A 53,916-nucleotide genomic window follows, 5' to 3' on the forward strand; every position below is an offset into this window, starting at 1 on the left:
TCTCCCACCAGTCCAGCATTGCTTGTTACCTTTAGCACCCGATTTCAATTACTCTACCGTATATGCTGTGCTGTTTGTTAAATCCTTTATCAGTAAGCCTTTCAAGACTTAACGGGAAAAGTCAGATTCTGCATAACCGCCTGCTCTAGGATGAACACTATCATTGGCTCTTGCTTCATTAATCCAGATATTTGATTTTTCTAATATCGGAAAAATGTCTAAATAAGGTACATTTAATTCTTGACAAAGAGAAGCATATTGGTTGGATAAATCTATAGTTCTCTGCCTTCTTTGACTATCTTTTTGTTCTGCGTAGGGTGCAGGGCCAACCATCAAAACAGGATATAACTTTTGAGCTTCACTTAAAATTTCACGGGCATTTTTGATAGAATCTGCCAAATCTACACGAGTTTTACCATTTTCTAATGTTGTATCATTCAATCCAAAAGAAAATACAACTCTGCCATCATATTCTTTCGGTAATCGCAATGATACTTCCTGTAACCAACGCTTTGATATATCAGTACTCGTATCACGCCTAATTCCTAAATTATAGTAAGTAATGTCATAACCTTTTTTATTAGCATTAGCGCATGTTCTCCCTGTCCAACCAAGACATTCTTGATCGCCAGTACCATTAACAAAAGAGTCCCCAACAAAACAAATTCTAACTTCTGGTATATGTACCGAACTCATTACTTCTGTGCCGTCTAAGTTCTTAAATTTTTGCTTTCAAATCCAGATTTTAATATGATAAAATTGCCTTTTAATTGAGAGGTTTATCTGGGATGAGTTGTCAACCAGTTCCTGCTGGCGCATCGCATCCATCAGTGCTTGAACTACTGCGACTGCACCGCCACAAACCCATCCCAGCGAACTAAGAGAAGAGTGTACTATCACATTCATACCTGGAGTTAAACCTGCGTCCAACAAGTCCTTAGCCAAACTTTGACGAGTACGAGATGATGGTGTATTTAAAATTACTTTTGATTCACTCATATTGCATAAAATTCCTGGGACTGAATAGTGAGGTTTGCCAGAATTTTTATGATTCTTTAGTTAATAAATAGGAGAGGTAGATAATTCTACCTCTCCTGTGGGGATAAACTAATTACTTAAAGCTAGCTGGCTTTAGTATCTGTTAGCTTTGTTGGGTCTGTGAACAAGAAAGCTGAGAATTTGGCACTGCTTGATGTTGTCAAAACCCACAACACGGATATAGCTGGTGTTGAATTGAGAACGGCATCCTTGAACTTCGCTCAATACTTCTTGAGTAGATTTAGCACCGAACAAAGGCAGCTTCCACATTGTCCAATATAATTCTGTTGGCTCAGAAGTTTCATTAAACTCGATCGCTGGAATGTAACCTTGATTCAAAATGTACTGGATCTGCTTGGCAATTTGAGCGTCAGACAGGGGTGGCAGATAAGAAAGGGTTTCGTAACGACGCTCTTTTGGTAAAGTTTGCATAGCTTTTTGATAATGGGTTGCGATTTTTACTACTAGGTTGACCGAACTAATTAGATAAGTTATCCAAATTCGGATCTGAAGTTGCTTGCTGTTCTGGTTGCAGACTGGGGTTAGATGCGTCTATTCGTGTGATGCGTTCTAAATGCTGGCGACGCTGTTCCATGTTGGCTTGCTGAATGCCAGTGCGAACCATTTCCGGTAAAAATTCGATGATTTCTTCCGCAATGTGTTCTCTGACAGTCATGATTCGCAAAGCCAAATCTGGTTTTTCTCGCAACAGTTGCTCAATGTATGATTCACCATTCTGAATTTTGTCAGCAGAAAAGTTATGCAGCCAAAGTTCTAATGGAGGATTCGTTTCGCCTAGCTGTGCCAATACTGTCCTTAGAGCCTGATAAGTCAGATAGCTTTGGAGAGTTTTGGCTGTGTCCTTCGCAATTTGCTTAAGATTCATGCTTGACCCCAGCCCTGAAGAGTTATGAGTTATGAGTTATGAGTTATGAATTAATGCAAATCCTAACTCTTAACTCTTGTACAGACGCGATTAATGAGCCAGCGCGTTGCGGGGGTTCCCACGCCACTTCCTTCAAGTCGGCAAAGCCGCCCAACGGAGTGGCTCCCCGTTGTAGCGACTGGCGTCGCGTCTCTACTTCTAACTCCTAACTTTTGATCAGACGGTATCCATTGCTTCAAACTCGAACTTGATTTCTTTCCACAGTTCGCAAGCAACAGCTAGTTCAGGAGACCACTTGGCAGCTTCGCGGATGATATCGTTACCTTCACGAGCCAAGTTGCGGCCTTCGTTACGAGCTTGAACAACGGCTTCCAAGGCGACACGGTTAGCGGTTGCACCAGGAGCGTTACCCCAAGGGTGACCCAGAGTACCACCACCGAATTGTAGTACGGAGTCATCACCAAAGATTTCTACCAGCGCGGGCATGTGCCATACGTGGATACCACCAGAAGCAACTGCCATTACACCAGGTAGAGAAGCCCAGTCTTGGGTAAAGTAAATACCACGAGACTTGTCTTGCTCAATGTAGTTTTCACGCAACAGGTCAACGAAGCCCATTGTGATGCCGCGCTCACCTTCCAACTTACCAACTACTGTACCGGTGTGGATGTGATCACCACCAGACAAACGTAGGGCTTTAGCCAATACACGGAAGTGGATACCGTGGTTCTTTTGACGGTCAATTACAGCGTGCATAGCACGGTGAATGTGCAGCAACAGACCATTATCACGGCACCAACGAGCCAATGTGGTGTTGGCGGTGAAGCCTGCGGTGAGGTAGTCGTGCATGATGATGGGCTGTTTGAGTTCTTTAGCGTACTCAGCCCGTTTCAGCATTTCTTCACAGGTAGGAGCGGTGACGTTTAGGTAGTGACCTTTGATTTCACCGGTTTCAGCTTGGGCTTTGCTGATAGCTTCAGCTACGAACAAGAAGCGATCGCGCCATCTTTGGAATGGTGCGGAGTTGATGTTTTCGTCGTCTTTGGTGAAGTCCAAACCACCGCGTAAGCACTCGTATACAGCGCGTCCGTAGTTCTTAGCGGAAAGACCCAATTTGGGCTTAATGGTACAACCCAGTAAAGGACGACCGTATTTGTTTAACTTGTCGCGCTCAACTTGGATACCGTGAGGAGGCCCTTGGAAGGTCTTGATGTAAGCTACTGGAAAACGGATGTCTTCTAGACGCAGTGCCCGCAGAGCTTTGAAACCAAATACGTTACCGACAATTGAGGTCAAAACGTTGGTTACAGAGCCTTCTTCAAACAAGTCCAGAGGATAGGCAACGTAACAGATGTACTGGTTGTCTTCACCGGGAACTGGTTCGATATCGTAGCAACGACCTTTGTAGCGATCGAGGTCGGTGAGCAAGTCTGTCCATACAGTTGTCCAAGTACCTGTGGAAGACTCAGCCGCTACAGCCGCACCTGCTTCTTCGGGAGGAACACCAGGCTGGGGTGTCATGCGGAACGCAGCTAGAAGATCGGTATCTTTTGGTGTGTAATCGGGTGTGTAATAAGTTAGTCTGTAATCTTTAACCCCGGCTTGATACCCAGACTTGCTCTGAGTCTTCGTTTGAGCGTAAGACATATTTTATCCTTCCCTGAAATCACTCTTGTTAATTATCAAATCACGTTTTGTGCAACTTCCCCTCACCCAGTTATTTCCCCCCTTCATTGGGGAGGAGATCAGGAAAAATTTTTGTTAAGGGTTGTTTTTGGCAAAGGGTAGCAGTTTTTTTGCGGCGGACACTTTGGTAGCGGTGGTAGCCCTCCTCACCAGTGTTATCCCCTTCTAGGGGTACACGACCTAGCGCTTCTACTGTTCCCTCTTCCTACGAATCAAAATTCTTTTTTACCTCTTCTTCGCACCCGACTAAACCTTCTCAATTTCACCAAAACTTCCGCTTTTTGCGGCTTGATTTAGATAATTCCCCTACAAATCGGGGTATTCAGGGGATTGGCCTGGCTGGCACACATTCCCGCCTTTACACTCCTTCTATCTTCTCCGTTGATGGAAAAGATACCAGAAAAGAATTTACTTGACAGAGATTTAGCAGAGTGGTGAGCGAAAGATAAAAAATTGCACACCACGTAATCTGTAACTTATTCCACAATATATCAAGAATTCGATAAGTTATTCTTTGAAAGTTTTTAACTTATATATTTAATTTTGTTATTACATAAAGATTTAACATTTTGTTACAGATGCTTTACAAGGTGTCATCAATAACTGTAAAGAAGCTTTTTGGGAGTGGGGAGTGGGGAGTGGGGAGTGGGGAGTAGAGACGCGATTAATCGCGTCTGTTAGGAGTTAGGAGTTATAAGAATTATTTCCTCAATGCCCAATTCTATTAAATTTGAGGAAAATTCCAGATGACGTTTAAAAAATTCTGACTAGGGGAACACTGGAACTAACCCAAAGCCAGTTTAGGTAACGGCTGTTGGGTACTGTCTCCAAAGGAAATGTCACCGTGGTATTGTTTTGCAAGCGTACTAGTTTATTGACTACTTCTATTTTGCTGGGGTTAATAGCTTTGCCGAGTATAGGATGGGCACAAAAAACCCCTGATATTAATTCATCTGATGTCACCCCTGCTTACCCACCTTCTGCACCGCCACCGCGAGTAGAACCTTTGCCAGATGAGCGGGGAGTGCAAGAAAATTCGCCACAAACTGATTATCGTGTCGGTAACTTACTGGGAGATGTTACAGGCAATCTTTGGGTCGGTTCTTGGCGAGGACTATCGCGGATTGATCCTAAAACCGGCAAGATTATTTCTCGTGTTAGTTTACCGAATGTTGCTATTGGTGCTTTAGCTCAAGACAAAGTAGGACGTTTGTGGGTAGGAAGTTATGATGGATTGTTCCGAGTAGACCCCCGTACTAGTGAAATCACCGCGCAGAATTTATTTTTGCCTTCTAAACGGGTGTTGTCATTGTTAGTTGACAAACGGGGTTATTTGTGGACTGGAACTGATAGTGGTTTAGCCCTAATTAGTCCCGACCAAGGCTTGATTATGACAACATTAAAAAATCTGCCTGGTGTCAGCGCCAATACCTTGACTTTAGATGCTGAAGGTCAACTGTGGGTTGGCACTCTTGATGGATTGGTGCGGGTAAATACTGCTAGTGCTGCGATTGTGAAGCAGATAGCCGATTTGCCAGGGACGACTGTCCAAGCTTTAGCTATCAGTCCAGAAGGATTAATTTGGGCGGGAATGCCAAATAATTTGCTAGTTATTAACCCAAAAACTGGTGCAGTGTTGCGGTCTGTAACTCGCCTGCGTGGGCGTGACGTGACGGCGATACGTTTTGCTAAAGATGGTAGTGTGTGGGTCGGGACTAACAATGGTTTGTTACGATTAAATCCAAATACAGGAGCTGTGTTAGATGCACAAGTTGCTGGACTTCCTTCTAGTCGGGTTCTTGCCCTTGCACCTGACATAGCTAATAAATTATGGATTGGCACTAGTGAAGGTCTAGCTTGGTTGATGCCCAAAACGAGTAGTGCAAAACCCCATATTGCTTTCAGTCGCGCTGTTAAGTAGGGATTAGGGGACAGGTTACAGGGTACAGGGGACTGAATTCTTTCTAATAGCCCATCACCTATCACTTATCCCCTATCACCTATCCCCTATCCCCTATCCCCTAATTAAAAATGGCAATCACTACCCAGCAATTAATTCAATGGAAACAACAGGGACGTTCAATTGTGGCGTTGACCGCCTGGGATTATGCGATCGCTCAACTCATCGATGCAGCTGGTGTAGACTTAATCCTTGTAGGTGACTCTATGGCAGTAGTTCTAGGGTATGAAACAACACTGCCGATAACTTTGGATGAGATGATATACCACGCCAAATCTGTGCGCCGTGGGGTTAAACGGGCATTAGTGGTTGTAGATTTACCATTTTTGACGTATCAAGAAAGTCTCCAACAAGCGATGCACTCAGCTGGGCGGGTACTGAAGGAAACGGGCGCTCAAGCGGTAAAATTGGAAGGTGGCTATCCAGCGATCGCAGAAACTATTGCTCGTTTGGTACAAGCTGGAATTCCGGTAATGGGTCATGTCGGTTTGACACCGCAATCAGTACATCAACTCGGTTTGCGACAACAAGGGAAAACGCAAGAAGCGAGTGAGAGAATTTTACTTGAAGCGATCGCTCTCGAACAAGCAGGTGTATTTTCTCTAGTTTTAGAGCATATACCCGCAGATTTGGCAATGCAGATTACACAAAAATTGAGCATTCCGACAATTGGTATCGGTGCAGGAACTCACTGCGATGGACAAGTTTTAGTTACCTCTGATGTCCTCGGACTTACCGAAAAGCATCCACCTTTTGCCAAAGTTTATACAAACTTGCGAGAAACGATTACCAAAGCCGTGCAAGATTATGCCGTGGAAGTGCGCGATCGGAAATTTCCATAATAGTAGAATCTAAGTTGAGTCAAAATTTCTATGACTACTAAACCCCATACTTGGAGGTGCTGCAATGGTACAACAAGTCACACCAGGAACCACCATTGAAGTCATCTACCCGGAAAGCGACGGACAGCCAATGGCGGATAATACGGAACAATTTGCATGGATTGTCAAAATTAAAGAAAATTTAGAAATCCTATTTGCATCGCATGATGTATTTATCGCCGGAGATTTGTTTTGGTATCCAGTTAAAGGAAGCCCGAATATTAAACAAGCGCCGGATACAATGGTGGTCTTTGGCAGACCAAAAGGAAAACGGGGTTCTTATTTACAATGGGATGAAGAGAATATCCCCCCACAGGTAGTATTTGAAATTCTATCGCCAGGTAACACCCTCAAAGAAATGACCAAAAAATTGCAGTTTTACCAGCGTTACGGCGTGGAAGAATATTATATTTATGATCCGGCTAAGAACGATTTAAATGGCTTGCTCCGTTCTGGGGATAGTTTTGAAGTCATTGAAGAGATGAATGGCTGGGTAAGTCCGCGTTTGGGAATCTGTTTTACATTAACACCGGATACCCTGGAAATTATTTCTCCCACCGGACAAAAGTTTTTGACACCCGTAGAAATTGACCAGTTGCGGGAACAAGAACGCCAAGCAAAGGAAGCAGCTTTACAAGAATTAGAAAAAGAGCGCGATCGCTATCAAGAATTGTTAGCTAAACTCAAAGAAAAGGGAATTGATACAGATAATTTATAATTGTGATTTCACTGGTATGAACAAAATCGTTGTTCTATCGATAGATGTTCACTTATTGTTTGTCATATACCAGAGTTAAAAGAGCAACCTAATTATTACAATCAAAAAGCTTCTTTAACTCAACTAAAAATAGACAGACCTTGGTACAAAGAAGTTCATTCTCAGGTATTGCAAGAAGTACCCAAAAAAGTTGAACTGGCTTTTGAGCGCTGGCTAAAAGGTGATAGTAATGGCAAAAAATCCGGTAAACCTAGATTCAAAGGTGTTGGTCAGTACAAGACTTTCACCTATTCACAATTCCAAAAGGAGCATTTTCAAAATAATAAAATAACACTATCAAAGATAGGTACTGTAAAGGTCATTGTTCATCGTCAGATACCTGACGGTTTTAATATCAAAACTGTATCTGTCACCAAAAAGGCAAATGGATATTATGTTACTCTGAGTCTGGATGATAAAACAGTCCCAACTATTAAGCCTGATTTTGATGCTAATAATATTGTTGGCATTGACGTAGGATTAATAGATTTTGTTGTCACTTCAGATAATGAAAGAATTGCGGCACCTAAGTACTTACGTAAAGCTGAACGCAAACTAAAATCAGCACAACGTCGTGTTTCTCGTAGAAAAAAAGGTTCTAACCGACGCAATAAAGCGATCAAAAAGTTGGCTATTCAGCACAAAAAAGTTGCTGATACAAGAATTGATTTCCACTTCAAAACAACAAAAAATCTGCTGAAAAAGTATGATGTTGTTGCAGTAGAAAAGTTGAATATCAAAGGACTAGCTAAAACTAAATTTGCTAAAAGTATAAATGATGCCGGATGGGGTCAATTTATTTCTATATTGACAGTCAAAGCCGAAAATGCTGGGCTGAAACTAATAGCAATAAATCCAAATGGCACAAGTCTTGAATGTTCTAGTTGTGGTGTCAAGGTCAAAAAGTCCTTATCTCAAAGAATGCACAATTGCTCTAGCTGCAAAGTAAGTTTATGTAGAGATTTAAATGCAGCGATAAATATAAAGAATCGTGGGACGCACGATCTAAAAGCTCAGATTATGTCTTCATTGAAGAGTCTCTGAGAAGCCTACACTTACTCGTCAGAGAAGTGTAGGTACGTCACGAAAGTCTTACTTCTATGACCTTACCCGGAACGATGGCATTTAGAACTTTTCGTGCTTCTGGTATCAGAGGCATTAAATCAGGAAGACGATTTTTGGATGCGATTAACACAATAACCGCAACTCCTGCTTGTTCTAAGTTTTGTTGGTATCGCAAATTCTGATCTGTAGTAAGTATGGTGAAACTTTGTTGTTTCATCAGTTGCAAAAGTTCACCATTCTTTTTCCCTGACCATCCCATCTCGACAACTGTGCGTACTTCGTAATCTTTGAGTTCACGTTTGAGAGGACGTGGAACACATTCATCAAGCAGAATTCGCATAAGCAGTCAGCATTTCTTTTGCTAATTCCAGTGCTGCGTAGGCGTAGCCCGTCGTAGACATCGCTTGCTCACGGCTAACACTGGGAAAATGATCTAAAAACTCATTTAGGAAATCACCTGCTTCTAGATAATCAAGCAAGGTCTTAATTGGTACGCGAGTTCCAACAAAGACAGTAGTTCCCCCTAATATATCGGGGTCACTGTGAACAATACGCGATGTCGGTACCATAAAAACTCTAGACATTTATTTGTCAATATTTCGCTATGATCCTAACTCGGAATTACTACTACTGTAAACGTAGGCAGATCATCGTTGTAAATATGGCACTCTATAATTTATTAAACCATCGTGGGCACTACAATAGGCGATCGCTTTGAACACAGAAACTTTGCTTGAGATAACTAACGATTACAGTTGCAATCTCATAACCATCCGGTGTGTGCGATTCTTAGACACATTATTCAGCAAAAATTTCAGCCAAAGTATCTAAAACTGCTTTTTGTTCATCAGAGTCATCAGTGTTTACACTACAATAGGCGATCGCTTTTCGTCCTATATCTAGTCCGTTTGCTCCAATGATGTATTAACCTGCATAGCTGCGGAAAGCTGCTTAGAATAGTAGTGATAGAGAGGATTGTAATTATGAACGTCGTCATTCCTAATGAAATACTAACCGCAACTCGGATGACTGAAGGCGAAATGAAGCAGGAAATTGCGGTGATGCTCTTTCAAAAAGAAAAGTTAACCCTTGCTCAAGCCAGTCGATTTGCAGGCATGAATCGTATAGCATTTCAGCATCTACTTGCAAGTCGTCAAATTTCAGTGCATTACGGTGTGGAGGATTTTGAACAAGATATAGAAAACTTGCGGACGATGGGTAGACTGTGATCATTGTCAGTGATACTTCGCCCATCAATAACCTCGCCGCCATTAACCATCTTCATTTACTACAACAGCTTTACGGAACAGTTCTAATTCCTGAAGCTGTCTACCGAGAACTAACTGATCCCAACTTTCCAGTTGTAGGTGCAACTGAAGTACAAACTTTTATCTGGATTCAAACTTGTCTAGTTCAAGATCGTATACTGGTTGAAGCATTCAGCAATGAACTGGATATTGGTGAAGCTGAAGCGATCGCTCTAGCACTGGAAATGAAAGCAGATCAAGTTTTGATTGATGAACGTCGTGGTCGTATGGTTGCGGCTAAAGTAAATCTCAGCTACACAGGGATTTTAGGAATCTTGGTTGAAGCTAAAAGTCAAAAGCTAATTTCTGCCGTGAAACCTCTGTTAGATGCTCTAATTAACCAAGCAGGATTCTGGGTGGCTGAACCTTTATACGAGAGGGTTTTACAGCTTGTTGATGAAAATTAATTTTTGATACTGTACAAGTACCTTACATAAAAAAAATATCAGTCAGCCAAAGAACCCAGGATAATGAATCATAATTAACCTCTATAGCTTTGAGCTATCAGCCATCAGCCACCAGTTACAAGCCGGAAACTGAGATGCCGAATGCTAAAGGCTTTTGATTCAACTTAACTAATTGACTATGAATTCTGAAAAAGTCAAAAATTCTCTAAATATTTCGCCAGCGATACGCATAGGAGTACTAGGTTTCGGCGGACTCGGACAAGCCGCCGCCAAGGTACTTGCTGCTAAACAGGAAATGATTTTAGTCGCCGCAGCAGATCAAAAAGGTTACGCTTACGCTGCTGAAGGTTTAAATACTCAAGAATGCATTGCAACCTACCAGTCCCAAGGTTCGGTAGGTCATTTAGAGCCAGTTGGTACATTAACAAATCAAAGTATTCAGGATGTAATTGAAATAGCTCAACCTGTGGATGGGTATTTTCTGGCTTTACCCAACTTGCCAAATGATTTTATCCCCTCTGTTGCCAAAGAGTTTATCAAATCTGGTTGGCGTGGGGTGCTAGTAGATGCGATTAAGCGCACCACTGCTGTAGAACAACTACTGGCGATGAAAGAAGAACTGCTTGCAGCCGGGATTACCTATATGACAGGCTGTGGTGCTACACCCGGACTGTTAACCGCCGCAGCAGCTTTAGCCGCCCAAAGTTACGCCGAAATTCATCAAGTCGAAATCACCTTTGGGGTGGGAATTGCCAACTGGGAAGCTTACCGCGCCACCGTTCGGGAAGATATTGGACATATCCCTGGTTATACAGTGGAAACTGCCAGGGCGATGACTGATGCCGAGGTAGAAGCATTACTAGATAAAACTAATGGTGTGCTTACCTTGACGAATATGGAACACGCTGATGATGTGATGCTAGAGGTAGCGGGAATAGTGGGGCGCGATCGCGTTACTGTTGGTGGTGTAGTCGATACTCGCAATCCTAAAAAGCCTCTCAGCACTAACGTTAAGGTAACAGGGCGCACCTTTGAAGGTAAGATTTCCACCCATACCTTTACTCTGGGAGATGAAACTAGTATGGCAGCTAATGTCTGCGGCCCTGCCTTTGGCTATCTCAAAGCTGGTAGACAATTGCACCAACGCGGCATTTATGGAATATTCACTGCTGCTGAAATTATGCCCCAATTTGTGAGGTAATAGACGCGATTAATCGCGTCTGTACAAGAGTTAGGAGTTAAAAATATAAAATCGCAAATTTTGAGTCTCTTAATATGCTCCAAACTTGCGATTTTAAACTCAAAACTCCTCACTATTAATTCCTAACTTTTCTAAGCCGGTGGGAGTTCTGGAGAGAAAATATCTGTGGAATTCTCCTCAAGTAGCGAATCTGATGCTTGTATAATAAATGGAAGTTCCGCTCCTACGAGTCCTCGTTGGATGCGTTCTAAAGTCTCATTAAAAACGACAAACAGAGGATATATAGTATTAGCTCCTTCACTCAAAATATGACTGTGACAAAGAGGCATCAACCACTCATAATCATTGTCTAGCCAAACTTGAGTTTTTCGCCAACGTCCTAACAAATCAGAAAAGTCTTCATCAGCACGATGAATAAAGACTAGGATTTCTGCTCCAGTTTTGATTTTCCACTCTGGATCGCACATCAAAATTGCCACATCACAAGGTAAGCAAATCGTTTGTGAGGCTGTTGTAGCAGTATTGCGAAGGCGGACAATTGGCAAGGGGATAGTGATGACACTTTCATCTGGACGGCGCAGACTGGGAATCATCTCCAAGTATGGCCGATATTGGTTTAGTAAGGCGATCGCAGCTAGATGATTGCTGTACTCTGCCAAACTCGCTTCGTAGTGAGATTTTTGCACAGTCATAGTTTATTAAATAGTGAGGAGTAGAGACGCGATTAATCGCGTCTGTACAGGAGTTAAGAATAAAATTAATCAGTTAGCAGTTAAAAATTAGAAATAAAAAGTTTTAATTCCTAACTCGTAACTTATAATATCATGTCCGACTTAGTACTTATGTCATTGCGAGCGAAGCGCGGCAATCCCAAAGTCAAGGGAATTGCTTCATTTCACTTCGTTGCATTCGCAATGACATATCGTAAGCGATTATGCGGACATGATATAACTCTTAACTTTTAATCTTTTATCCCATTTTTTCAAATACCTTAAACATAGGTAAATACATTGCTAGCAAAATGGTTCCAACCATTCCCCCTACAAATACAATCATAACTGGTTCCAAAATACTGGTCATTGCTTTTACTGCTTGCTCGACTTCATCTTCATAGAAATCGGCAACTTTCATCAACATTCCATCTAATTCTCCAGTTTCTTCTCCGATACTAATCATCTGAATTGCCATAGCCGGAAAAACGCTATCTTTTTGTAGAGCAATGCTAATCATACCTCCTTGTTGAATCTCTATACGGGCTGCGTCTATCGCATTGGCAATCACTAGGTTTCCTGATGTATCTCGGACAATTTCCAAGCAAGTTAAAATTGGTACACCTGAACGAGTCAAAGAACCAAAAGTTCGGCTAAAGCGGGCAACCGCAGATTTTTGAATTAAGTCACCAAACAATGGCATCTTGAGGGAAAAACGATCAATTGTTAAGCGACCGACAGGAGTTTTACTGTATTGTGTAAAGGCAATTTTCAATCCTATAAGGGCAGCGATAAGCACGAAAACCTTCGAACTTCTTAAAAATAGACTAGCATCCATCAAAAATTGCGTTAGAGGTGGTAATTCAGTTCCAATTTCTGTAAAAATCTTCGCAAAAACAGGAATCAGAAAAATGGTCATACCGAGAAAGATAGCAAGTGCGATAAAACCCACAACACTGGGATAAGATAATGCTGATTTAATTTGGTTTTGTAAGCGGGCAACATCTTCTAACAACTTGGCTAAACGATTCAATACTTCGTCTAGAACACCACCAACTTCGCCAGCTTGAATCATACTCACATATAATCCATCAAAGCAGTCAGGATGCTTCCGCATTGACTCTGAAAGATTCATTCCGCTTTGAACATCGTTGCTAATCTCAATTAGGGCTTGTTTGAGTTTAGTATTACTACACTGCTCGGAAAGTACTCCTAAACTTCTAACGATCGCAACTCCCGCATTCATCAAAACGGCAAATTGACGGGAAAAAACGGCTTTGTCTTTCACAGAAACCTTAACAAAGGAATTCTGGATTTTTTTTAAATCAAAATTCGGCTGAAATCCTTGAAATTGTTTGAGTTCTTGGACTACAAAACCTTGATCTCTGAGATTAGTACGAGCTTGCGCCAAGGATTCGGCAACAATTTTTTCTGTTCGGGATTTTCCTTGAGAATCCCGAACACGGGCAACGTAGGTTGGCATAAATCAATTCAAAATAGTCGTTATTTATTATTGGGTATTGGGCATGGGGCATTGGGCATTGGGCATTGGGCACAAGGAAAAGACTTACTGCAACTTCCTCATCCCCCTCATCTCCCTCATCTCCCCAGTTCCTCTAATGCGCTTTGGCAGCCGCACCGGGTTTCGCACTTGCTGCTTGGGGCGGTACAGAAGTACCAATGAGACGTTGGATTTCATCTGGCTTAGAAGTTTTAGACATCGCCGCTTCAAAGGAAATCGTTCCTGCTTTGTAAAAATCGGCTAAAACCTTCTCCAGAGTTTGCATTCCCAATTTGCCGCCAGTTTGAATAGCCGAGTAAATTTGAGATGTTTTGCCTTCTCGAATCAAGTTGGAAATAGCAGGAGTAACAATCAGAATTTCTTGAGCCATTACCCGACCATATTCACCAGGTTTAGGGTTTTTCTTGGATACTAAAGTTTGGCTAAATACCCCCACTAACGAGTTAGACAATTGCACCCGCACTTGGGTTTGTCTTTCATGGGGGAAAACGTCGATAATCCGGTCAACAGTTTGGGCGGCGGAACTGGTGTGTAGCGTACCAAATACCAAGTGTCCTGTTTCTGCTGCGGAAATCGCCAAAGAAATCGTTTCCAAATCGCGCATTTCCCCTACCAGAATAATATCTGGGTCTTCCCGCAAAGCTGCTTTCAAAGCATTAGCAAAGCTCTTAGTATCTTCTCCCAGTTGCCGTTGGTGAACCAAGCTTTTAATTGGTTCATAGACAAATTCAATCGGATCTTCCACCGTTAAAATATGCTCTGCCTTGGTGCGGTTAATCAAGTCAATCATTGCCGCTAGGGTAGTTGTCTTGCCGGAACCTGTAGGGCCTGTGACTAGAATAAGTCCTCTGGGCTTATCGCACATTTCCCGCACTATATCTGGCAGACCTAATTTTTCAAAGTTAGGAATTTTAGAACTTAATGCCCGTAAACAAGCGGCATAAGCACCACGTTCTTTATAGACATTCACCCGGAAGCGAGCCAAACCCTTAACACCATAAGAACAATCCAATTCCCAGGTCTGCTCTAAGGTTTTACGCTGGGTGTTGTTGAGCATACTAAAAATCAGCCTTTGACATTGATCGGCTGTTAATACATGCTCACCAATGGGGGTGAGTTTACCACTGATACGAAAGTAGGGAGGCAAACCTGCGGATAAATGCATATCCGAGCCACCCATTTCAATCAACTGCTCCATCAGGTCTTCAATCATCATTTCCATAGTTCTGCTTCCTTTTAATGTTTTATTTGTCCTTTGTTATTTGTCCTTTGTCCTTTATCAGTCGTCATTTGTTTAAAGTTACTAAACATCGACTAATGACCAATGACCAATGACTAATGACCAATGACCAATGACCAATGACTATTAGCCTTAAAACCGAGATGTCATACAGTAGGGACAATCGAGCCATTCTGGTTTCAATGTGGCCTCGCAAGTCCGGCAGGTAAGACCAGTCTTGCGTTTGGCTTTTAACTCGGCTTCCAAACCAGTATCAGTAAACGTCACCCGTTCTACTTCTTCTAGAGTGGTGGAACCTTGGCGCACTAAGTCCAAACTGTAAGCCAGCAAAGTTTTCATGCCCTCTTCTATTGCCACTTCCTTGATGCGTTCCGTGGGTGCATCTTCGTTGATGAGAGTTTGCAGGTTTTCGGTGATTCGCATGACTTCATAAACACCACAACGCCCTTTGTAGCCGATCCCATTACATTTTGAGCAAAGCTGATTTTTGGTTTTGGCTTCGGCGATCGCATCTAATGTCAAGGTGTTAGCCTTATAGAAAGTAACTCCAACATCTGAGGAAGCTGATAGACCATAACGACCCAATTCTTCGGTTGTGGGAATGTAGGCAATACGACATTCAGAACATACACGCCGCACCAAACGTTGAGCTAAAACGCCAATTAGGGAACTAGAAACCATGAAAGGCTCAATCCCCATTTCTCCCAAACGAGCGATCGCACCTGGGGCATCATTAGTATGTAAAGTAGTTAATACCAAGTGACCGGTCAAGGCAGCCTCAATTGCTGTTTTTGCCGTTTCCTTATCCCGCGTTTCACCCACCAGCAGCACATCTGGATCTTGCCGCAAGAAAGCCCGCAGAGCGGTAGCAAAATCCAGCCCTTTTTCCCGAATCACCTGTACTTGAGTAATCCCTGGAAGACTATACTCAATGGGGTCTTCTACAGTACTAATATTAATTCCGGGATCATTCTTTTCTGATAATGCAGAATATAGTGAAGTTGTTTTCCCAGAACCAGTTGGCCCAGTTACCAAAATTAGACCAAAAGGACGGCTAACCATATCCTTGACAATATTTAAAGTCTCTGGATCAGTAATTAACTTATCTAATCCCAGTTGGGTGGAGGAGTTATCCAAAATCCGCAGCACCACCTTTTCCCCGTAGCGACTGGGTAAGGTATTCACACGGAAGTCCACCTTACGTCCCTCAAACAGCCGCCTGATGCGTCCATCTTGGGGTAGACGGCGTTCAGCAATGTCTAGATTGGAAATGATTTTAAATCGGGCTGTCACCGCCGGGATGATTTTTTTCGGCATTAGGGGGAAAGCTTCACGCAGTACGCCATCTTTCCGAAAGCGAATGCGTAAGTTTTCTTCTTGCGGTTCGATATGAATGTCAGAAACGCCCTCATGCAAGGCTTTAGCTAGGATTCTGTTGACTAGGTTGATAACTGGGGCATCCTCTGCACCCTTCATCGCTGCCCCTAGATCAGCCTCCATTTCTTCAGGAGCATCTTCAATATCGAGATTTCCGAGATTTTCTAAATCCTGACTAATATCTGTAGAGTTTTCTCTTTCTAGGTGCTTTTGCTTAACAGCCATTTCATCCAAATATTGGTTGATTAGCTGTTGGTAGTCTTCCTGTGTAATCACCATGCGCTGCAACGCCAAGCCTTGGGGGCGCAAGATGCGATTCAGGTCATCAGAAGCCTCTAGATTATCTGGAGCGACCATCGCCACTAAAACTGAGGGCGGGGTTTGGTCTTCGTGTTTCGATAGTGGTACTAAACGGTGGCGACGACAGATATCCACTGGGATGAGGGTTTCAATCAGGTTCGCCATCTCCGTGTTGCCAAAGGAATTGACTTCCGGATCAAGGAATTCAACACCGTATAGTATTTTTAGTTCAAATAGCTGCTGTTTTTTGTATTGCCTGAGCAACTCAGGTGATAGTTGTTGCCCAGTGATTGACTCTAGTACTTCCGTTAAGGGTCTGCCAGATTTGCGGCTTTCAATTAGTGCCTGCCTCATCTGTTCGGTATTGACATAGCCAGATTGCACTAGCTTGTTGCCAAAGGGCGAAAACTCTGTTCTGGTAGTTAGAGCGGTACTGCGCCGTTGTGGTGACGAGTAAGTCATAAATGAGCAATTGATTTGGGGAAACCTCTGCTTAAAGTATTCCCAGGCTGCGAGACAGAATTCTCATTTCGACAAAAGTCCTGAGTCACCCAACTTCTGAGGAACCCAAGCCGCCTCTGAAAGTTCTTGCTAAATGCTGAGTGAAAAAGACTCGCTCAATCAATAAACTTAATACTGCTGCCACCATTAACGATAAATTCAAAATTCTATCTCGTAATCCTAACTGTTTATAATAATTTTGTTAAACCAAAATTGTTAGGCTTAATAAAGCCTCTAAATGTTTGGCGATTGCTTTGTTATCTATAGTAGGAATATTATGACGTTGTGCGTGATCAAAGTTTGCTCTTTTTTTGGCGAAGGTATTGCTAAAGAATTAATGTTTTTTAGAGGAGATGACTCATGTCTTTAAAGCAATTTTTGGTAACTCTTGCCTTAATTATTGGATCTTTTCCATTAGTAATAGAGCAAGCCGACGCTCAAACAAAACCACCTAATTCGGAGGTCGTGCCACAGGAGTTGGTTCAGCGGCTGCTCAATGCTTATACTGGTAAGCAATTGCAGTTGCTAGTCGGACAACTGCCAAAAGAATTACCCACAAATTTACCACTGCCAAATGGTGCTAAAGTCGCTGCTAGTATTATATATAACAACGCAGACAAACAAGAAAGTTTTGAGATTTTCCTAGATGCTTCTCAATCACCCGAACAAGTACAAGCTTTCTACCGAGAACAGCTTTTGTCTGCTGGATGGCAAAGCCTAGATGCATTCTCACGTACAGCCAATCGCGGCTTTGTTTCAACAGACTCAACGCTTCCTGAACGTTCGACATTCTGCAAGACTTCAATTGGACCTTTCTTGTCGATCATTACTCGACGATGGTCAAATACTTTTACAGATGTAAGCTTGCTACTGAACTCTGGTTTTCTTATTCTAAGTGCTGGTCATAGTTACAACAATGCAAACAACCCATGTTCTGATAAATTCCGGCAACGGTACCTTAATGCAGCCGAAAGATTTGATATAGCACCAATGCCTTTATTGAGCGCTCCACCTAAAACCAGCATAAGTGTAAGCCCCTATGGGTCTGGAGTTGGTAATGATAGTTTGATTTCAAAGGCGACGTTGAAAACTGAGCTAGATAGTCAAGCCCTTGCTTCTCATTATGAAGCCCAATTTAAACAAGCAGGCTGGACACGCATTGATGCTAAATCCGGTAAATCGCTTATCTTGAGTGTTTGGATGCTAAAAGACAAAAAGGGCAAGTCTTGGCAGGCAATTCTTACTTTAACAAAGAATGATAGCCAACCCAGTCAGTATTCAGCTTCAGCAATTGTATCGCAGTTGTAGTTAAAAGTCTCAGCTAATTGTCAAAGCCTTTGAAGATAATGATAATCCTCGTTCGGGTTACCGCCTTAGTGGGGTCTACGCTAACGTGTTCACCATTTGTCACAATAAAAGGACGGTTACATCATTTTCAGAAACTTGTCGGCAACAAAATCAGCCTCAGTGGCAAGCCGTGAATGACGACGATTGCAAGCTGTGGAGATACACTGCCATAGAAAGCATCTGGAATGAGTGGACAATGATGGATGAAAATAAACAGATAAACATACAAGCCAGCAATTGGGTGAACCAACAGAGGTAAAGCAAGCAATGAAGAGTGACTCCCCAGCCCAAATTAATTTCAATGAATCTGGTAGCGAGGTGACAGAGCAAGTGACAGCCCAAACTAATGTATCGGGGGATACGGCTAATCTCAATCCAGAAAATAGCGTCGCTGCAAGTGAGAAAACTGGAGTGGAAACAGCAGCTTTGGCAGAACTGACTCAACAAATTGACTCTCTCAAAACGCAACTAGAAGAACGTAGTACTCAATATATGCGGATTGCCGCTGATTTTGAGAATTACCGGAAACGTACCAGCAAAGAAAAAGAAGAGCTAGAGACACAGATCAAGCGGAACACCATTTTGGAATTGCTGCCAGTAGTCGATAATTTTGAGCGGGCGCGATCGCACCTCAAACCGCAATCTGAAGGCGAAATGACCATGCACAAAAGTTACCAAGGCGTTTACAAACAATTAGTAGATAGCCTGAAACGCTTGGGTGTATCACCAATGCGTCCTGAAGGTCAAGAATTTGATCCTAACCTCCATGAAGCAGTAATGCGCGAACCTACGGATGAACATCCTGAAGGAACAGTGTTAGAAGAGTTAGTGCGCGGATATTACTTGGGCGAACGCGTGCTACGCCATGCAATGGTCAAAGTAGCTGCTCCCAAGGAAGATAGCCCTGCTGCACCAGAAGATCAGTCGAGTCAAGCCAACAGTTAAGCTGTAATCGCTCGCCTCGCTGACCTAAAGTGCCTGGGTTCTAGCAAGGACGAGCATCGCGTACCTAAAATTTGGGCAAGGCTTTGGATAACTCTCTGTGTTTCAACTTCTCTTTTGCTACCAGCAATAAGGGTTCCACAGACGTTATCCGCTAGCCTTGGTTCGTAAAAAAAGTTAGTCCGCGACATATTACAGCAGATAAACTCGGTAAAAATACTGATAATTATGGGAAAAGTTATTGGGATCGACTTAGGCACTACTAACAGTTGCGTCGCAGTTTTGGAGGGCGGTCAACCACTGGTGATCTCCAATTCTGAAGGTGGACGAACTACTCCAAGTATTCTGGGATTCGGGAAGAGTGGCGATCGCTTGGTTGGTCAATTGGCAAAGCGCCAAGCCGTAACCAATGCCGAAAACACAATTTACAGTATTAAACGATTTATCGGGCGGCGTTGGGAAGACACTGAAATAGAACGCGATCGCGTCCCCTACAACTGCATCAAAGGTCGAGATGATACCGTTGATGTCCAAATTCGCTCAAAAAATTACACGCCACAAGAACTATCCGCCATGATCCTGCAAAAGCTCAAGCAGGATGCAGAAAGCTTTTTGGGTGAGGAAGTCACTCAGGCAGTGATTACCGTACCAGCATATTTCACAGATGCCCAAAGACAAGCAACTAAAGATGCTGGCACGATTGCTGGACTAGAAGTCCTACGAATCATCAATGAACCAACCGCTGCGGCTTTAGCTTTCGGATTGGACAAGCAAGACCAAGAGCAGCTAATTTTAGTATTTGACTTGGGAGGCGGAACCTTTGACGTATCAATTCTGCAACTTGGGGATGGCGTTTTTGAAGTTAAGGCAACTTGTGGTAACAACCACTTAGGTGGAGACGACTTTGATAATGCGATCGTGCTTTGGATGATGGAACGCTTCCAGCAACAAGAGAAAATCGACCTTTCCCAAGATAAGATGGCACTGCAACGCCTGCGGGAGGCAGCAGAAAAGGCAAAAATTGAACTCTCCAGCATGGTGAATACCTCCATCAACTTGCCATTTATAACGGCTGATGACACTGGGCCAAAGCATTTGGAGATGGAACTGGGCCGTTCTAAATTTGAAGAACTGGCAGGCAAATTAATTGAAGGTACCATCGAACCAATGATCCAAGCGCTCAAAGATGCGGATCTCAAGCCACAAGCCATAGATCGGATTATTTTGGTAGGTGGTTCTACCCGTATTCCCGCAGTTCAAAACGCGCTGATTAAGTTTTTCAATGGCAAAGCTCCCGATCGCTCCATCAACCCTGACGAAGCTGTAGCATTGGGAGCGGCTATCCAAGCAGGTGTGTTGGGTGGCGAAGTCGATAATCTCTTACTATTGGATGTCACCCCTCTGTCCTTGGGAATTGAAACCTTGGGTGAAGTGTTCACCAAAATTATTGAACGCAACACCACAATTCCTACTAGTAAATCACAAATTTTTTCCACAGCAGTTGATGGGCAAACCTCGGTGGAAATTCACATCCTCCAAGGTGAACGGGCAATGTCACGAGATAACAAGAGTCTCGGCAAGTTTCTGCTAGCAGGAATTCCCCCATCACCCCGTGGTGTGCCACAAATTGAAGTATCCTTTGAAATCGATGTTAACGGCATCCTGAAGGTTTCTGCCCAAGACAAAGGTACAGGTAGAGAACAGAGTATCAGGATTACCAATACAGGTGGTTTGAGTACCAACGAAGTCGAACGGATGCGCCAAGAGGCCGAACTGTTTTCTGAAGAAGATAGAAGACGTAAAGAACTGGTTGAACTCAAAAACCAAGCAGATAATCTGTTGTTCAGTTACGAATCCACCATCAAGGATAATAGCAACTTTATCGGCGACCAAATGAAAACTTTGGCCAGTGAAAAAGTTTCACAACTCCAAGCTGCAATGATTGACTCCAGCATCTCCACTGTGGAATTTAAGCAGCGCTTAGACGACTTCCAACAAACCCTGTTTGCAATTGGTGCTGATGTCTATAACCGAGCTAACAGCCAAAATGAGGAGACTCAAGAGGCTTCAGGTAGTCTATTTACTCCAGAAGTAGACTCACCAATGAATGGCACACTAATACCACAATTCAACTTTGATTTTGACGAAGAAAGTACTGCCCAGGTTGATTATGAGGCGATAGATTAGGGGTTGGGCATTGGCAAGAGGCAGAGGACTTTGGGACAAGGAGAATTGGGGACAAGGTGACTTGTTGCAAGTTCTCACTCAACAAGTCATCTTGTCACCTTGTCCTCTGCCTCCCCTCTTCCCACTCCCTACTCCCCACTCCCCACTCCCCTAAGTTGCAGATTTTTATTAAGACACTTTAATATATCTATTAATTGATTATAAATTTAGCGAAGTTTCACAAGACCCCAACGGTTTGCTAGATTGTAGAAGCAAATTACTTTGGGCTAGGCAGTCTGCCAATTCAGATGCACTTCCATTGCATCTGGGTGGTTTTCCACACCTAATGGTGCGGCTAGCCCCTTTGTTGATGGGCGGGGTTTTCCTCTGCTACGTAGCACAATTGTAAAAGAGACAGCCGACTCGGCAGTGAGAAGTCTGAGCATAAGGCTTCCCCCGCTCTTAACTTCTATCGCTTTTGTCGTCTCCCACGAGGAAAGCACCTGTTGCTGAAGATTTGTCGGTGATTTTTGTAAAGGGTAAAGGGTAAAATCAGTTATTAACAAAAATTAATTTTATCTTCTGCCCGACCTCCGGCAAGCCGCTCTCTAAAGAATAATGTGTTGCTCTTGCAATCTGTAGGTAAAACACTTTTCTGTAGGGTAGCAAGTGACCGTGACGTTCTACTGCCCTTCTCCTGACGGAGACGCTGTTCGCGTTCGGGTGACGCTCCTAACGTCGCTAACGCTGCGCTAACGCCAGTCGCTTATGGGGGCAACCACGCCACTTGCTCATGGGGGAAACCCCCAAGACCGCAGTGGCTCCCCAAGATCGCGCAGGCTCACCTTCTGCTTTCTTCCTTCTAACTTTTACCTTTGCTATATGGCCCGCGACTATTATGAAATCCTGGGTGTCTCTCGTGACACCGACAAAGAAGAAATCAAACAAGCCTATCGCCGTTTAGCCCGAAAGTATCACCCAGACGTGAACAAAGAACCGGGGGCGGAGGATCGCTTTAAAGAAATTAACCGCGCTTATGAGGTACTCTCAGAGCCAGAAACCCGCGCTCGTTACGATCGCTTTGGCCCAGAGGGTGTGTCAGGTGCTGCTGGCTCAGGCTTCCAAGATGTGGGCGATATGGGTGGTTTTGCCGATATCTTTGAAAGCATTTTTAGCGGCTTTGCTGGCGGTATGGGTAATCCCACGCAACAAAGACGGCGCAGTGGGCCTGCCAGGGGTGATGACCTGCGGCTAGACCTGAAGTTAGACTTTCGGGAAGCGGTTTTTGGCGGTGAAAAAGAAATTCGCATTTCCCATCTAGAAAATTGTGAAGTCTGTAGCGGTTCTGGTGCTAAACCTGGAACCCGTCCCCGGACTTGTTCTACTTGTACCGGATCGGGTCAAGTACGCCGTGTTACCAGAACACCTTTTGGCAGTTTCACCCAAGTCTCAACTTGTCCCACTTGTAATGGGACAGGGATGGTAATTGAAGATAAGTGTGATGCCTGTGATGGTAAAGGCGCAAATCAAGTCACAAAGAAACTCAAAATTACCATTCCCGCAGGGGTGGATAATGGCACACGCTTGCGGATTTCTAGTGAAGGAGATGCCGGCCAACGCAGTGGCCCTCCTGGGGATTTATACGTTTACTTGTTCGTAAATGAGGACGAAGAATTCCAACGGGATGGCATTAATATTCTCTCGGAAATCAAACTTAGCTATCTGCAAGCGATTTTAGGTTGTCGGTTAGAGGTAGATACGGTAGATGGGCTTGTGGAACTGATCATTCCGGCTGGAACCCAACCCAATACGGTGATGAAGTTGGAAAATCGCGGCGTACCCCGTTTGGGTAATCCCGTTAGTCGAGGGGATCACATGCTGACAGTATTAATTGATATTCCTACCAAGGTCACCCCTGAGGAGAGGGAACTGTTGGAGAAGCTGGCTAAAATTAAGGGAGATCGCACTGGTAAAGGTGGTCTAGAAGGATTCTTGGGAAATTTATTTAAGTAATGAAGCCCTCTTCTCTTTTAACTCCCGATGCTCAACTTGATTTACGCGGCACCCCTTGCCCAATTAATTTCGTGCGGACAAAACTACGTCTGGAGAAAATGCCATTGGGAGGTTTGCTAGAAGTCTGGCTAGACCCTGGTGAGCCGATTGAGCAGGTTCCCGATAGTCTGACAATGGCAGGTTATCAGGTGGAACAAATTACAAACTGCACTAGTTATTTTTCTCTGTTAGTACGTCGTCCAGTTGCTAGCCAATGACAGGGGAAAATTTTGCTGCAACTGGACAGTTATTGGGTACGGTGGTGGCTGTACAGGCTAATTTTTACCGAGTACATCTGGATGAACAGGATGGGGAGATGAGGGAGATAAGGGAGATGAGGGAGCAAGATCCTCCTCATCTTCCCCATCCCCCTCTCCTCCTCTGTACTCGCCGAACACGCCTGAAAAAAATCGGACAACAGGTGATGGTAGGCGATCGCGTTGTAGTAGAAGAGCCAGATTGGGCTGGGGGACGGGGTGCGATCGCTGATGTTTTACCCCGCCAAAGTGAATTGGATCGTCCAGCGATCGCCAATGTCAACCAAATCTTATTGGTATTTGCCGTTGCTGATCCGCCTTTGGAACCTTATCAACTGAGTCGGTTTCTGATTAAGGCTGAGTCTACTGGTTTGGATGTGCTTTTATGTTTGAATAAAAGTGATTTAATTTCACAGCAGGAACAGCAGCAAGTTAGCGATCGCCTACTTGATTGGGGCTATAAACCAATATTTATCAGCGTCAAAGATGGTATAAATACCGACCAAGCAGCCAGATATTTGAGTAATAAAATTACCGTAATTGCCGGCCCTTCCGGTGTGGGTAAATCCAGCCTGATTAATTCGCTGATTGATTCTGCAAAGCTGCGAGTGGGAGAAGTTTCTGGCAAACTAGCTCGTGGTCGTCATACCACTCGCCATATAGAATTATTTGAGTTGCCTAACGGTGGAATGCTTGCAGACACCCCCGGCTTTAATCAGCCGGACATGGATTGTATCCCAGAAGAATTAATCCATTATTTCCCAGAAGCAAGAAAGCGGTTAGCAGTTGCTAGCTGTAGGTTTAGCGATTGTCTGCATCGAGACGAGCCTGAATGTGCAGTGCGGGGAGACTGGGAACGATATGAACATTATTTAGAATTTTTGTCCGATGCGATCGCTCGTCAAACTCAGCTGCACCAACAAGCTGATCCTGAATCTACGATGAAGTTAAAAAGCAAAGGCAAAGGGCAGAGTCAATACGAACCCAAGCTAGAAAGTAAAAAATATCGCCGAATTTCCCGCAAGACTCAGTTACAGGACTTGCAGGAATTATATCGAGATGAGGAATAAGAAGTGCGATGTCTACGACGGGCTATGACGCTCCTGCGGACGCTCGTTCCTCGCTACCGCTTCGCTAACGCTAACGCTACGCTATCGGTGTCGCACTTCTATGTAAAGGTTGGTCACGATAGCATGGATACAAACAGAAAAAGTATCTTGTATGTCTCAGCCCCTCGCTACCACGACTAGTGTAAAAGATGTCAATGAAAGTATAATTTTCCCACCAGGCGACATCTATAGTGACGAACCCCCTTTGGAATCTGATCTGCACCGCGAACAAATCGATTTACTTATCCGCCTCATCAAGTGGTGGTGGCGCGATCGTCAGGATTTTTATGCTACCGGCAACTTGACTATTTATTTCAGTCCTAACCAGAAAAAATCAGAAGAATTTCGAGGGCCTGATTTCTTTCTGGTTTTAGATACAGAAAAAAAAGACCGCAAAAGCTGGGTTGTGTGGCAAGAAGACGGCAAATACCCCAATGTAATTATTGAGATGTTATCTGATTCCACTGCCTCGGTTGATAAAGGTTTGAAAAAGCAAATATACCAGAATACATTTCGGACTCCAGATTACTTTTGGTTTGACCCAAATAACCTAGAATTACAGGGATTTCACTTAGTTGATGGGCAATATCAAGACCTTGTACCCACTGAGTCAGGTTGGTTGTGGAGTCAGCAATTAGGGCTGTATTTGGCAGTATATTTGGGCAAATTACGCTTTTTTACACCAGATAGGCAGCTGGTGATGTTACCAGAGGAAGAAGCAAATCAACAGTTAGAGCAAGCAAACCAACAGTTAGAACAAGCAAATCAACAGTTAGAACAAGAACGTCAACGGGCTGCAATATTGGCAGAACGTTTGCGAACCGCAGGTATTGATCCTGAGCAAATATTCTGAGAAATAGAATTTTATCTCTAAACTAGGCATAGAAAAATAGTGCTATGAACCAAACAATATCCGATCAAGTGCGTTGGACAACCTCAGACTTAGAATTACTCACAACTGACGAATGGAAGCGCTATGAAATTATTGACGGAGAACTCTTTGTGACTAGAGCGCCTCACTGGAAACATCAAGGAACTGCGGGTAATATATGCTTGGAGTTACAAATTTGGGATCGCTCTAGTGGGCTAGGGGAAACCCGTCAAACTCCCGGCATAATTTTTACAGATGCCGATAATGTCATACCCGATGTAGTTTGGATTAGTCGTGAGCGTTTAGCACAATTGCTAGATGAGGAAGGGCATTTGAGAGGAGCGCCAGAACTGATTGTCGAAGTGCTTTCTCCTGGGACAACTAACGAACGTCGAGACAGAGAAGCCAAGCTGAAACTCTACTCATCCACAGGAGTCCAAGAATATTGGATTGCAAATTGGCAATTACAGCAGCTAGAAATTTATCGCCGAGAAGCTGCACAATTAAAACTGATTGCAACCTTGCTGGCTGATGACGAAATAACATCACCACTTTTACCAGGTTTTGGCGTTCGAGTTGAGCGTTTTTTTGGATAATTCTGGCGATCGTCGATCAAAAAAAGTTGGGAATTATACTGTACATCTAGTAGGTACTAGAGATTAGGATTGATAATTTGGTTAGAAATGAACAGTTAACATGAAGCAGCAGCAACGCCCGTTCCTTTTATATGAAAAGTTGACACTCGTATCTTCACTATCCCCATAAAGTCTTAAAATATTGTTAATTTCTGCCAAACCCTCGACCTTCAACTTACAAGTATCACCCCAAAATCACTATGGCTATCGGCTACGTCGCGCTTGTACTTCACGCACATCTGCCCTTCGTTCGTCACCCGGAAAGTGACTACGTGCTGGAGGAAGAATGGCTCTATGAAGCCATCACAGAAACCTACATTCCATTATTGAAAGTATTTGAAGGCTTAAAGCGAGACGGTATCGACTTTAAAATCACGATGAGTATGACACCACCTCTAGTGTCGATGCTTCGTGATCCTGTGTTGCAAGAACGCTATGACGCACACTTGACTCAACTAGAAGAACTTATAGAACTAGAAGCAGAACATAATGTCAATAACGGACATCTTCGTTATTTAGCCGAACATTACATTACTGAGTTTAAAGAAGCGCGTCAGATATGGGAAGGCAATCAAGGTGACTTGGTGACAGCTTTTAAGCAGTTCCAAGACAGTAACAACCTGGAAATCATCACTTGCGGCGCTACTCACGGCTATTTGCCGTTGATGAAAATGTATCCAGAGGCGGTATGGGCGCAAATTCAGGTAGCTTGCGAACATTACGAGCAAACCTTTGGACAAGCACCCAGAGGCATTTGGTTGCCGGAATGCGCCTACTATGAAGGTTTAGATCGGATGCTAGCCGATGCTGGGTTGCGCTACTTCCTCACTGATGGGCATGGCATCCTTTACGCCCGTCCCCGTCCGCGCTTTGGCACTTATGCCCCAATTTATACAGAAACTGGTGTTGCTGTCTTTGGTCGAGATCATGAATCTTCCCAACAGGTATGGTCTTCTGAAGTGGGCTATCCTGGGGCGGCGGAATATCGAGAATTTTATAAAGATTTGGGCTGGGAAGCAGAATATGAGTATATCAAGCCCTACATCATGCCCAATGGTCAGAGAAAAAATACAGGTATTAAGTATCACAAAATTACTGGGCGTGGTTTAGGACTTTCAGATAAGGCGCTTTATGATCCTTATTGGGCTAGGGAAAAGGCCGCAGAACACGCTGCTAACTTTATGTATAATCGAGAGCAGCAATCTGAGCATCTCTATGGTGTAATGCAGCGCCCGCCAATTATCGTTTCGCCTTATGACGCAGAGTTATTTGGACATTGGTGGTATGAAGGCCCCTGGTTCATCGATTACCTATTCCGTAAGTCGTGGTATGACCAAAAAACATATCAAATGACCCATTTAGCAGACTATTTGCGAGATCAGCCAACTCAGCAAGTCTGTCGTCCTTCGCAGTCGAGTTGGGGTTTCAAGGGTTTCCACGAATATTGGTTGAATGAAACGAACGCGTGGGTTTATCCGCATTTGCACAAAGCTGCTGAACGAATGATTGAAATCTCGCATTTGGAACCAGAGGATGAATTGCAGTGGAGAGCGCTCAACCAAGCAGCGAGGGAATTGTTATTAGCACAATCTTCCGACTGGGCATTTATTATGCGGACGGGAACAATGGTACCCTATGCAGTTAGACGGACGCGATCGCACCTGATGCGGTTCAATAAGCTCTACGAAGATGTTAAAGTCGGCAAAGTTGACAGTGGTTGGTTGGAAAAAGTCGAGTTAATGGATAATATCTTCCCCGAAATTAACTATCGCGTCTATCGTCCGCTATAGTCTCACAAAAAATAATCAACAGCAGTAGGGTGGGCATTGCCCACCCTATATTAGTAGTGAGGAGCGTTCGTTTATTTTACCAATAACAGAGCAAGCCTTAGCCTGTGTACGGGTTTGTCAAATGCTGTCAAATCTTTACAAAGACATCCGCTTATTTCGATTTGACGACAAAACAGGGCAAGTTTACATCCTAGCTGGAGATGAACTCCAAGTCATTGTACTAAGTAATGGAATCTGGGATTTTGTCAATGAACCAGAATTATGAGCAAATGAGTTTTACAGAGTTGAGAGCTTACGTCGTGGAAAACCGCGAAGACATTGAGGCTCTACGTTTTTTAATGAGCAAACGTGACCCTAATTCTAAAGGCTATCCTATGCCTGTGACAGAAGCTGATATGCAAGCCCAGATGGAAATCATCAGGCGCAAGATTAATGGAGAGCTTTGAGATTATTGTCTAATTCAGTAAGCATAATTAGGGTGGGTAAATCATACTCACCCGATTATTTTATTAACACTGCCGGATTTAGCTAAAGGCTATCTGGATCGATATTTAATTCTCGAAGTTTAGCAGCTAATCTTTGCGCTTTTTGCTCTGTTTGCTGTCGAGCCTCTTCTGCGGCTTGTCGTGCTGCTGCTTCCTCTTCATGAGTTAGCAATGTTTGACCCGTAGCTGGATTGTAAAAACGTAGTTTTCCTGGTTCCAGGCGTAACTCTAGCCCCAAAACTTCACTGGGTAGGGACACTGTACCATCTGGCAGGGTATTGGCTGCCACTGGGAAATAATTCCCATCGACCAAGTGTAAACCCTGGAGTTGGGGATTGAGATAATCGCCTGTGGGGTCATATTGGAAATATTCACGCACTCCCAGAAAGGCATAAATTCCTTTCTTTGCGCCTTGGTCTTTGCTGCGGGTGCTTTTTGAGGTAATCTCTAGGATAAAATCTGGGGTTTGATTATTTTCTTCCCAAGTTTTGTAAGAGCGTCTGTCACGGTTTTCCACTCCAAACACCACAAATACATCTGGGGCTACGACTGATTCTGGATAACCTTTTTCGTAGTAAATAAATAGATTACCAGCGACGTATACATCTGGGTGATTTTGAAAATAAATTTCCAGCACAGTGGTAGCGTATACGAGACACTTGCGCTGTAAATCACCTTCAGCCATCGGCTTACCATCCTCATCTGGGTACTCAATCGGGGTAACGGGGATATACTCTACTGAGGCTGTCATGACCGGATACCTCAACTCAACTAGGGCTAGATTCAATTTAACCCTAATTTTAAGTTGTAGGTACTAGACATTAAAAAGAGGGTGTATTGCTCACCCTCTGGAACTAAAGCATATATCCCATTAACCAATCTAGGGATTTGCTATGAATCTAAAGCGAACTTTTACAGGCTGACCAACAACCATTCGGAAAGCCGCCTCTATTGAGGAAGACTTTTTCTGTGCCTGTGTTCCACACCCTTCAGTAGGAATAGAAATTACAGCTTCTAATCCGTTAAAACACAGTAACTGACACTTATTTTGTAATATAAATTCCCGTGGTGCAGTTAGCTGTATGTTTTGCAAAACGCTCTGCCAAATCTTCAGAGATTGAATTTCTTCTTTCAATCTCTGATTTTCTTCCAGTACTTTTGGTATTTTCAGGATGGCTTCTTCGATTTGGGCGTGATCATCTTTTTGCTGCAATACTGTAGCAAAAGTCTTGTATTCTGTTATCATGGTTTTAGTATTATTTGAAAGCTTCTGGACTGCTTGGAACTACCAACACCAGGAGCATTTTTTTGCTTCTTACTTATGAGAAATAAAAAAGCTAGAAATATCCCACTTTGGTAAAAATACTTGGTGCTTGCAAATTGAGGATAAACCAAGGAAGTAAATATGGCTTTATATGCAGACTGCCTTAGTAGGTTTAGCTGCCATAGCTATAGACTTCATAGTATAGAGTCAATTTGCCAAAAAGTATTTCCTTGTACTTGATACTAATTATTTTATAACATTAAGTCCGTTGAATTGTCAGCAAAAACCCCAACAATCAATTAATATCAAATATTTATTAATATTAGGAAATTTATGTTATAATATAACGCTATTTTATTTATTTAAGATTTAATTTTTAACTAACTTACAAACAATTATAAAAGATATTTGTCAATAAATTCTGGATGTTCAGAAAACTAGTAATTAAGTTACAAAAATATTTTTAAGAGTTCCGCATGGTATTGATGAGCAGTTCTTGCTGGAGGCAGAAGGTTTTTTTCACTTATAGGATTCAAACCCCTCCTGAAAAAGAGCCACCAAGATTGAAAATTTGGTGTTCTTGTCTTAAACCCTTGAACATTCGGTCACGGTAGGAAACAGAGGGCAGTTTTCCTCTCTCTTGAACTGCCCTCTGCCTTTTGCCTTCCTTGATAAATAGCCGAAACATAGAATAGTAGGTTGGGTAGAGCGTAAGCGTTACCCAACAAAGTCTTGATCATGTTGGGTTTCGTTCCTCAAGCCAACCTACGCCAGTTAGAATTTTTAGCCTTAACTCAACGAGGGCTAGATTCAATTTAGCACTTGAAAAGCACTTGGCGGGAACCATCGATCTCTAAGGTTGCCTTTCCAGATAAAATAAAGAAAAACTGGTGCGACGCCGATAGCGCAGCGTTAGCGAGTCAGACGCTCCTGCGTCGCTAACGCTGCGCTATCGAGCGTCATAGCCCATCGTAGACATCGCTGGTGATAGTGTCTAACTTCTGAAGTTATTGGTGGCATAAGTTCATAAATCACACTCAACTGTGGTTGTTTAACAATACGCCAGCCATGACAATTATTACCTTATAGATAATGCTCAACAGTTTCTTTGCTAATCATTTGACGTGTGCTTTAAGTTTTGCTAATGTTAGCTGTATTTAATCGCTGCTTAATCTTCGTTTTTATCATCAGAATCTTCTAACTCACATTCTGCAAGCAGATTATCAATACTTTCAGGAAAATCCCCATTTTCAACTTTTTTGCTAAAAACTTGATAACAATCTTTTTTATCGCCTTCCTTCCGAGGAAAACCTAACCAAAGAATAATAATAATTTTTGGTTCTTTGAATGCTCTAAAGAATAATCTATATCGTTCAGGTAGCCCCATTTTTTTGAGACGGCTATACTTTTGCAAAGGTTTTTGCAAAGCAAAGTGACTAGCAAAAGGGTCTTGAGGAATTTTTTCTTTAATGCCAATATTCAATGCTTTTAAGAATTTAACATCTGAATGTGTAATAAATTCTTCTTTAGGTAACTCATTTTTTAAAATACTAACCCTATTACGCAATTCTACCCATTGTTCGTTAAACAATGGGTAGAAAAAAATTTGCCATCCATTACAAGTAAATGCAGCCATTAATCTATAACTACATCAGCCAGTAAATCATCCATTTCATCGCTCATTTCTTGAGTATAAGGAACGAGTTGAGAAGGGTTTTGCATAGCATCCTTCATCAGAAAGTCAAGAAAAAGGCTCATCATAATGCCCTCATCTTCATCAGCTTCATCAACATTATCAGTTTCTAATCTAACTAAGAACGTGTTATCAGATAGCACTTCAATATGACCTGAAGCATTAGCTAAATGGGGATAGTCTTTAGAGAATGCACGAGGTAAACGAAACCCATCTTGATTTCCTACCTTTGCATGAGTTATGGGATAACTTTTTATAGCCATGAGCTAATTCCTAAATATGAGAATATCAGGTATTCAAATGCAATACTGAGATATCGTAAGTGTGATGTGAGAATTTATCTTTTTGTTATAACAATTATTATAACCTATAAATCAAATATAACAGATTCCAAAAAAGAAGACTATAAGTTAAGTCCCAAATTTCCAGGCTTCGTGTAACTAACATTAAAAAAGACAGGCAATAAGCCTGTCCTACAAGGAATGATTTAGCAAAGAATTTAGAAATTCATCTCAGCAGCTTGAACTTTCTCAACCTGCTTCTTCTTCAGCACCAGCATAACTTGGGCTAACATTACAAGAGCGATGAACGCAATCATCCATTGGACTCTAGAGGCATCTTGCAACACGATTTCTGCATCTTGTTGACCGAAGCCACCGACATTCGGGTTGCTGGTCAAAGCTTCACCAGTCTTAACTGCTTGCCCTTCGGAAACAAGCAGTTCTGGCCCTAAAGGAATCGTATCAACGACAACATCACCAGATTCAGGTCGGATGTTGACTAGATATTTAACGTTACCGTCTTCATCTTCCTCTTTGGCAATCTTGGTAATTGTGCCAGTAGCGGAAGCATTGTAAACAGTGTTATTGCTCTTTTCGCCAGTGGGATAAACTTGTCCGCGTCCCCGGTTAGCACCCAGGTGAACCGAATATTTACCGAAGTGGATGTTTTTGTCGGTTGCGGGGTTGGGAGAAAGAACTGGAAAGACGATTTCTTGATACTGTTCACCTGGTAAGGGGCCGACGATGACGACGTTTTCTTTGTCTTCGCTGTAGGGTTGGAAGGGAGTGTCGCCAACTTCTTCTTTAAGTTCTTCGGAAAGACGGTCTTCGGGAGCAATCTTAAAGCCTTCAGGTAGCATCAGTACAGCACCGACGTTCAAGCCAACCTTAGAACCATCAGCACCAACTTGCTGGGCGCTCAGATCGTAAGGGATTTTCACCACAGCTTTGAATACAGTGTCAGGTAGCACCGATTGGGGAACTTCCACTTCTGTAGGCTTGGCTGCTAGGTGACAGTTGGCACAAACAATCCGCCCTGTTGGTTCGCGGGGGGTTTCGGGATAGGTTTGCTGTGCCCAAAAGGGATAGGCGGCAGCTGATTGGGGAAGGGCTAGATCGCTGGTGAAGTAAAATGTCACAGTAGCGATCGCTATGAGCAATGTTTTTACGATCGCTCTAGCGCTGCGAGTTAACCTCGCTCTTAAGAAAACATTTCTCATCTCTAATAAGGGCAACGATTGAATTAGTCATTAGTCATTGGTCATTAGTCATTAGTCATTAAGCCCTCAACAAAGGACGAATGACTAAGGACTAAGGACAAAATTATTAAGCCCACCAAGCTGCATCGCCTGTGCGGAAGTCGGTTTCTGTCCAAGGGGTCAAGACGATTTTGTCGTCGTTTACAGTGGTATGAGCCAAAGGTAAAGACAGGGGCGCTGGGCCGCGAACAACCTTACCAGTTTCGTCATACTGCGAACCATGACAAGGACACTTAAACTTGTTCTCTGCAACGTTCCAGGGGACTACACAACCTAAGTGGGTGCAGATGGCGTTAATCCCATAATCTTTGATCGCTTCTTTGCTGTCTACCACAATATAGGTAGGATCTCCCTTTAGCCCTTGGACTAGGTTGCGATCGCCTGCATTCCGGTTTTCTAGAAATTTAGTGACACTTACATCGTTACCTAGCTCGTCTTTTGCCGTTGTACCGCCACCAGCACCACCAGTTGAGGGTGGGATAAAGTAGTTGACAACGGGATACAATGCACCCAGAGCCACTCCAGTGACAGTCCCAAAAGTGAGCAGATTCATGAACTGACGACGCCCCATATCGGGCACGTCTGCTGATTCAGAAAATTGAGCCATAATCTACGCGCTCTTTGTGTATTTTGTTAAGCATTTTGACAAAAGTACTGTACTTGAGGAACTCTTGTCTAAGTCGAAATGCTAGCGCTCACAACGATGCCATACTTCTTTGTTCCAAGATATAAAAAGCATCTTTTCTGTTAGCATTACATTTCTTTATATCCTTATCATACTGGAGTCACGGAACTTAACATCATAACTAAATGTAAAATCTGATTGAGAAAAGCTATGACAGGACAGGAATTACGTCAGATGTTGCTTGATAAGTGGGGATACTCTTATGATGTCCAGTTTCGACGGGCACAGGGAAAGATATTTTTGCAAGTCATGTGGAAATACTTGGAGCAAGCTTCTTTTCCCTTGAGCGAGGCGGAGTACCAAGAGCATCTTGACAGCATTGCTAATTATCTTCATGCCTTGGGTGGGTCAACACAAGTACAAACATATATTACCCAAACACGCGATCGCCCCCGCCTCGGCAAAGCTGTTAGCATTCCTCTCGATTTGGGTGAACGCTCTTCGGAATGGATATTATGACCCGCTATTGCATTAAGATTAATAAACTTCTGAGTAATCACAGTGTTTTTTATACAAAAATACTATAACTTGCTATATCATCCTTTTGCCCACTTGTAATGTGAAAAAAATACACTTACTCAAGGAGAAAACTAATGGCTTTTATCTCAACATTTGAAATTCTTCTTAAGCCTCAACTTCCAAAGAGCATTACAACTACAAGACCTGAACTTAGCCCACTAGCGAGAAATGTTCTTCAGGGCTATTTCCTTACGATTGCCAATGTCACAAATGAACTCGTATTTCTGTCCCTTGTAGTTACAACTAGAACGCCCGGATTAGATCCTAAAAAAGTTCTCACTGTTCTAGATACCACTGGTATAGATGGCCCTGTAAGCAGTGATTTTGAATCTAAAGGAGAGATACAAAAGTCACGCTTCACATTTCCAGTCAATGCTAATGATACAGGCTTATTTATTCTGCAACCAGATGCTACTAATGAAGAACTTAGAGAAGAGGCAAATTTTGAGTTGCGGGGTTATGTCGAGATATACATTAGTTCAGTATCAACTCCAAAAACAACTCAGTTGATAATCACTCCTGAACATCGAGGTACGTTTTTTGGAACAGATAGAGCCGAGCTAGGTGAGATTGCTTATGTGTTGCCTCTTGCTAATGGAAACAGTCTATTTAAGTTAAGCCAAGATAGTTAACTCTATTCGATAGAAACTAAGCTAATCATGATGTGTGGCATACATTGATTCTATTAGCAAAATCAATCGTTTAGACAATGCTTCGATTAGTTTATTGACACTTTGTATGTTCCTATAAATCGGAACCTATACGAACTATAGCAGTCCACTTTGATTTTTGAATTTATTTACGTGGTGCGCGTTCGCAAAGCGTCTCGCAGAGAAGCGCAGCGCAACGCGATAGACAGGCAAGAGGCAACAGGAAATAAGGCTTTTCAAGTTTTACTGAGTTTTTTCAAAAATCAAATAGGATTTCTATAGCTGTCTCAATTAACTTTAAGTTCAAACTGGTAATTACTTAATTTCTACTCAATAAAATTAGGGATTAGGTCAGACATCTTCGACCTAATCCCTAATTGTGGTCTATTAAAAATTAAAAAATATTAAATATATGTATGTTGCAAAATACTGAACCAAACTTTAGAAAGCTATCGAACAGTCAGGTAGCGCTACATCCAAATCCTAAAGGAATCATCCAATTTATTGGTAGCTTTATTTTTGGTTCTTTTCCTGCGTGGGCATATAAATATCTACATCAATATCTATTTGCTCAAGGATATTCACTGATTTTATACCGATTTCCTCTAAATCCGATTCAATTCAATCATTGGGAGGTTTCTTTTGGCTTACTCAAAGAGCAATATTTTCTTAAAACTGAGATTATTAAAACCTTAAGAGAAGAGAATCAACCTGATGATGTTATAAATACATATTCAAATCCTGCTAATTACTTATGGCTTGGTCATAGCCTTGGATGTAAGTACATTATTCTTTTGGAAATTTCGAGCAATGAGCCAACAAGGCGAATGCAGATTCTTCAGGAATGCTTAGACAAAAAAGATGCTGACGAAGCCATTAAACAGATAGCTTCAATAGAATCTGTACAGCAAATATCTAAAGGAGTCATTGGGCAGTTATTACCTACAACAGAATCGGTTAATCAGTTTTTCATTAAGGATCAGTCTTCCATCTTACTTGCACCTGAAATCAGTAACACAGTTAGAATTCTGAGATCGGGCTGGAGAATATCGAATTCTCTAGCCAATCCAAATCAGAAACAAACTGAATGCTTGATCCGCTCTAGTAAAGAACTCTTTAATTTAACAGGCGTCATTTCTTTTAATTTGGATAGTATAGCTGAAGATGACGTAGCGTTCATGGTAGAACAGATTAAACATAAACATTTTCAACCCTATTTATATAAAGAGCTAGAAGGATGGCATTTTCAACCGCTCAGTATTTACATTGAGCATTTAGGTCAGTCCATCGTACATTTCTTTGATGAACTTAAATCTCGATAATCTAATTGCTATAGGTACGAGTACTATAGCTGATACCTCGCACAATTACTTCATCTCCCGGGAGCATCCCAAATGTGTAAGTTATATCAAAACCACGTTATGAATTGTCATTGCGTTCGCCTTTGGCGTTCCCGCAGGGTACGCTACCGCTTCATACCCTTCTCTTCTTAGGCTGCGCCAACGGGAACGCCAGGGGCGAACGCAATGACAAACACCTTCGTGCAAAATTGGGATGCTCCCCATCTCCCAGAGCACGTTCAGCTTTATTCTTGCTAGGTGGCAGTTGTGAATTATAGAAAAACGCAACCACCGCATCCCAATCTATCAAAATCTCATACCATTTTAGATTTTGGATTGGGAATTGCCTTTTGTATCTATGTTCTGTAAATCCATCTGTCGCATTCTTTTTTCAAATTGGTATCATTTATTCCAAATGTTATTTACCTGTAAGCTTCACCAGTCCAACACCACCGAAATAAAGCCCTAAAACTGCTCCTGCTAAAAGACTTTGAGTCAAGGGGTCAGTAGAAGGTGTAAGAACGGCTCCTAAGACTACTGCTCCCATAATCACGTAACGCCAACCAGAAACCATCCGTTCTGACGAGACAATGTTCAAATTACCGAGCAACAGTTGAATAATGGGAATTTGAAATGCTAAACCAGTGCTGAATAACAGGAGCAGCACAAATTCAAAATATTTGTCAATTGACCAAAGTTGTTCAACGACATCGGCTCCGTAGCTGATGAAAAATTTCAAAGCTGCGGGGATAAGGAGTAAATAGGCAAATACTAACCCAGCAGCAAACAGCACAGTCGAACCCAAAACCACAGGCCCCAGTAAACGGCGTTCACGGCGAGTCAGTCCTGGAAGCACAAACTGGATAATCTGGTAAAGAATGAAAGGACTAGTAAGTACGAAGCCAGTGTAGGCTGCAACTTTGAGGGAGACAAAGAAATATTCTCCGGGTGCAAGTTGGAGAAATTTTACTCCTTGTGCTGGAACCTCAAGTAGCTGGACAATCGGCTTAACGGCAAAGAAACAGCCAATAATGCCCACCGCTACGGCAATCAGCGAATAGAAAATGCGCTGCCGCAACTCTTCTAAGTGGTCGAAAAGGGACATTTCGACTTCACCTGGCAACTCATCAAGAGGATCATTGTCTGAGTTGCCATATCCTTCTGGGTCGATGTTGGGAACGTTTACAGTATCTACGTCTTGTGAAGGCGTCACGTCGCTTCGCTCCGAATTCAAAATTCACGCATTCAAAATTAACAATGCCCTAAATTTTTTATTTATGGGCTTGTATCTTTTTTTTGTCGGTCATCGACCATTTCGGTGACTCAGCACTCTTCATTATTTTATCTGGGGAATGCAGCTAGCAAGATTGTTTTTAAGCGCTGTAGGTTTTTTTGTCCTGTTTTTTCGGGTTGCATCTGCATAAATTAGTAGTAAGCCATCTTGTAGGCAATGTTTAACCTAAAAAAAGAGTGGAACGGATAATTTAGAAATTACGTCTCTGCGGCTAGTAGCGCTGAGTAAATTGACACAACATCATACAATACTCAGTTTGGAAATCCGGTTGATCAAGGTGGTATCTATACATAGCGTAATCGGAAATTTTTAGCTGAGGTTTTATGAATCGGACAATTTGCATTGGACTGATGGCATTGCCTGTGTATTTATACAATGCTCAATTAGGCAATACTCATAGTATTGACGTGTCAATTGTCGAAGACCAGCTTCCCATAATAACTGCTCTAGTCGTTTACAGCACAAATTCTCAGTTCGATAAATTTCCGTGGCAAATATCGGCTAGAGATGACCAAACCGAAGATTGTCTTCGCGCTGGTACTTGCAGAGATTGATACTAAATTCGTAATTCGTAATTCGTAATGACGCTCGAAGACTCGCTAACGCTGCGCTAACGTAATTCGTAATTCACAGTAATTTTATCATGATACGGAGAGGGTTAATGGTTGCAGGAAATCAACGCACAGTAGTGGTGACAGGAGCATCAACAGGAATTGGTCAGGCGTGTGCTTTGCTTTTAGACCAGTTGGGCTTCTCTGTTTTTGCTGGCGTGCGTCAAGATATTGATGCTCAAACACTTAAACAGAAAGGGTCACAAAGACTCATTCCGATTTTTTTAGATGTTACTGACGCTGAATCGATCGCAGCTGCTGTTGATCAGGTAACAAAGGCAGTCGGTGGTGCGGGGATTTTAGGTTTAGTGAATAATGCCGGAATTGCTGTCCCTGGCCCGTTGGAATTATTAGCGATCGCAGAATTTCAACACCAGATGCAGGTTAATGTTACCGGACAATTAGCTGTGACACAAGCATTTCTTGGTCTATTACGCCAAAATCGGGGCCGAATTGTCAATATGGGTTCCATCTCTGGTAGAAGCCCTACGCCGTTCCTGGGCGCTTACAATGCTTCCAAATTTGCGCTCGTTGCACTTAATGATGTGATGCGGATGGAGTTACGCCCTTGGGGAATCTCGGTTTCAATTATTGAACCTGGTTCCATCGCTACCCCAATCTGGGAAAAGTCCTTAAGTCAATCTGAAATAGCACAGCACGATTTATCCCAAACAGCACAAAATCTCTACGGTCAGGCAATGAATATTGTCCGTGAGAAAATGCAGATTATCGCATCTAGGGGGATTTCTGCGGATATTGTCGCTCAGGCTGTTGTCCATGCGCTCACTGCAAAACAACCCAAGACACGTTATCTTGTTGGACTAGATGCCAAAATTGGAGCTGTGCTGAAGCATATTTTGCCCGACAAGCTGCACGATCGCGTTATTTTATACTCAATGGGTTTGTAGATTACAGGACTTACGCACTCAGATCCCCCAACCCCCTTAAAAAGGGGGCTTTAGAAGTTCCCCCCTTTTTAAGGGGGGCTAGGGGGGATCTAGGTTTCAGGCTTCAGTGCGTAAGTCCTAGATTACTTCCCGTTTTTCAGAGGTCGTTACCCTGAATGCAATAGCTGTTGTTGCTAAAATCATGATTTTCATTGACAAAATCATGATTTTCATTGACAAAATCATGATTTTCATTGACAAAATCATGATTTAGCAACGAGATTAAGCTCAAAATTGCTGTAACAAAACTCTATATTCAAAAACACTAGAAAATTGTACTTCACAGTACCTTTTTTTGTGTTGGATATTTTTAATATTCATAAGAGTACCTTATTTAAGGTAAGGATTTTTTGCTATTTGTACTTATATTAGTATTTCTGCTTACTTAAAATCAAATATCAGCATTGCGATGTGCTACATATAACTTATATATGAACAATTATCCTGAATGCTGCTAGTTTAGTTAGTAGTTTGGGTGAAATGTACTTAAATTAAGGGTTCAATTCCCTAAAACCAATATATTTAGTCAATAAATTTTGTCATCCCTATTCCTGAGTGAACTCGATTAGTTATGCTCCTAGATTTAGAAAGATTTTATCAGGCTTGCAATCCGAGCAGACCTCTAATCATAGGAAATGCCAGCGATCGCAGATACTATATCGATTTTGCTGCGGTGCGGGGTGGTAAAATCATTGAGGCTTTGCAGCGCACGATCGCTAAAATATCGCCGGATGTCCCAACCTGTCAACTATTTACAGGACATCTCGGTTGTGGAAAATCAACAGAGTTGTTGCGGCTCAAAGCTGAGTTAGAAGTGCAGCAATTTCATGTAGTTTACTTTGAGTCTACCCATGTCTTAGAAATGGCAGATGTGGATGTGACTGATATTTTGTTGGCGATCGCAGGCCAGGTGAGTCAAAGCCTAGAAGCAATGAAAATTAGGCTCAAACCTACCTACTTTACCAAGTTGTTTGGTGAACTTGTGGATTTTCTGCAAACGCCAATTGACCTTGGGGTAGAAGCAGAGTTGTCTGTGGGGATTGGCAAAATTACAGCTAAAACTAAAGAAAGTCCCCAATTACGGCGGCGGTTAAGAGATTATCTCGAACCGCGAACAGCAAATATTTTACAGTCAATTAATCAAGAATTGCTAGAACGTGCCAATAAGGAACTGAAAACCAGGGGTAAAAAAGGACTAGTGGTCATTGTTGATAACTTGGATAGAGTCGCAATTCGACCTTTACCATCGGGGCGATCGCTGCCAGAATACTTATTTATTGAGCGGGGTGAACAGTTACGCAAACTGAATTGTCATGTAGTCTACACTATTCCCTTAGCCCTGACTTTCTCCAACGATAGCGCCGAACTTCAGCATCGTTTAGGGGGAGGAGTTGCACCAAAAGTTTTACCGATGATACCTGTACGTTTGCGCTCAGGGGAGATTTTCACCCAAGGGCTAGCAATGATGCAGCAAATGGTACTAGCTAGAGCTTTTCCAGACATTCTGCCTAGCGATCGGTTAGGCTTAATTACAGAGGTGTTTGATAGTCTGGAAACCTTAGATCGATTGTGCCTGATTAGTGGTGGTCATGTACGCGACTTGCTAGGATTGTTGTTTGATTGTCTGCGAGAACAAGATCCACCCTTTGAGCGGGATTGTGTTGAATTGGTAATTCAAAGACAGCGCGATTACCGAGCCAACGCCATCGATCCTCATGAGTGGGAACTAATCTTTCAGGTGGTGCAACAGCAGAGAGTCAGAGGTGATATACAATACCACGCTCTATTGCGAAGTTTATTTGTATTTGAATACCGCGATCATCAGGGAGCTTGGTTTGCCGTCAACCCAGTTTTAGCAGAGACGGAAAAATTTAAATCATGGTTGAACGACACCCGCAAGCAGATATAAGAGCAGCTAACGAGCGTGCTTTACGAAGTTTGGGGAGAGCAATTACCCTTTCTAGCGGTCAATTCTCCCTGGTTTTGGTATGCTGCAATTATCGAGTTTTGCAAGAGCGAATGCTGCAACGACTCGAAGAACTCTCTTCAGGAGTACACCGAATTCAAAAGGTTGTTCTGTCGCATAATGCTAGAAGCCTTTACACAAGTATTCATTTACAACTGCTAACCGAAGAAAATCCGCCATCGGCGTTGATGATTTTGGGTTTAGAGTCAGTAGATGGACTTGATGATTTACTTAGGTCTATTAATCATATTCGTGATGAATTTCGCAAGCGCCACCCATTTCCGATGATTGTGTGGATGAATGAGGAAGTGTTGCAAAAGGTTGTGCGTTTAGCGCCAGATTTCGCTAGTTGGGCGGCGACACCGATTCGGTTTGAGATGACAACTGAATCATTGCTGCAATTTTTGCAACAAGAAACTGACTCTTTATTTGCGACGGTGTTACCAACCGATTCTGCACAACACCAACCTCCTCAAGTTGCAAAGCATTATTTCACTGTGGAGCAAGTCTGGGAAAATAGCTATGAACTCCACTTTGCCATTAGAGAGTTGCACAATCGTGGTATTACCTTAGAGCCAGAATTACACGCTAGTTTAGAATTTGTTTTTGGTCTAGATGATTATATTAGCGATCGCATTAATCCAGCTTTAAACCATTTTCAGCAAAGCTTGCAAGTTTGGCAGCAGTTGGCGAAGAAAGGGGATGAGGGAGAAATCAATTCAAAATTCAAAATTCAAAATTCAAAATTGAAGAAAAAAACAGAGGGGGATGAAGGGGATGAGGTGACATTCTTACTCTCTGCGTCCTCTTCTTTGGGGGATGAGGGAGTATTTTCTTCTTCTACGCCTCCTAATCGCCCATCTCCACTACTTCTGCGACAGGGAGTTTTGCTGTTTTATATTGGGCTATGTTATTGCCGTTTAGCAGAGCAAAATCAAACAGAAAATCGCCGTCATTGGTACACAGCTAAATCTTATTTTCAGCAGTGCTTGACTATCTTACAGGTGGCTGGGCGTCCAGACATAGTTGCTGGATTTATTAGTCAACTCGCTGAAGTTTTGCAATATCTGCAAGAGTGGCAAGAATTGCAGACGGTTGCTCAAAAGTCTCTGGAGTTGCATCAAACTTATGGTAGTCAAATCCAATTAGCTTGTGACTACGGTTTTCTGGCGCAAGTGGCTGTGCAGCAATCGCGGTGGGTACAGGCGAGTATATTAGCACACGTATCACTGCTGAAATTAGGTGAGGCGCAAAAGCACAATAACCCTTATAACTGCTTATTTCCATTACTGTTGGGGCAAATTTACTATTTAGTTTTAGCGAAAGCACAGCGAAATTTAGGTGAGTTAGAAGTAGCCCGTGAATACTTAGACAAGGCGACAAAAGAACTACCAGCAGCCTTAGAAAGCAGTGCCCATCAATACGATGCCCATCGTTATATTCGCTTATTGCGGACACTGCGATCGCTCTATTTTGAAGAAGGGCGTTATTTGGAAGCATATTACATTCGGCAGAAACGGCGTTCTGTTGAGCAACAGTATGGTTTCCGGGCTTTTATCGGTGCGGGACGCTTGCAACCGCAAAGACAGGCGACAAACCCAGCATTGATGTCACCTTCTGGAAGTAGCAGCGTTGCTTTAGAAATTGCGGCTTCTGGCCGAGAGCGTGATATTAATAACTTAATTGGGAGAATTAGCCGCGCTGATCGAAAATTGACGGTGATTCACGGTCAATCAGGGGTAGGTAAGAGTTCTATTGTAACTGCGGGTTTAGTTCCAGCACTGCAAAATCGAGCTATTGGCGATCAAATAGCTGTACCCGTAGTGCTGCAAGTTTACAGCGATTGGGCGCGGGAATTAGGAAAATCTTTAAGTGAGGCGATGTCTAATGACGCATCCCTTGCCATCTATGCTGACATCATGCCAGAAGCAGCCATTGAATCGGAAGCTTTGCCCTACTCTGACACACCCATCACCATCTTTGAAATTTTACAACAACTAAAAGAAAATGCTGATAACCATCTGATCACAGTTTTAATTTTTGACCAGTTTGAAGAATTTTTCTTTGGTTATAGCGATCGCAATCAAAAGCAAGAATTTGATAAATTTATTAGCGACTGCCTGAATATACCCTTTGTTAAAGTTATTCTTTCTTTACGAGAAGATTATTTACACCGTTTATTAGACTTTAAACATGTTTCGGCACTAGAAGCGATTAATAATAATATTCTCGACAAGCATATTCGCTACCAGTTAAATAATTTTTCGCCAGAATATGCTAAGGCAATTATCCGAAAATTGACAGAGCGATCGCAGTTTAATTTAGAGCCTGTTTTAATTGATGCCTTAATCGAAGATTTATCCACAGGATTTGGAGAAGTCCGCCCCATTGAATTGCAAGTTGTCGGAGCGCAAATTCAAGATGAGCGAATTACTACCTTAGAAGAATATCAGCCATATAGACCCAACAAACTCATCGAGCGATATCTTAAGGAACTGATTAAAGACTGCGGCCCAGAAAATGAACGAGCCGCGTTACTCGTCTTATATTTATTAACAGATGAAAGTAACAACCGACCTTTTAAAACTCGTGCTGAGTTAGCGGCGCAACTAGCAGAATTAGAAGATGTTAGCAAATTAGAGTTAGTATTAGAGATTTTAGTTAGCTCCGGTTTAGTGGTACTATTCCCTGATGTACCAGAACGCTATCAACTGATTCACGATTATCTAGTAGACTTGATTCGCTACCTGCAACAACAAGAATCGAGCTTACAGGTACAACTTAACCAGTTGCGTTACAAAGTAGAACAGAGTCAAGCTGAGATTGAGCGACTTAAGAGCGAACTTAGTCAAAATGAGCAGCGATCGCAATTAGTAGATCCTTATCCCCAACAGGGTTTGGATTTATTAACAGAATTGCGTGAGTTACACAAGCGCGAAGAATTAAGTCAGTTAGAAATTGAGCAATTACGAGCTGAACTCAAAGAAAAAGAATTAACAGCTAAACTCGCAGAAAGTCAAAAGAAACAAAGGCTGAGTGAAGCTCAATTAAATCGTTCATTGAAAATTGCACTTACTGCTTCTGTTCTCGCCATATTGGGATTAAGTGTTTCCATTGTCACAGCAGTTGATAGCGAAATTAAAACCCTCAGTGCATCTAGTGAAGCCTTATTTGCATCCCAAAAAGGTATTGATGCTTTAAAAGAAGGTTTAAAAGCAGGGAGAAAATTACAACAAACAATCTGGGTAGATTCCAATACCAGAGAGCAAGTACAGACGGCACTATATCAAGCAGTTTCTGGGTTAAGAGAATATAACCGCTTAGAAGGGCATATATCTGGGGTAAATAGTGTTACATTTAGCCTTGATCGCTCTTTAATTGCCTCAGCCAGTGCGGATACTACAATCAAACTTTGGCATCCCGATGGTAGCTTAGTCAAAACATTATCGGGGCATGGAGATGTAGTTAATAGCGTCAGTTTCAGCCCAGATAGTCAAATCGTTGCTTCCGCCAGTCAAGATAAGACAGTGAAACTTTGGAGTCGAGAGGGTCAACTGCTTGCTACTCTCTTAGGGCATCAGGGTGTGGTGAATAGTGCCAGTTTTAGCCCAGATAGTCAGATTATTGCTTCGGCGAGTAGCGACAAGACGCTGAAACTGTGGAGTCAGGATGGTAAACTGCTTAAAACCTTGCTCTTACATGATGGTGCAGTTTTAAGTGTCGCTTGGTCGCCTGATGGACAAACCATTGCTTCTGGGAGTGCTGACAAGACGGTGAAATTGTGGAGTCGGGATGGTAAGCTGCTCAAAACCTTACGGGGACATGATGATGCAGTCTTAAGTGTAGCTTGGTCGCCCGATGGGAAAGCGGTAAGCGAAGCCATGCCCTACGGGCTTATCGCTTCTGCTAGTTTAGACCAGACAATCAAACTGTGGAATCTGGAAGGTAAGCTACTGCGAACCTTATCGGGGCATAGTGCTGGAGTTACCAGCGTCACTTTTAGCCGTGATGGGAAAGCGATGCCTACGGCGGGCTACGCCTACGCTTCCGCAAGTACCGATGAGACAATCAAACTTTGGAGTTCTGAAGGTGTGTTGCTGGCAACCCTGAAGGGACATAATAATTGGGTGAATAGCGTCAGTTTCAGCCCAGACGGTCGCACCTTGGCTTCTGCAAGTCGGGACAAAACTATTAAACTCTGGCATTTGGAGGGCGTGTTACAGCGAAAGCCCAAAGCCGATAACAATGACTGGGTAACTAGCATCAGTTTTAGCCCAGGCGATCGCACCTTAGCAGCAGCAAGTCGAGACAAAACTATAAAACTTTTCAGTCGAGACGGTAAACTACTCCGTACATTCACTGGGCATGAAGGTCAAGTTTGGGGTGTTAGTTTCAGCCCAGATGGACAAGCGATCGCTTCGGCTAGTAAAGATAAAACGGTGAAGCTTTGGAGTCGTGACGGTAAACTGCTCAACACCTTGCAGGGTCATAATGATACCGTCTTGAGTGTAGCTTGGTCGCCTAATGGTCAAGTAATTGCCTCAGCTAGTAAAGATAAAACAGTAAAGCTTTGGAGTCTCGACGGTAAACTGCTTAACACCTTGCAGGGACATCAAGATGCGGTGAATTGGGTAAGCTTTAGTCCTGATGGCAAGTTGCTAGCCTCAGCCAGCGATGACAAAACAGTAAAAATCTGGAATTTAGATGGTAAATTGCTATACAGCTTAAATGGTCATAGTCGCCGGGTAAATGGGGTTGCTTGGACACCTGATAGTCAAGCGATCGCTTCAGCTAGTATTGATAACACGGTGAAGATTTGGAGCCGAGACGGGAATCTGCTAAATAATCTTACAGGGGATGGCGATAGTTTCATCAGTGTGAGTTTTAGCCCAGATGGTAAAACTTTGGCAGCTAGCAGTGATGACAAAGTGAGAATTTGGAACCGAGAAGGGACGTTGCTGATTGCTTTGAAAGGTGATAAGCAAGAGTTAACCAGCGTCAGTTTCAGTAATGACGGCAAGACTCTGGCTGCGGGTAGTGGTAATGGTACAGTGATTTTCCAGAATTTGGCAGATATCGAACTGGAAAAATTGCTGGCACGGGGTTGCAATTTGCTACATGATTATTTGCAGACTAATCAGAAGGTGATGAAAGGCGAACGTGCCTTGTGTTCTAGTAGGTGATGGAGAAGAATGATGAAAGGCGTTATATATATTAATTATCTATCCAAAAAATCCTAACTCATGCAAAAAATCGTATCCGATCCAAAAATAATGATGGGCAAACCTGTCATTTCAGGAACTCGTATTACAGTTGAATTAACGTGAGTTCGATGAACCTCTCCCGGACTGCCTTCCTCTGGGAAACAGAAAGGGAAGAGCAACGAAAAATTAAGCTTTTTGCTCCCCTCTCCGACACGGAGAGGGGCTGGGGGAGAGGTCAAATAAGACTTGTCGAACTCACGTTGAATTAATTCTCGAAAAGCTTGCTGCGGGTGAAACACCTCAGCAAATACTCGAAGCGCATCCGCGACTTACCGATGAAGGAATTATATCATGTCCGTATAATTAGTTATGATTTCCACAGTCATTGCACCCCACCCCTTAATCCCCTCCCCGCAAGCGGGGAGGGGAGACAAAGCGTAGCTTTGGCGGGGTGGGGTTCTTCGGGTTTAATAAGTAATCAAGCGGACATGATATTAAAGCAGCTTTGGCATTTGCGGCTCAAGCTTTGCGGTATGATGTGGTTTATCCAACGATTGAGAAAGCTTCTTGAAGTTTTTAGGGGACGAAAATTTAGATTGGCAAATCGTTGAACGTCTGCGGCTGGATGATCACGAAGTTTTGTATGTTGTGGAAATGGAACCAGGAATTCCTGACGATGAAGTTTTGAACTTGGCTAATAATGAAGGTGCAATTCTCTTGACATCAGATAAGGATTTTGAGATGGAATGATATAGTGTAATCTGTTAAAGGCTTTAAGGTAAGTCTCAAGGGCGATCGCGCCTTGTGTTCTGGTAGGTGATAGCGTATTTGATTATCGAATTTACTTTTTACTTTTGCCTTGTTGTACTAATGTGTTTGCTCGTTCAATTTAATGGCTATTCAGGTGAAACGAGCCTAACGTTGGGAAAGTAGGTGCGATAGCGATTGACATCGCGGGTAATGAGAGGCAAATTAGCAGTGCTAGCATGGGCACCAATGTAGAAATCAGGCAATGGGGAGGTTCTTGCGCCACCACGACGACGGTAGTTAAGAAAACTTTGACCTGCTAGGAATGCCGCATCCCAAGGTAAAGGCAGACGTTGAAATATATCTTCCGGCAATGCAGTGATGAGTTCCTGTTCTCTAGGAAAGCCGATGGCAATCTCAGCGTAGATGATGGGATTAATGGCAAGTTGGTCTTGACGGGCATAGGTTGTCAGTTGAAGGGCAGACCAATCAAACCAGTTGCGATCGTTGGTAAGAATGTTGAGGATAACGTTGCTGTCTACCAAGACGGTCATGGATTGTCGTCGCTACGGGTGAGGGTCATAATTTGGTCAGTGGTGAGGTTTCCAGCAGCGCAACCCCGCATGATGTCAATCCAGGTTGAGATTTTATCGGTAGGTTGTATTTTCTTGAGGTAGAGACGATCGCCTTCGATTTCAAACGCTAATTCTACATCGGGAGAAATGTTTAGCACCTCTCGGATTTCAGGAGGGATGGTAATCTGACCGTCAGGTGTAATCCGCATAGTGTGTTTGTTCTTCAAGCGTTCTTATGTCCTCATGTTAATGTTGAAGTGTTTAGCTAATAGCTCTCCTGCATTTCTATTTTCCATATTTCCCACTATTTTAATCATCTTGTGAGACGATTAAAACGCGATGGCTCCGCCAACGCCAGAGGCGAACGCGCCTTCTGTTCTGGTAGGTGATGAATCAGGTTTGAAGCAATGATTATATAACTAAATAAATCATCAGTTGCAACTACTTTCTAACTGTTTTATTTGCTGTTCTTGATATTCTTCAGGAACGAAACTGTAACCAAACTCAGAACACTTGGACTTGATAATTTTGGCTAATTCAACCTTTTCCTTTTTACGATTACCATTCTCAAACTTGATTATATCTGTCTCATCAGCTCCCTTAGCATAAAAATTAGGATTTGCTAAGTTATCTCGTAAATTTAGACGTGTTGGCTTTTCTTTTATATTTGTAAATAAGGCTTGAATTAAGACTTCAGCAGCATCGTAAGCTGTCACAGCCCAAGGACTAATTTCTCTACCTTGCCATAATTCTTTGGCTTTATTAGCAAAATTGGATTGAGAAACTGTTGTTTGTATCCACGGAGTAGTCACCACTAAACGATCTATAACATCTTCACCTAGCAGAAGTGTTTCATCAGTGAAAAGGGGATTTGCTCCTACTATCACAAAATCTTTAGGACTAGCTTTAATTAATTTGAAGGTATTACGTAGGCTATAGTCAGTGGTTCCTCCATCAGGAATAACGACAAAGGCTTTAACCCCTTTAGCATTTGCATATTTAATAGCTTTGCTTGGCTTAAAGAAAGGGTTAGATAAATGAAATAAATGGAAATATTTATATTTATCTTTCTCTTTCTCTTTCTCTTCTAACTCATTTATAATATCTATATTAAAGTCAGAGAAATTCTTTTTTAATTTATCTAAAAAGGATTTACTGAAGTTACTGGATGGATTGTAAAAAACTGCCACTTTATTAATTTTTTTACTTTCTAGATAACGTACTACAGCTATAGTGTTTCGCTCAAGAGAGGGAATTGTGCGGAAGAAAAAATGATCGTTTGGACGTGGAAGTTCTGCGGAAGTACTCCCAGGAGAAACCGATACTAACTCGCCCTTTTCATAAATATCCCTCGTTTTAAGAGTAAGATCGCTAGCATAATGACCTATGACTGCAAGTATATGCTTCTGTTCTACTAAAATGCTTGCAATTTTTTGAGCTTCCTTAACGTCGTTTGCGTCATCCGCTATCAATACTTTAAGACCAATTTTAGGCTGATATTTTTCTTCACTCAAAAATTTTTCTTGGGCTTGAGCAACTCCCCTTAAAATTTGTAACGAAGTATAAAGGTTACTACTTATAGGAACTACTACAGCAATTGTATAAGCTTGTGTCTCTTCTTTTTCAATTCTGGCATTATTAAGATATATCAATGTTTCAGGATCATTTGGTTCTTTGTTTCTTACAGTTTCAAGTAATTTAATAGCTGTTGGATAATCATTGTTCTTATAAGCCTCTATCCCCTGGCTTTTGTCATTTAAAATAGACCCTGATATTAGAGATTTTTCACCACAACTTAAAGATTTAACAATTGACAAGTTTATATTACTATTGTTTTTACGATTTGGACAAATAGTATTTGAAAAATAGAATCTGCCTTGAAATACTAATATTGCTAACAACAATCCGATACTTATACACCCAATAAGTAGTCTTTTTACTAAAGGTCTTATGATTACATTTATATATCTGTTTATATTAATAATCGAATTTTTTTCTCTTGGCAAAACATCTGGTTTTGGTGGTGATGGTTCAACACTATTACCCTGGTTTTGTAGCTGATTTTCCTTTGCTTTTAACTCTTGCTTTCTTTGTTCAATCTGCTTTTCACGGTCTTTCATGTTTTGATTTATTTGTTCAATCTCCTGTTTCAACTGAAGATTTCGCCTTGGATTTGTTTCACAACGCTCCTGATTGTATAGCTCATTCCATAGCTTCCTATCTTTTGCAAGTTGCTCTTGGAGATATTTAAGCTGATCATCCATAGCTTAGTTCCTCCGCAACTTAGCGATTAAGTGTTCCCAAGCAGACTTAATGTTGAAACCACTTCCAAACTCTAACTCACCTTCGTACTCCACAAGCATCGGCACAATCGGTAGAGTTATTTTTAATTTATGTTTTGCATCTAGCTCAGGATCTTTGATAATTTCAGCTACTGCTACACTATTGAGAGGCAAAGCAGGAATTCGTTCTTCTAATGCTGCTAACATCTGTTGCATCTGTTGCTCTGAAATCAAGTTTGCTTCCAGTGCATCTATTAGGTTCTGAATTAAAACTAATTGTGTTTGGTCTAGTTGCTGAGTAATAGCACTAATTATGGCTCGTTCGATAGCATCATAGCGGTTTAATAGAGCTTGACGCATTTGATTCTGATTTTCATAAATGGCAACTTGACCATTTAGTAAAACGTTTAACTTCGCATCCATCTGCTGCAATTGGCTTTCGACTTTCTGCATCTGAGCATTTGGAGTATTTGATAATTCTTGGTCTAGTTCAGCGTACTCTTGCTTGTAGCGAGCAAGTGAATCCCATTGCCGCTCAATTTCCTGGCGATACCCAGCCTTGACACGAGGGTTTGTCTCGTAGCGCAATGCTTCTTCAAACTCCTTAAGCAGTTCTTGGTCTTTGCTAACGTGTATTTCCAAATCTCGTAGTCTCTGAGAAAAGCCTGGAGGGAGCATAAGGTTAACTCTTTACTTCCTGGATAGTTAACTTTGTAAATCGCAAATAGATTAAGTAAACTCAACAGTACTTGGTTTTTATTCGGAACTCAACTGAAGTGAAGCCATACCGTAATTACCGTAAGTCCTTTTTAGTGTAGCAATGTCTCGCATCTGTGCGCGATCACACCCCAAAAAATCTTTACATGATATAATAAGTCAACTTAAAAGCGATCGCTCCTGACACCAACCAAAAGTGCGATTGCCTTTTGTTACCCAACCTCAAGCTGTTATTTCAGAACTACGGCAGTAAAATCAGCCAGAACTCATAAACAAAGCTGTACATCTTGGTAGCATTGAGTGAAGTACCTGTCAGCAAGGGAGCGAGGGCGATGTATGCAACCGTCACACAACCACTGACTTTTGAAGAGTTTCTTGGCTGGGACGATGGTTCAGGCAGAGAGTTTGAGCTATTGGATGGGATTCCCGTGCCATTATCAGAACCAAATGCAAATCATGAGGATTTGATCGAGCGACTGTGTACCCACTTAGAAAATCACTGCCAAGAAAATGACCTGCCTTACGTGTCGCGCCAGTCCAAGCAGGTTCGGCTCAAAACAGCACCAGGAGAAAAAGAAAAAAGCCGGAAAGCAGACATTGTCATATTTGCAAGAGTTGAATGGCAGAGGATGAAAACTAGCTCTAGTTCTGCTGCTGCATATATTCCACCACCCGGAGTCATTGAGGTCGTTAGCAATAACTGGAAGGACGACTATCTGACAAAACTTGCTGAATATGAAGACTTAGGCGTTTTCGAGTACATCATTGTAGACTATGCTGCTTTTGGTGGCATTCGGTTCATTGGCTCTCCCAAGCAGCCAACCATTACAATCTACCAACTTGAAGGTGCAGAGTATTTACCCCCAAAGGTGTTTCGAGGGCAGGATCGAATTGATTCTAGATTGTTTCCGAACATTCCTTTAACGGCTGAACAGATTTTTGCAATGAGTCGCTGATTAGCAATGAAGAAATTTATTCTAGTCGTCTTCTTGGCACTAGTTTAATGCGCGATCGCTCTTAGTGTTGGCAAAGCGATCGCTATACCCACCGCCAAGCATTTGGTCGGAGCGGTGCTAAGATAAATAAGCCGATTCACTCGCGCCAAAGTTCAATGACTATTGCCAAACTGTCCGAACTAGGCATTACTCACCTTCCCGACCATACTGAGTTACCAGAGTCGGATGGGACTTTTGTGAAAAATTTTCAAGAACATCCACAAAGCATACTTCTAACTGACTCCGTTCAAGGTAGATTACAGCAAATTCACTCAGATAAGCAGTATTGTATTGGTCAAGATTGTGGCATTTACTGGCGTTTGACCGAACCACCTGAACGCGGTGCCGAAGCACCCGATTGGTTTTACGTCCCGAATGTTGCACCTATGTTAAATGGTCAGTTTCGACGTTCGTATGTGTTGTGGCAAGAATATGTCGCTCCCCTAATTGTACTGGAATTCGCTTCTGGAAATGGTTCAGAAGAAAGAGATAATACTCCAATGACTGGTAAATTCTGGGTATACGAGCAAGCAATCCGCGTACCTTTTTATGGCATTTACGAATTTAGCAAAGCTGCGGTTGAGGTTTATCACTTAGTTGATGGTAGGTATCAGCAACTCACAGCTAACGAACGTGGACACTATGAGATTTCTTTGATGGGTGTCGAATTGGGTATTTGGCAAGGACAGTATGGAAATACTACAGCGCCTTGGTTGCGTTGGTGGGATACACAGGGAAATTTATTACTAACTGGTGAGGAAAAATCGCAGTTATTAACATCTCAATTAGAACAAGAACAGCAAAAAAACCAGCGTTTAGCAGAACGCTTGAGACAGCTTGGAATAAATGCTGATGAAGTTTAATACAGGAGAATTCAGAATTTAGAAGTCAAACACGCTTTATTAATGGCTTTGAGACGAATCGTTGTATACTTCACTTTCCTTAAAATCTGCTGTAGTGATTAGAGATGGATTCACCAATCACAGGATGCGATGTCTACGATGGTCACTGAGCTTGTCGAAGTGCGGGCTACGCCTACGCACTTCTTGCATCCGAGTATTTTTTAATGCAGTGGATAATTGGCGCAAGCGATCGCTAACTTCTAAATTAGACTCTTGCGATCGTAATTCTGGTGGTATTTCCGCCAACAGAAGTGGATTTTCTTGTACCCATTCATTATTGGCAATCCCCGTCCATGTGCCTTGCTTTTCCCTAAAACTATCAATCAAGCCCTTTAGTTCTTGAATGCAGTACGATTCAAAACCTGCTGCTTCAAAAATTGCAGCACGCAAGTACTCTTCAAAAGCATTAATATCATTTTCAACTTCAAATATTACATCGTCTTGGGAAGATTTCAATTCGCTGTATTCTATGGTTACTGCTCCGGCGCTCATTTCGCTGACAGCAACAGGAACAATTTCTGCTCCACATAATAGATTTACTAAAGTGCTTTTACCACTACTGGTAGTTCCTGTTGTCGCAAGGGTAAGAGTAGGATTTTGAAGCTCATCTACTAAATTATTAATAGCTATCTCTAAGAGGATGTCTGAAAAGTAAAAAAGCCCACGTAACGGTATCCTGTCAGTAGAAAAAACACTTAAGTATGACAGAGTTACGAGAGCCATGAATCCATCGTACCCAAGTAATTTGACTTCACAGCAGTGGGAAATACTCAAAAAACTAATCCCGGCTCCAAAAAAAGGTGGGCGAAAACGTAGCGTTGAGATGCAAGCGATCGTCAACGCAATCTTATACATCTTGTGTGCAGGATGTGCGTGGCGAATGCTCCCGAATGATTTCCCTAAATGGAAAACCGTCTACCATTACTTCCGAACTTGGCGAAAAGATGGAACATGGCAAATTATTCATGAACGTTTACGGCTGTGGGTACGTGTGAGTCAAAACCGAGAACCATCGCCATCCGAAGCCATTATGGATAGCCAAACAGTTGAGACAGCGACAATGGTATCAAAGGAGGTTGGTTTCGATTCCGGCAAAAAAATTAAGGGGCGAAAGCGACACATACTCGTTGATACATCTTTCTGTTCCTGGTGGCGGGTAACAACACTCCAAATCCACCTATAGACATCAATAACCCAATGGGCGAAATCCTTACCACGATAACCGCCATCCACCCAGATCTGAATTAAACGACCAAAGCGATCGCGTACATTGTTGAGTTGTGATAAAACTCGTTTTGAGGAGTGCTTGTTCGCTTACCAAAGCGGCAGTAATAACGACAACCATTAATAGGCCTAATGTATCAACCTGACTTTTCCCGTTAAGTCTTGAAAGGCTTACTGATAAAGGATTTAACAAACAGCACAGCATATACGGTAGAGTAATTGAAATCGGGTGCTAAAGGTAACAAGCAATGCTGGACTGGTGGGAGAAG

The 53,916-nt window shown here is 42.4% G+C and carries 54 protein-coding genes and 2 pseudogenes; 32 read left to right on the forward strand and 24 right to left on the reverse strand.

All coding sequences use genetic code 11. The annotated features are described in order from the left end of the window. Nucleotides 1–108 precede the first annotated feature (108 nt). From LC653_RS27465 to rcbX, 4 genes are all read right to left on the reverse strand, one after another. Nucleotides 109–696: a GDSL-type esterase/lipase family protein gene (locus LC653_RS27465; protein ID WP_229497838.1), complete on the reverse strand. Its 588-nt coding sequence runs from the start codon at nt 694–696 to the stop codon at nt 109–111. 36 nt (nt 697–732) lie between these two features. After that, nucleotides 733–999 carry an AAC(3) family N-acetyltransferase gene (locus LC653_RS27470; RefSeq protein WP_229497839.1) on the reverse strand — a complete coding sequence of 89 codons (267 nt, stop codon included), beginning with the start codon at nt 997–999 and terminating at the stop codon, nt 733–735. 132 nt (nt 1,000–1,131) lie between these two features. Then, on the reverse strand, nt 1,132–1,470 hold the full coding sequence (locus LC653_RS27475; protein ID WP_229497840.1) for a ribulose bisphosphate carboxylase small subunit: 339 nt from the start codon (nt 1,468–1,470) through the stop codon (nt 1,132–1,134). Nucleotides 1,471–1,516: 46 nt separating this feature from the next. After that, on the reverse strand, nt 1,517–1,924 hold the full coding sequence (gene rcbX, locus LC653_RS27480) for a RuBisCO chaperone RbcX (protein WP_229497841.1): 408 nt from the start codon (nt 1,922–1,924) through the stop codon (nt 1,517–1,519). Nucleotides 1,925–1,962: 38 nt separating this feature from the next. Between rcbX and LC653_RS27485 the strand changes: the two genes are divergently transcribed. Beyond that, complete coding sequence (locus LC653_RS27485; RefSeq protein ID WP_229497842.1) at nt 1,963–2,133, forward strand: hypothetical protein; 171 nt, start codon at nt 1,963–1,965, stop codon at nt 2,131–2,133. Between the two features lie 7 nt (nt 2,134–2,140). Here the strand turns inward: LC653_RS27485 and LC653_RS27490 are convergent, their stop codons facing one another. Then, nucleotides 2,141–3,571, reverse strand: coding sequence for a form I ribulose bisphosphate carboxylase large subunit (locus tag LC653_RS27490; protein ID WP_229497843.1), 1,431 nt, complete (start codon nt 3,569–3,571; stop codon nt 2,141–2,143). Nucleotides 3,572–4,424: 853 nt separating this feature from the next. Between LC653_RS27490 and LC653_RS27495 the strand changes: the two genes are divergently transcribed. The 4 genes from LC653_RS27495 (at nt 4,425) to LC653_RS27510 (ending at nt 8,252) form a co-directional block, all read left to right on the forward strand. Continuing rightward, nucleotides 4,425–5,531: a ligand-binding sensor domain-containing protein gene (locus LC653_RS27495; RefSeq protein ID WP_229497844.1), complete on the forward strand. Its 1,107-nt coding sequence runs from the start codon at nt 4,425–4,427 to the stop codon at nt 5,529–5,531. 110 nt (nt 5,532–5,641) lie between these two features. Continuing rightward, nucleotides 5,642–6,412 carry a 3-methyl-2-oxobutanoate hydroxymethyltransferase gene (gene panB / locus LC653_RS27500; protein ID WP_229497845.1) on the forward strand — a complete coding sequence of 257 codons (771 nt, stop codon included), beginning with the start codon at nt 5,642–5,644 and terminating at the stop codon, nt 6,410–6,412. A 64-nt stretch (nt 6,413–6,476) separates the two neighbouring features. Then, a complete protein-coding gene (locus tag LC653_RS27505; protein ID WP_229497846.1) occupies nt 6,477–7,169 on the forward strand; it encodes a Uma2 family endonuclease in 693 nt (230 codons plus the stop codon). A 66-nt stretch (nt 7,170–7,235) separates the two neighbouring features. Next, complete coding sequence (locus LC653_RS27510) at nt 7,236–8,252, forward strand: RNA-guided endonuclease InsQ/TnpB family protein (protein ID WP_229497884.1); 1,017 nt, start codon at nt 7,236–7,238, stop codon at nt 8,250–8,252. Between the two features lie 37 nt (nt 8,253–8,289). Here LC653_RS27510 and LC653_RS27515 read toward each other — a convergent pair whose 3' ends face one another. Both LC653_RS27515 and LC653_RS27520 read right to left on the reverse strand, forming a co-directional pair. Continuing rightward, nucleotides 8,290–8,613, reverse strand: a complete 324-nt coding sequence (locus LC653_RS27515; protein WP_229497847.1) for a DUF5615 family PIN-like protein — start codon at nt 8,611–8,613, stop codon at nt 8,290–8,292. Beyond that, the gene (locus LC653_RS27520) at nt 8,597–8,842 is read right to left on the reverse strand and encodes a DUF433 domain-containing protein (protein WP_229497848.1); all 246 of its coding nucleotides are present in this window, start codon (nt 8,840–8,842) and stop codon (nt 8,597–8,599) included. Before LC653_RS27520 ends, LC653_RS27515 begins: the two co-directional genes overlap by 17 nt. A gap of 414 nt (nt 8,843–9,256) precedes the next feature. Here LC653_RS27520 and LC653_RS27525 point away from each other — a divergent pair, with 414 nt between their 5' ends. From LC653_RS27525 to bioU, 3 genes are all read left to right on the forward strand, one after another. After that, complete coding sequence (locus LC653_RS27525; protein WP_229490131.1) at nt 9,257–9,502, forward strand: UPF0175 family protein; 246 nt, start codon at nt 9,257–9,259, stop codon at nt 9,500–9,502. Next, on the forward strand, nt 9,499–9,987 hold the full coding sequence (locus LC653_RS27530) for a PIN domain-containing protein (protein WP_229497849.1): 489 nt from the start codon (nt 9,499–9,501) through the stop codon (nt 9,985–9,987). The genes LC653_RS27525 and LC653_RS27530 overlap by 4 nt, the downstream gene beginning before the upstream one ends. Nucleotides 9,988–10,165: 178 nt before the next feature. Continuing rightward, nucleotides 10,166–11,188, forward strand: coding sequence for a (S)-8-amino-7-oxononanoate synthase BioU (gene bioU / locus LC653_RS27535; protein WP_229497850.1), 1,023 nt, complete (start codon nt 10,166–10,168; stop codon nt 11,186–11,188). A 131-nt stretch (nt 11,189–11,319) separates the two neighbouring features. On the opposite strand, the gene LC653_RS27540 is transcribed toward bioU, so the two are convergent. The 4 genes and pseudogenes from LC653_RS27540 to LC653_RS27555 form a co-directional block, all read right to left on the reverse strand. After that, on the reverse strand, nt 11,320–11,880 hold the full coding sequence (locus LC653_RS27540; protein WP_229497851.1) for a hypothetical protein: 561 nt from the start codon (nt 11,878–11,880) through the stop codon (nt 11,320–11,322). 277 nt (nt 11,881–12,157) lie between these two features. Next, on the reverse strand, nt 12,158–13,381 hold the full coding sequence (locus tag LC653_RS27545; RefSeq protein ID WP_229497852.1) for a type II secretion system F family protein: 1,224 nt from the start codon (nt 13,379–13,381) through the stop codon (nt 12,158–12,160). A gap of 133 nt (nt 13,382–13,514) precedes the next feature. Beyond that, nucleotides 13,515–14,645, reverse strand: a pseudogene (locus tag LC653_RS27550) (type IV pilus twitching motility protein PilT); the annotation flags it as partial. 147 nt (nt 14,646–14,792) lie between these two features. Then, complete coding sequence (locus LC653_RS27555) at nt 14,793–16,799, reverse strand: GspE/PulE family protein (RefSeq protein ID WP_229497854.1); 2,007 nt, start codon at nt 16,797–16,799, stop codon at nt 14,793–14,795. Between the two features lie 399 nt (nt 16,800–17,198). Here LC653_RS27555 and LC653_RS27565 point away from each other — a divergent pair, with 399 nt between their 5' ends. The 3 genes and pseudogenes from LC653_RS27565 (at nt 17,199) to dnaK (ending at nt 21,314) form a co-directional block, all read left to right on the forward strand. Then, nucleotides 17,199–18,146: a hypothetical protein gene (locus LC653_RS27565; protein WP_229497855.1), complete on the forward strand. Its 948-nt coding sequence runs from the start codon at nt 17,199–17,201 to the stop codon at nt 18,144–18,146. 235 nt (nt 18,147–18,381) lie between these two features. Further along, a pseudogene (gene grpE, locus LC653_RS27570) lies at nt 18,382–19,130 on the forward strand (nucleotide exchange factor GrpE). Between the two features lie 225 nt (nt 19,131–19,355). Then, nucleotides 19,356–21,314, forward strand: a complete 1,959-nt coding sequence (dnaK, locus tag LC653_RS27575; RefSeq protein WP_229497856.1) for a molecular chaperone DnaK — start codon at nt 19,356–19,358, stop codon at nt 21,312–21,314. Nucleotides 21,315–21,580: 266 nt separating this feature from the next. On the opposite strand, the gene LC653_RS27580 is transcribed toward dnaK, so the two are convergent. Next, complete coding sequence (locus LC653_RS27580; RefSeq protein WP_229497857.1) at nt 21,581–21,739, reverse strand: hypothetical protein; 159 nt, start codon at nt 21,737–21,739, stop codon at nt 21,581–21,583. A gap of 436 nt (nt 21,740–22,175) precedes the next feature. Here LC653_RS27580 and dnaJ point away from each other — a divergent pair, with 436 nt between their 5' ends. From dnaJ to LC653_RS27620, 8 genes are all read left to right on the forward strand, one after another. Next, nucleotides 22,176–23,306: a molecular chaperone DnaJ gene (gene dnaJ, locus LC653_RS27585; RefSeq protein WP_229497858.1), complete on the forward strand. Its 1,131-nt coding sequence runs from the start codon at nt 22,176–22,178 to the stop codon at nt 23,304–23,306. Continuing rightward, on the forward strand, nt 23,306–23,563 hold the full coding sequence (locus LC653_RS27590) for a sulfurtransferase TusA family protein (protein ID WP_100900138.1): 258 nt from the start codon (nt 23,306–23,308) through the stop codon (nt 23,561–23,563). The genes dnaJ and LC653_RS27590 overlap by 1 nt, the downstream gene beginning before the upstream one ends. Beyond that, a complete protein-coding gene (gene rsgA, locus LC653_RS27595) occupies nt 23,560–24,672 on the forward strand; it encodes a small ribosomal subunit biogenesis GTPase RsgA (RefSeq protein WP_229497859.1) in 1,113 nt (370 codons plus the stop codon). The genes LC653_RS27590 and rsgA overlap by 4 nt, the downstream gene beginning before the upstream one ends. Nucleotides 24,673–24,823: 151 nt before the next feature. Then, on the forward strand, nt 24,824–25,564 hold the full coding sequence (locus LC653_RS27600; protein WP_229497860.1) for a Uma2 family endonuclease: 741 nt from the start codon (nt 24,824–24,826) through the stop codon (nt 25,562–25,564). Between the two features lie 44 nt (nt 25,565–25,608). Further along, nucleotides 25,609–26,178: a Uma2 family endonuclease gene (locus tag LC653_RS27605; RefSeq protein ID WP_229497861.1), complete on the forward strand. Its 570-nt coding sequence runs from the start codon at nt 25,609–25,611 to the stop codon at nt 26,176–26,178. 239 nt (nt 26,179–26,417) lie between these two features. Beyond that, complete coding sequence (locus LC653_RS27610) at nt 26,418–28,007, forward strand: glycoside hydrolase family 57 protein (protein ID WP_229497862.1); 1,590 nt, start codon at nt 26,418–26,420, stop codon at nt 28,005–28,007. 82 nt (nt 28,008–28,089) lie between these two features. Beyond that, entirely contained in the window at nt 28,090–28,272 is a 183-nt protein-coding gene (locus LC653_RS27615; protein WP_372478229.1) for a DUF6888 family protein, read from the forward strand. Beyond that, nucleotides 28,256–28,453, forward strand: coding sequence for a DUF6887 family protein (locus LC653_RS27620; protein ID WP_069070282.1), 198 nt, complete (start codon nt 28,256–28,258; stop codon nt 28,451–28,453). Before LC653_RS27615 ends, LC653_RS27620 begins: the two co-directional genes overlap by 17 nt. Before the next feature lie 82 nt (nt 28,454–28,535). Here the strand turns inward: LC653_RS27620 and LC653_RS27625 are convergent, their stop codons facing one another. The 6 genes from LC653_RS27625 to petC all read right to left on the reverse strand — a co-directional run bounded on the left by LC653_RS27625 (nt 28,536) and on the right by petC (nt 33,596). Then, complete coding sequence (locus tag LC653_RS27625; RefSeq protein ID WP_229497863.1) at nt 28,536–29,243, reverse strand: Uma2 family endonuclease; 708 nt, start codon at nt 29,241–29,243, stop codon at nt 28,536–28,538. Between the two features lie 129 nt (nt 29,244–29,372). After that, nucleotides 29,373–29,738: a hypothetical protein gene (locus LC653_RS27630; protein WP_229497864.1), complete on the reverse strand. Its 366-nt coding sequence runs from the start codon at nt 29,736–29,738 to the stop codon at nt 29,373–29,375. 1,186 nt (nt 29,739–30,924) lie between these two features. Further along, entirely contained in the window at nt 30,925–31,392 is a 468-nt protein-coding gene (locus tag LC653_RS27635; protein ID WP_229497865.1) for a type II toxin-antitoxin system YhaV family toxin, read from the reverse strand. Continuing rightward, nucleotides 31,392–31,712, reverse strand: a complete 321-nt coding sequence (locus tag LC653_RS27640) for an AbrB/MazE/SpoVT family DNA-binding domain-containing protein (RefSeq protein WP_229497866.1) — start codon at nt 31,710–31,712, stop codon at nt 31,392–31,394. The genes LC653_RS27635 and LC653_RS27640 overlap by 1 nt, the downstream gene beginning before the upstream one ends. 236 nt (nt 31,713–31,948) lie before the next feature. Continuing rightward, nucleotides 31,949–32,950 (reverse strand): cytochrome f, encoded by a 1,002-nt coding sequence (gene petA / locus LC653_RS27645; protein WP_229497867.1) that lies wholly within the window; start codon nt 32,948–32,950, stop codon nt 31,949–31,951. A 106-nt stretch (nt 32,951–33,056) separates the two neighbouring features. Further along, nucleotides 33,057–33,596 (reverse strand): cytochrome b6-f complex iron-sulfur subunit, encoded by a 540-nt coding sequence (petC, locus tag LC653_RS27650; RefSeq protein WP_229497868.1) that lies wholly within the window; start codon nt 33,594–33,596, stop codon nt 33,057–33,059. A 228-nt stretch (nt 33,597–33,824) separates the two neighbouring features. Between petC and LC653_RS27655 the strand changes: the two genes are divergently transcribed. The 3 genes from LC653_RS27655 (at nt 33,825) to LC653_RS27665 (ending at nt 36,165) form a co-directional block, all read left to right on the forward strand. Next, nucleotides 33,825–34,133: a DUF3067 family protein gene (locus LC653_RS27655; protein ID WP_094347877.1), complete on the forward strand. Its 309-nt coding sequence runs from the start codon at nt 33,825–33,827 to the stop codon at nt 34,131–34,133. A gap of 134 nt (nt 34,134–34,267) precedes the next feature. Next, a complete protein-coding gene (locus LC653_RS27660; protein WP_229497869.1) occupies nt 34,268–34,825 on the forward strand; it encodes a hypothetical protein in 558 nt (185 codons plus the stop codon). 434 nt (nt 34,826–35,259) lie between these two features. Continuing rightward, entirely contained in the window at nt 35,260–36,165 is a 906-nt protein-coding gene (locus tag LC653_RS27665; RefSeq protein WP_229497870.1) for a DUF1350 family protein, read from the forward strand. 436 nt (nt 36,166–36,601) lie between these two features. Here LC653_RS27665 and tatC read toward each other — a convergent pair whose 3' ends face one another. Next, nucleotides 36,602–37,396 carry a twin-arginine translocase subunit TatC gene (tatC, locus tag LC653_RS27670; RefSeq protein WP_229497871.1) on the reverse strand — a complete coding sequence of 265 codons (795 nt, stop codon included), beginning with the start codon at nt 37,394–37,396 and terminating at the stop codon, nt 36,602–36,604. Nucleotides 37,397–37,800: 404 nt separating this feature from the next. Between tatC and LC653_RS27675 the strand changes: the two genes are divergently transcribed. The 7 genes from LC653_RS27675 to LC653_RS27705 all read left to right on the forward strand — a co-directional run bounded on the left by LC653_RS27675 (nt 37,801) and on the right by LC653_RS27705 (nt 46,955). Then, nucleotides 37,801–38,031 (forward strand): hypothetical protein, encoded by a 231-nt coding sequence (locus tag LC653_RS27675; RefSeq protein ID WP_229490403.1) that lies wholly within the window; start codon nt 37,801–37,803, stop codon nt 38,029–38,031. A 107-nt stretch (nt 38,032–38,138) separates the two neighbouring features. Continuing rightward, nucleotides 38,139–38,996 (forward strand): SDR family NAD(P)-dependent oxidoreductase, encoded by an 858-nt coding sequence (locus LC653_RS27680; RefSeq protein WP_229497872.1) that lies wholly within the window; start codon nt 38,139–38,141, stop codon nt 38,994–38,996. 610 nt (nt 38,997–39,606) lie between these two features. Next, the gene (locus LC653_RS27685; protein WP_229497873.1) at nt 39,607–40,944 is read left to right on the forward strand and encodes a P-loop NTPase fold protein; all 1,338 of its coding nucleotides are present in this window, start codon (nt 39,607–39,609) and stop codon (nt 40,942–40,944) included. Continuing rightward, the gene (locus tag LC653_RS27690) at nt 40,914–46,184 is read left to right on the forward strand and encodes a WD40 domain-containing protein (RefSeq protein ID WP_229497874.1); all 5,271 of its coding nucleotides are present in this window, start codon (nt 40,914–40,916) and stop codon (nt 46,182–46,184) included. The genes LC653_RS27685 and LC653_RS27690 overlap by 31 nt, the downstream gene beginning before the upstream one ends. 60 nt (nt 46,185–46,244) lie before the next feature. Beyond that, nucleotides 46,245–46,328, forward strand: a complete 84-nt coding sequence (locus tag LC653_RS46410) for a DUF433 domain-containing protein (protein ID WP_267923192.1) — start codon at nt 46,245–46,247, stop codon at nt 46,326–46,328. Nucleotides 46,329–46,428: 100 nt separating this feature from the next. Continuing rightward, nucleotides 46,429–46,572, forward strand: a complete 144-nt coding sequence (locus tag LC653_RS27700; protein ID WP_233718585.1) for a DUF433 domain-containing protein — start codon at nt 46,429–46,431, stop codon at nt 46,570–46,572. A 200-nt stretch (nt 46,573–46,772) separates the two neighbouring features. After that, nucleotides 46,773–46,955 (forward strand): DUF5615 family PIN-like protein, encoded by a 183-nt coding sequence (locus LC653_RS27705; protein ID WP_229497875.1) that lies wholly within the window; start codon nt 46,773–46,775, stop codon nt 46,953–46,955. Nucleotides 46,956–47,101: 146 nt separating this feature from the next. On the opposite strand, the gene LC653_RS27710 is transcribed toward LC653_RS27705, so the two are convergent. The 4 genes from LC653_RS27710 to LC653_RS27725 form a co-directional block, all read right to left on the reverse strand. After that, nucleotides 47,102–47,506, reverse strand: a complete 405-nt coding sequence (locus tag LC653_RS27710) for a type II toxin-antitoxin system VapC family toxin (RefSeq protein WP_229497876.1) — start codon at nt 47,504–47,506, stop codon at nt 47,102–47,104. Next, nucleotides 47,503–47,736, reverse strand: a complete 234-nt coding sequence (locus LC653_RS27715; protein WP_229497877.1) for an AbrB/MazE/SpoVT family DNA-binding domain-containing protein — start codon at nt 47,734–47,736, stop codon at nt 47,503–47,505. The genes LC653_RS27710 and LC653_RS27715 overlap by 4 nt, the downstream gene beginning before the upstream one ends. Before the next feature lie 222 nt (nt 47,737–47,958). Continuing rightward, the gene (locus tag LC653_RS27720) at nt 47,959–49,791 is read right to left on the reverse strand and encodes an ABC transporter substrate-binding protein (protein WP_229497878.1); all 1,833 of its coding nucleotides are present in this window, start codon (nt 49,789–49,791) and stop codon (nt 47,959–47,961) included. Nucleotides 49,792–49,794: 3 nt separating this feature from the next. Beyond that, nucleotides 49,795–50,487: a hypothetical protein gene (locus LC653_RS27725; RefSeq protein WP_229497879.1), complete on the reverse strand. Its 693-nt coding sequence runs from the start codon at nt 50,485–50,487 to the stop codon at nt 49,795–49,797. A gap of 326 nt (nt 50,488–50,813) precedes the next feature. On the opposite strand from LC653_RS27725, the gene LC653_RS27730 reads away from it, so the two are divergent. Together LC653_RS27730 and LC653_RS27735 are read left to right on the forward strand one after the other, a co-directional pair. Next, nucleotides 50,814–51,482 (forward strand): Uma2 family endonuclease, encoded by a 669-nt coding sequence (locus LC653_RS27730; protein ID WP_229497880.1) that lies wholly within the window; start codon nt 50,814–50,816, stop codon nt 51,480–51,482. A 155-nt stretch (nt 51,483–51,637) separates the two neighbouring features. Next, nucleotides 51,638–52,384 carry a Uma2 family endonuclease gene (locus tag LC653_RS27735; protein ID WP_229497881.1) on the forward strand — a complete coding sequence of 249 codons (747 nt, stop codon included), beginning with the start codon at nt 51,638–51,640 and terminating at the stop codon, nt 52,382–52,384. 117 nt (nt 52,385–52,501) lie between these two features. Here the strand turns inward: LC653_RS27735 and LC653_RS27740 are convergent, their stop codons facing one another. Beyond that, complete coding sequence (locus tag LC653_RS27740) at nt 52,502–53,146, reverse strand: dynamin family protein (protein ID WP_229497882.1); 645 nt, start codon at nt 53,144–53,146, stop codon at nt 52,502–52,504. Between LC653_RS27740 and LC653_RS27745 the strand changes: the two genes are divergently transcribed. After that, nucleotides 53,145–53,606, forward strand: coding sequence for an IS5 family transposase (locus LC653_RS27745; protein WP_229497883.1), 462 nt, complete (start codon nt 53,145–53,147; stop codon nt 53,604–53,606). The two genes, LC653_RS27740 and LC653_RS27745, sit on opposite strands and share 2 nt — an antisense overlap. Nucleotides 53,607–53,916 lie beyond the last annotated feature (310 nt).

The organism is Nostoc mirabile CHAB5784 (genome assembly GCF_020829645.1).
GTDB classification, from domain to species: domain Bacteria; phylum Cyanobacteriota; class Cyanobacteriia; order Cyanobacteriales; family Nostocaceae; genus Nostoc; species Nostoc mirabile.

Bases quoted from the DNA above. Each gene is read 5' to 3' on its own strand.
- LC653_RS27465 (WP_229497838.1), bottom strand. From the start codon at position 696: ATGAGTTCGGTACATATACCAGAAGTTAGAATTTGTTTTGTTGGGGAC.
- LC653_RS27470 (WP_229497839.1), bottom strand. From the start codon at position 999: ATGAGTGAATCAAAAGTAATTTTAAATACACCATCATCTCGTACTCGT.
- LC653_RS27475 (WP_229497840.1), bottom strand. From the start codon at position 1,470: ATGCAAACTTTACCAAAAGAGCGTCGTTACGAAACCCTTTCTTATCTG.
- rcbX (WP_229497841.1), bottom strand. From the start codon at position 1,924: ATGAATCTTAAGCAAATTGCGAAGGACACAGCCAAAACTCTCCAAAGC.
- LC653_RS27485 (WP_229497842.1), top strand. From the start codon at position 1,963: ATGAGTTATGAATTAATGCAAATCCTAACTCTTAACTCTTGTACAGAC.
- LC653_RS27490 (WP_229497843.1), bottom strand. From the start codon at position 3,571: ATGTCTTACGCTCAAACGAAGACTCAGAGCAAGTCTGGGTATCAAGCC.
- panB (WP_229497845.1), top strand. From the start codon at position 5,642: ATGGCAATCACTACCCAGCAATTAATTCAATGGAAACAACAGGGACGT.
- LC653_RS27505 (WP_229497846.1), top strand. From the start codon at position 6,477: ATGGTACAACAAGTCACACCAGGAACCACCATTGAAGTCATCTACCCG.
- LC653_RS27515 (WP_229497847.1), bottom strand. From the start codon at position 8,613: ATGCGAATTCTGCTTGATGAATGTGTTCCACGTCCTCTCAAACGTGAA.
- LC653_RS27520 (WP_229497848.1), bottom strand. From the start codon at position 8,842: ATGGTACCGACATCGCGTATTGTTCACAGTGACCCCGATATATTAGGG.
- LC653_RS27525 (WP_229490131.1), top strand. From the start codon at position 9,257: ATGAACGTCGTCATTCCTAATGAAATACTAACCGCAACTCGGATGACT.
- bioU (WP_229497850.1), top strand. From the start codon at position 10,166: ATGAATTCTGAAAAAGTCAAAAATTCTCTAAATATTTCGCCAGCGATA.
- LC653_RS27540 (WP_229497851.1), bottom strand. From the start codon at position 11,880: ATGACTGTGCAAAAATCTCACTACGAAGCGAGTTTGGCAGAGTACAGC.
- LC653_RS27545 (WP_229497852.1), bottom strand. From the start codon at position 13,381: ATGCCAACCTACGTTGCCCGTGTTCGGGATTCTCAAGGAAAATCCCGA.
- LC653_RS27555 (WP_229497854.1), bottom strand. From the start codon at position 16,799: ATGACTTACTCGTCACCACAACGGCGCAGTACCGCTCTAACTACCAGA.
- LC653_RS27565 (WP_229497855.1), top strand. From the start codon at position 17,199: ATGTCTTTAAAGCAATTTTTGGTAACTCTTGCCTTAATTATTGGATCT.
- dnaK (WP_229497856.1), top strand. From the start codon at position 19,356: ATGGGAAAAGTTATTGGGATCGACTTAGGCACTACTAACAGTTGCGTC.
- LC653_RS27580 (WP_229497857.1), bottom strand. From the start codon at position 21,739: ATGCTCAGACTTCTCACTGCCGAGTCGGCTGTCTCTTTTACAATTGTG.
- dnaJ (WP_229497858.1), top strand. From the start codon at position 22,176: ATGGCCCGCGACTATTATGAAATCCTGGGTGTCTCTCGTGACACCGAC.
- LC653_RS27590 (WP_100900138.1), top strand. From the start codon at position 23,306: ATGAAGCCCTCTTCTCTTTTAACTCCCGATGCTCAACTTGATTTACGC.
- rsgA (WP_229497859.1), top strand. From the start codon at position 23,560: ATGACAGGGGAAAATTTTGCTGCAACTGGACAGTTATTGGGTACGGTG.
- LC653_RS27600 (WP_229497860.1), top strand. From the start codon at position 24,824: ATGTCTCAGCCCCTCGCTACCACGACTAGTGTAAAAGATGTCAATGAA.
- LC653_RS27605 (WP_229497861.1), top strand. From the start codon at position 25,609: ATGAACCAAACAATATCCGATCAAGTGCGTTGGACAACCTCAGACTTA.
- LC653_RS27610 (WP_229497862.1), top strand. From the start codon at position 26,418: ATGGCTATCGGCTACGTCGCGCTTGTACTTCACGCACATCTGCCCTTC.
- LC653_RS27620 (WP_069070282.1), top strand. From the start codon at position 28,256: ATGAACCAGAATTATGAGCAAATGAGTTTTACAGAGTTGAGAGCTTAC.
- LC653_RS27625 (WP_229497863.1), bottom strand. From the start codon at position 29,243: ATGACAGCCTCAGTAGAGTATATCCCCGTTACCCCGATTGAGTACCCA.
- LC653_RS27630 (WP_229497864.1), bottom strand. From the start codon at position 29,738: ATGATAACAGAATACAAGACTTTTGCTACAGTATTGCAGCAAAAAGAT.
- LC653_RS27635 (WP_229497865.1), bottom strand. From the start codon at position 31,392: ATGGCTGCATTTACTTGTAATGGATGGCAAATTTTTTTCTACCCATTG.
- LC653_RS27640 (WP_229497866.1), bottom strand. From the start codon at position 31,712: ATGGCTATAAAAAGTTATCCCATAACTCATGCAAAGGTAGGAAATCAA.
- petA (WP_229497867.1), bottom strand. From the start codon at position 32,950: ATGAGAAATGTTTTCTTAAGAGCGAGGTTAACTCGCAGCGCTAGAGCG.
- petC (WP_229497868.1), bottom strand. From the start codon at position 33,596: ATGGCTCAATTTTCTGAATCAGCAGACGTGCCCGATATGGGGCGTCGT.
- LC653_RS27655 (WP_094347877.1), top strand. From the start codon at position 33,825: ATGACAGGACAGGAATTACGTCAGATGTTGCTTGATAAGTGGGGATAC.
- LC653_RS27660 (WP_229497869.1), top strand. From the start codon at position 34,268: ATGGCTTTTATCTCAACATTTGAAATTCTTCTTAAGCCTCAACTTCCA.
- LC653_RS27665 (WP_229497870.1), top strand. From the start codon at position 35,260: ATGTTGCAAAATACTGAACCAAACTTTAGAAAGCTATCGAACAGTCAG.
- LC653_RS27675 (WP_229490403.1), top strand. From the start codon at position 37,801: ATGAATCGGACAATTTGCATTGGACTGATGGCATTGCCTGTGTATTTA.
- LC653_RS27680 (WP_229497872.1), top strand. From the start codon at position 38,139: ATGGTTGCAGGAAATCAACGCACAGTAGTGGTGACAGGAGCATCAACA.
- LC653_RS27685 (WP_229497873.1), top strand. From the start codon at position 39,607: ATGCTCCTAGATTTAGAAAGATTTTATCAGGCTTGCAATCCGAGCAGA.
- LC653_RS27690 (WP_229497874.1), top strand. From the start codon at position 40,914: ATGGTTGAACGACACCCGCAAGCAGATATAAGAGCAGCTAACGAGCGT.
- LC653_RS46410 (WP_267923192.1), top strand. From the start codon at position 46,245: ATGCAAAAAATCGTATCCGATCCAAAAATAATGATGGGCAAACCTGTC.
- LC653_RS27710 (WP_229497876.1), bottom strand. From the start codon at position 47,506: ATGACCGTCTTGGTAGACAGCAACGTTATCCTCAACATTCTTACCAAC.
- LC653_RS27715 (WP_229497877.1), bottom strand. From the start codon at position 47,736: ATGCGGATTACACCTGACGGTCAGATTACCATCCCTCCTGAAATCCGA.
- LC653_RS27720 (WP_229497878.1), bottom strand. From the start codon at position 49,791: ATGGATGATCAGCTTAAATATCTCCAAGAGCAACTTGCAAAAGATAGG.
- LC653_RS27725 (WP_229497879.1), bottom strand. From the start codon at position 50,487: ATGCTCCCTCCAGGCTTTTCTCAGAGACTACGAGATTTGGAAATACAC.
- LC653_RS27735 (WP_229497881.1), top strand. From the start codon at position 51,638: ATGACTATTGCCAAACTGTCCGAACTAGGCATTACTCACCTTCCCGAC.
- LC653_RS27745 (WP_229497883.1), top strand. From the start codon at position 53,145: ATGAATCCATCGTACCCAAGTAATTTGACTTCACAGCAGTGGGAAATA.
- LC653_RS27740 (WP_229497882.1), bottom strand. From the start codon at position 53,146: ATGGCTCTCGTAACTCTGTCATACTTAAGTGTTTTTTCTACTGACAGG.